The following is a 56,563-nucleotide window of genomic DNA, read 5'->3' on the forward strand; positions in this document are numbered from 1 at the left end:
AAGAAGCCCGGATGCAGCGGTGTGGGTTCGGGCCCGTAGGGGTTCTCGTCGTAGATGGTCTCGCCCGCGAGCAGCTGCGCCTTGTCGGCATCCGACCGTCCCCAGTCGGTGAAATCGGGGGCCGGGGCGAGGCCCACCAGCCCGGCCAATTGCCCGCCAAGCGTTTGTCCGACGGACAGCATCAGCCAGCCGCCCATGGAAGACCCGATGACGATCACCGGGCCCTCGATCAGCGCCTCGACCAGCGCCAGCACCTCCCCGCGCCAGCGCGAGAGCGTGCCGTCGGCAAAGTCCCCCTCGCTTGCGCCGCAGCCCGAATAGTCGAACAGCAGGCACGCCTGCCCCCGCGCCCGTGCCCATTCGAACACGGCGGTCGCCTTGCCGCCCGCCATGTCGGACATATAGCCCGGCAGGAAGACCAGCGCGGGTCCGGTGCCGGGCGTAAAGCGATAGGCGATGCGCTTGCTGCCGGGCATCCCATGGAACTGGATATCGCTCATTTGCGCATGCTGTTCACGCGACCGCGCGCGATTGCAAGGGTCAGAAGAAGCCGAACTCCTCGACATCGGGATCCTGCGCGCACATCGATTTGAGCGCGGCGAATTCCGCTTCGGTCAGCACCGGGGGATAGTCCGCGTCCTCTTCTGCCGCCGCGCGATAGGCCTCGGCGCGCTCGCCCGAGGACGGGTGGCTGGCCAGCCATCCGATCATGGCGGGGGCATCCTCGCTATCGCCCCGGCTTTTCGCCATGCGTTCGAAAAATCCGGCTGCGCCCATCGGCGAGATATTGCTTTCGGCCATGCGCGCGCGCGCATAATCGTCCGCCTCCCGTTCGGCATCGCGCGAATAGCCCATCGCGGCGAGACCGAAGACGCCGTTTGTGACGCCCGAATCGGCGCCCGCCAGCAGGATCGACAGGCCGAACTGGCGCAACAGCGCGGTCATCACATGGCGTTCGCGGACATGGCCGACCTCATGGGCGAGCACACCGGCCAGCTCCTCGGGGCTGTCGGCTTGCTGGACCAGCCCGTCGAACAGCATGACCTGCCCGCCGGGCAGCGCGACTGCATTGACCATGGCCATATTGGCGACGCCTGCGCGCACCTTTTCCTCCGCGGGATCGACCTTGGCCAGCAGCTTGGCGAGCGCGGCATCGCCCGCGGGCGTATGACAGATACGGCCGCCGAAATCGCCCACCATCGCCTCGCCGATCTGGCGTTCCCAGCCGGGCGGGATGCGCGGGCCGAGCCAGTCGGGGGCGGTCAGGAACAGCGCCACCGCCGCGGCGCTGGCAACGCCGAATATCGCCGCCGCCTTGCCCAGCCCGAGCTTGTCGACCCAGGCGCCGTAATCGCTTTTCGCAGGCAACTGCGCGGCGAGGCCCGCGGGGATCTCCTTGGGCAGGATCAGGCGGAAATCGGGCACGCTGGCGCGGTGATAGACGCGCTGGCCCGGGCGGATCTCGCCGAAGCGCAGGTCGGCGGCATCGAATTCGTCTCGCGCCTCTGGCCCCGCCAGCGTGAACACGCCGCGCCCGTCCCAGCTAAGCGTTCCGCTATGGCGCACTGCATTGGTGCCATCGTACCATTGGGCGGCAGTCTGGAACGCGTCTTCCATCGGCTCAGATCGCGCCCATGTCGAAGGCGTCGAGCAGGCCCTCGCCATGCTTCGCGGTGCGGGTCTGCGACTGGGTCAGCTCGTCGAGCAGGATTTCCCCACTCGCTTCGAGATGCGTCATGAAGAACTTCCAGTGGCGATAGGACAGGAAAACCAGCCCGATCCCGAAGGTAAAGACAACCAGCAGCGCATCGACCACCAGCAATTTCACCCAGTCCAGCGTCGAGGCCGTGAACGTGAAGTTCAGGTCGCGCCAGCGGGTTGCGCCGACTACTTCGCGGTAGAACTTGGCGAAGAATGCCACTGCGATCAGGCCGAGGCCGAAGTAAAAGAACAGCACCAGGGCTAAGATGCCGATCATCCCGCCAAGCGCGCGGCCTTCCTCGCCGCCGACACCATAACCCGCGAGCATTCCCATGCCGGCCATGATGATCCCACCGGCAAAGAGGACGAAGGGGGTCAGATAGAACAGCAGATAGCGCGCGAAGACATTGCCTGCTTCGGCATCGGCCTCGAACGCGTAGGGGCCGAAGCTCATCTTGCTCCACCGTTCGTTCCACAGGCTGGTCATCGACCAGGGCAGCAGCAGGCCGGCCGGGATCCAGCCGACCGCGGTCTTCCACATATACGACAGGCCGAACAGGAAGCCGGCGGTGTCGCTGCCGCCGCGAATGCCGCGCCAGCGGGTGCGCGAAAGGCGGTACCGCAGCGCGCGGAAACGGGCGACGCCCAGCAGGTAGAAGATCGCCAACGCCGCGAATGCCGAAAGCGCAATGCCGAGCGATTCGTACCCGCGCGTGACCAGCGCCTGCGCAACGAAGCTCAACCCGAAATAGGGAATGCCGAACAGGACGAAGACCATTACGAAACCGATGAACAGCTCCATTCCGGTGCCTGCCCATTCGAGATTTTCGTCGACGAAGCGCGTGCGCGACCACAGATAGCGGCGCTCCCGCGCGGTCGCCCAGAAACGGTAAATGCCCAGCGTGACGATCGTTAGCAGCAGGTTCGGCAAGGCGATCCTGGCGAAATCGCGCCAGTTTCCTTCGAAGACGAAGGCGCTGTCGGCCCCGTCCCTCGCGTGCGACCCATGCATAAGTAACGACCCCTGTGAATGTACCGCGCAAGGGTCGGGGATCGCCGCTGCCGTGTCAATCGGTGAGCCGCTATTCTTCGCGCAGGAAGATTTCTTCTATCGCCAGCCCGAAAACATCGGCGATCCGGAAAGCGAGCGGAAGCGAAGGATCGTAGCGTCCGGTCTCGACGGCATTGACGCTCTGCCGCGACACTTCGAGCCGGGCGGCGAGGTCCTGCTGGCTCCAGTCGCGTTCGGCGCGCAGCACTTTGAGGCGGTTCTTCATGCGCCGCGCACCTTCTGCCACAATTGCGCCAGGCCCAGGCCGATCGCCCAGACGGGCAGTACCCACCACGCCCAGATATGCGGCACCAATTCGAACATCTCGAGAAAGCCCCAGAAGATGCCCAGCGCGAGCACCAGGCCGAGCGCGATCAGGGCGGCCATGATCGTGCGATGACGGAGATATTCGTCCTGTTCCTCGGCGAGGTAACGCCCCATCGCCCAGATGATGCCGAAGGTCGGAAGCGTCGGCAGGAGCGAGATGGCGAAGACCGCCAGATCGGACAGCTCGTAGCGGTTCCACAGCGTGATCGCGATGCCGAGCCCGAGGACATAGCCGAAGCTGCTGAACACGATCCGCCGGTTGTACGCAGCCATCGCCTGGCTGGTGCAGCCATCCGCCCCGCGCCGCGCCAGCGGGAAGAGCAGGAAGGTCGCCGCAGCCAGCAGGATGAAGCCGACGGGCGATGCGATCGCCCCGCTCAGTTTCAGCGCCGCGATGACGGCGATGCTGAGGAAGTAGAGCGCGACCCAGCGTCCCGGCGACTTGAGCAGCCAGGGCCCGCCGGTGCCGCTCATGCGCGCATCTTCGTGCTGCAACCGCACGCGCCGGTGCGCGCGATATGAATGGCCGCGAGGGCCGGGAAGAGAATCACGCTGAACTGCGCAAATTCTTCAGGGACGATGTCGAAGACGGCGAGCACGGCAATCGCGATGATCGCGCCAGCGAACAGGAGGGGGGTCTTGAGTGACATGGCAATGGTTCTTTCCGTGATGTAAAGCGTGTTTGTCATAAGTGAGGCCTATTGTCAAGCATCCTTTCCAATAGGTCGTGCGTGCTTGTCGCTTCGCAAAATGGCTTGTCACCACACCGTCATCGGGCGCAGGCAGGGGGCCGGAAGAGGAGAATTCGAATGTTCGCGACTGAACCGCCTGCCGCTGCCCCGCTATCCGCACTCGACCGCCGTTCGCTGCTCAAGACCGGCATCCTCGGGCTGGGGGTGGCCGGAGCCCCCCTCGCCGCGCAGACGGGGGGCAAGGGGTTCAGCCACGGCGTCGCCAGCGGCGAACCGGCGGCCGAGCGCGTCCTGCTGTGGACCCGTTTCGTGGGCGCGCAGGACACCGCGCTGGAATTCGAGGTCAGCGAAACGCTCGAATTTTCGCGCGTCGCGGCCGGAGGCTCTGTGACTGCGCGCGCGGAGAACGACTGGTGCTGCAAGGCCTGGGCCGAGGGGCTCGAGCCGGGACGCTGGTACTATTACCGCTTCACTGCACCCGACGGATCGCACTCGGACGTCGGCCGCACGAAGACGCTGCCCGTCGGCGCGACCGACAAGTTCCGCATGGCGGTGTTCTCCTGTTCGAACCTCGGTTTCGGCTGGTTCAATGCCTATGCGCATGCCGCCGCCGATGGCGATTTCGACTGCGCGCTGCATCTGGGCGACTATTTCTATGAATACGGCCCCGGCACCTATCCCTCGAACGAAGAGACGCAATCGGGCCGCGTGCTGTTTCCCGCGCACGAGATCGTCAGCCTGGCGGATTACCGGCTGCGCTATGCGACCTATCGCCGCGATCCGGACCTGCGCCGACTGCACCAGCTGTTCCCGATGATCGCCGGCTGGGACGACCACGAAAGCACCAATGATTCGTGGGAAGGCGGCGCGCAGAACCACCAGAGCGAGACCGAGGGCGAATGGTCGGTGCGCAAGGCCGCCGCAGTGAAGGCCTACCGCGAATGGATGCCCGTGTCGGATGAGCCATGGGCCGCCTATGAAGTGGGCGACCTCGCGACGCTCTACCGGCTCGAGACGCGGCTGACCGCCCGCGCCGAGCAGTTTTCCTACGGCCAGATCCTGTCGGGCAAGACCAGTCCCGAAGCCGCAATGGCTGCGCTCGTCGCCTTCCGCGAGGGCGACTACCGCGATGGCAGCCGCGAATTGCTCGGAATGAAGCAGCAGGCCTGGCTGGCCGATGGCCTAAAGCGCTCGGCTTCTGCAGGCAAGCCGTGGCAGGTGCTGGTGCAGCAGGTGCTGATGGGCAATCTGGTCACGGCGCCGCGATTGACCGAAGGGCTCCCGGCAGACCTGCCCGCCTATATCCGCCAGCGCATCCTCGCCGGGGCCATGGCCGGCCGCGCCGAATTGCCGCTGAACATGGATGCGTGGGACGGGTATCCCGCCGCGCGCGAACGGATCTTCAAGGCCGCCCTCGACGCCAATGCGAATCTCATCAGCCTGGCGGGCGACACGCATAATGCCTGGGCTTTCGATCTCGATCATGCGGGCGAGAAGGTCGGCGTCGAATTCGGCGTGCAGGGCGTTACCTCCCCGGGGCTCGAAAGCTACGCCTCCTACCTCCCGGTTGATGTCCTCGAACGCGAGACGGTTGCGCACAATCGCCAGCTCAAGTGGATGGACGGATCGCGCCGCGGATACATGGCGGTGGAGCTCACCCCGGCCAGCGCATCGAGCGAGTTCCGCTTCGTTTCCAGCGTGCGCGACAAGGGTGCCGGGGTGAACGATACCCGCCGCGTTTCGACGCAGGCGGGAAGCCGCGCGCTCGATATGGGTTGAGAAACCCGCGGCCCGCACCTAATGTGCAGGCCATGCCCGACGCGCGCATCACCACGACCACTACCACCACCCCGGGCGACCGGGGGCGGTCGGTCGCGGCTTGATCCGCGCCGCCGCCGCCCGGTTTCGGGCGGCATGGCGTTTCCTCCCGAAACCGGATTTTGCGCAAACGCCGCTTCAAGCGTGCGCGCCCTTGTGCCATGGGCGCCGCAACCAGACGGACGACGAATGACATGACGGAACTGCTCAAGATCAGCCTGCCCGATGGATCGGTGCGCGAAATGGAACAGGGCTCGACGCCTGCCGACGTCGCCGCGGCGATCGGGCCCGGCCTCGCCAAGGCGGCGATCGCGGCGCGCGTCGATGGCGAATTGCGCGACATCAACCGCCCCTTCGAGGGCGATGCCGAACTGGCGCTGGTAACCGCGCGCGACGAAGAGGATGCGCTCGAACTGGCACGGCACGATTTCGCGCATGTGCTCGCCGAAGCGGTGCAGGCGCTCTGGCCGGGCACACAGATCACCTTCGGTCCCGCGACCGACGACGGCTTCTATTACGATGTAAAGGCGCCCCAGAGCCGCGACCCGTTCAGCATGGATGACCTGCCCGCGATCGAGGAGGAGATGCGGCGGATCATCAAGGCCGACAAGCCGCTGCGGCGCGAGGTCTGGAGCCGCCAGCAGCTGATCGAAAAGTGGGAAGCCGAAGGTGAGACCTTCAAGGCCGAATGGGCGCGCGAACTGCCCGAGGACGAGGAGCTGACGGTCTACTGGTCGGGCGAGGACTGGCTCGACATGTGCCGCGGGCCGCACCTGCCGAGTACCGGTAAGCTCGATCCGCAGGCGTTCAAGCTGATGCGGGTGGCGGGTGCCTATTGGCGCGGCGATCAGAAGAATGCGCAGCTCACGCGGATCTACGGCACCGGCTGGCTCAACAAGAAGCAGCTCAACGCGCATCTTACGCGGCTGGAAGAAGCGGCCAAGCGCGACCACCGCAAGCTGGGCCGCGAGATGGACCTGTTCCACCTGCAGGAAGAGGCGCATGGCAGTGTCTTCTGGCACCCCAAGGGCTACCGTATCTGGCGCGAGCTCGAAGCCTATATGCGCCGTAAGATGGATGGCGCCGGCTATCGCGAGATCAAGACGCCGCAGCTGATGGACGTGCGCCAGTGGGAGCAATCGGGTCACTGGGGCAAATATGCCGAGAACATGTTCGCGGTGCCCGACATGGTGCCCGAGGTCGACGACAGCGGTGCGGGTGCGCATCCCAGCGTCGCCAAGGACGCCGACTGGATGGCGATCAAGCCGATGAACTGCCCCGCGCATGTGCTGGTCTTCAAGCAGGGCATCACCTCCTATCGCGACCTGCCGATCCGGCTGGGCGAGATGGGCTGCTGCCACCGCAACGAACCGCATGGGGCGCTTCATGGCCTCATGCGCGTGCGTCAGTTCACGCAGGACGATGCGCATATCTTCTGCACCGAGGACCAGGTCGTCGAGGAAGTGCGCGCCTTCTGCAGCCTCGCCGCGCAAGTTTACAAGGACTTCGGCTTCAGCTTCGCGATCAAGCTGGCGCTGCGGCCCGAGAAGCGTCTGGGTTCGGATGCGGACTGGGACAAGGCCGAGCAGGAACTGCGCGATGCGGTCGAGGAAGCCGGCATGATGAGCGAGGAGTTCGGCTGGGAAGAACTGGAAGGCGAAGGTGCCTTCTATGCGCCCAAGCTCGAATGGCACCTCACCGATGCGATCGGGCGGACCTGGCAGGTCGGCACGATCCAGGGTGACCGCGTGCTGCCCGATCGTCTCGAAGCGACCTATATCGGCGAGGATGGCGACAAGCACCGCCCGGTCATGCTGCACCGTGCGATCTTCGGCAGTTACGAACGCTTCATCGGGATCCTGATCGAACATTTCGCCGGGCGCCTGCCCGTCTGGCTTGCCCCGGTGCAGGCGGTGGTCGCGACGATCGTGTCCGACGCCGACGGCTATGCGAAAGAAGCGGTCGCCAAGCTCGAGGCCGCGGGCATCCGCGTCGAGAGCGACCTGCGCAACGAGAAGATCAACTACAAGGTGCGCGAGCACAGCCTCGCCAAGGTCCCGCACCTGCTGGTGGTGGGCAATCGCGAGGCCGAGGAAGGCACTGTGGCGGTCCGTACGCTGGGCGAGAAGGACCAGCGCGTGATGAGCCTCGACGAGGCGATCGCGATGCTGCGTAGCGAAGCCACTCCGCCCGACCTGCGCTAGAAGGGCTGCACGCGATGGACCTGCTGGCGGCCTATGCGCCGTGGCAATTGGCGGCGGCGCTTGCGGCAGCCTTCGGCTCGGCCTTCGTGCGCGGCCTGACCGGTTTCGGCATGGCGATCCTGCTGGTGCCGATCCTCGCGCTGGCATTACCGCCGGTGGAGGCGGTGCTGCTGGCCAATTTCCTCTCGCTCTTCATCGGGCTGAGCGAGGTTCGGCGGCTGGTGCGCGGGGCGGAGCGCTCGGCGTGGCGCATATCCATCCTCGTGGTGCTGGTCACCCCGCTCGGCCTGCTGGCGCTGGCTGCGACGAGCAATGACCTCGCGCGCTTCCTGATCGCGATGATTGCGCTGTCCGCCTTCTTCGCCATTCTCCTGCCGCGCCGGGCGGGTACAGAGCCGGGGCATCTGGCAACCGGAGGGGTGGGGGTGCTGAGCGGGCTGATGACGGGCTATGCCGGAATGCCCGGCCCGCCGGTCGTGCCCTATTATGTCGGGCGGGCCATCCCGCGCGAGACGGCCAAGGCCTCGATGATGCTGATCTTCACCATTGCGGCAGGCGCGGGCCTGGTTTCGGGCGCCGCACTGGGAATCCTCGCCTGGCGCTTGCCGCTGCTGGCGGCGCTGCTGTTCCCCGCGGTATTGCTGGGCAATTGGCTGGGGGATCGCGCTGCGGGGCAGATCGGGGACGCGCTGTGGCGCGGGGTCGTCGGCGTGATTTTGGGCGGGGCTGCGCTCGCGGCGCTGCTACGCCTGCTCTAGGCGCTCAGAACGGCAGCACCGGTCCGGCGAGGACCAGCGCAAGACCGCAGCCACCGACGATCAGCGTGCGCGCGATATCGACCACCGACTGGGCGGGGGTCTGCGTGCGGGAGAGAGCGGTGGGCTTGACCATGACCGCCATTCTCGGCTGCAATAGCTAATGAAAGGTTAAGGCCGCCATCCGGCCGCGGGCATCTGTTGGCTGGCGCAATGGAACCCGCCGCCGCCGGCAAGCACGGCATCGCCCGGCAGGCCGATCGTTGCGCGGTCGGGGAACAGTTCGGCTACGGCTGCGACGCCTTCGGCATCATGCGGGCTGTCGAAGGTCGGCACGACCACGAGATGGCTGGTGATCGCGAAATTGGCGTAGCTCGCGGGTTCGACATGGTCGCCGCTGGTGACCAGCCCGGGCGAGGGGATCTGCTTCACGGTCACGCCCACTGCTTCGGCACGCGCCTTGGCGTCGGCGTAGATCGCGGCATTGGGATCGTCCTTGCCGGTGGCGCGTGGCAAACACAGCGTGTTGGGCGCCACGAAGCGCGCGAGATTGTCGACATGGCCATCGGTGTGGTCGTTGATCAGCCCTTCGCCAAGCCACAGCACGCGATCAAAGCCGAGGTCGCGCTTCAGGCGCTCTTCGATGGCTTCGCGCGACAGCTGCGGATTGCGGTTGGGGTTGAGCAGGCACTGTTCGGTCGTGACCACCAGCCCCGTGCCGTCGCCGTCGATCGCCCCGCCTTCGAGGATCCAGTCCGCCACGTCGAGCGGTAGCCCCGCATCCTCGGCCAGTCCGGCGCCGACCGTCTGGTCGCCGTCCATCAGATATTTGCCGCCCCAGCCGTTGAAACCGAACCGACGCGCGGCCCGGTTGCCCGCGCCGTCGCACAGCACCAGCGGCCCGGTGTCGCGCAGCCAGACATCGCCGTAGCTGCGCCGTTCGAGCGTCGCGGCGCCCGAAACCAGCTGGCGCGCACGTGCCTCGTTGGCGGCGTCGCGGACCAGCAGGCGGACCTCCTGTCCGCTTTCGGCCACGGCATTGGCGAAGGCCGCGATCTGCTCCTGCGCGCGCGGGAGCACTGCGGGCCATTCGTCGGCATCATGCGGGAAGCCGATCCACAGCCAGTCCTGCGGTGCCCATTCGGGCGGCATGCGCAACGTCATGGACCGGTTCTCCCGCTCGGCAGGCTCAGGCGGCGCAGCCAGCGCCTTCGGCGGCGCAATCCTCGTCGCGCGTGCCCTTGAACTCGTCGCCCTCGTTCCAATTGGGCCAGCTGGTCGAATCGGCCAGCATGCGCCCGATGCGGTAGAACAGCGCGAGATCGCTCATCACGCCCGACCAGTTCCAGTTCGGATCGTATTCGTCCTTCGGCCCGTGATAACGGTTTTCGCGATAATCGGCGGCCACGGCGGCGCCCGCCTCGGTGCCGCCCTCGATGAGGTCTTCGCCGCCGTCGAGATAGAGCATCGGGACGCCGCGCTTGGCGAAGGCGAAATGGTCCGAACGATAGTAATAGCCCGCCTCGGGGTTCGGATTGGGCGTAGTCACCCGGTCATCGTTCATCAGCGCCTTGTCGAGGAACACGTCGAGCTGCGACTTGCCCGGGCCGACCACGGTCACGTCCTTCGCCGCGCCCGCCATCAGGAAGGCGTCCATGTTGATCCCGCCGACCGTCCGGTTGAGCGGGAACACCGGATTGGCGGCATAATAGTCCGCGCCGAGCAGGCCCGATTCCTCCGCGGTCACCGCAAGGAAGACGAGGCTGCGCTTGGCCGGACCGGCCTTGGCATGCGCTTCGGCCAGCGCGACCAGCGCGGCGGTGCCGGTGGCGTTGTCGACCGCGCCATTGCAGATGTCGTCGCCATCGGGTGCCGGCGTACAGCGGCCGAGATGGTCCCAGTGCGCGGTGTGCATGACATATTCGTCTGCGCGCTCGCTACCCGGCAGCATGCCGATCACGTTCTGCGAGGCGAAGGTGCGGATGTCGTTGCGGAAGCTGGTCGAGGCGGTGAGGCCAAGCGGGACGGCGGTGAAGCCTTTCTCGCGCGCTGCGGCCGAGAGTTCGCCGAGGTCCTTGCCCGCCGCGCCGAAGATATTCTCCGCGACCGCTTTCTGCACCCAGCCGTTCACCTGCGTCATCGGCGGCGGATTGTCGCCGCGCGAGGCATAGGCCTGCGGGCCCGACCAGCTGCTTTCGACCACGTTCCAGCCATAGGCCGCCGGCGCGGTGTCGTGGATGATGATCGCACCCGCCGCGCCCTGGCGACCGGCTTCCTCGTATTTATAGGTCCAGCGGCCATAGAAGGTCATCGCCTTGCCGTTGAACGGGCCATCGAGCGTTTCCGCGCCGAAATCGGGATCGTTGACGAGGATGACCGCGGTCTTGCCCGTCATGTCGAGCCCGGCATAGTCGTTCCAGCCCTTCTCGGGGGCATTGATGCCATAGCCGACGAAGACCAGTTCGCTGTCCTCCAGCGTGGTCTGGACATCCTCGCGATAGGTCACTCCGACCCAATCGCTGGCATAGGCCAGTTCCATCGCCTCGCCTTCGCCGCCCGCAATCGTCAGCGGGGCGTAGTTCTTGCCGGTGATCTCGACCAGCGGGACATCCTGCACCCAGCTGCCGTTATTGCCCGGCTCGAGGCCTGCTTTCTCGAATTCCTCGATCAGATAGGCGACGGTCTTTTCCTCGCCCGGCGTACCCGGCGCACGGCCTTCGAATTCGTCCGAGGACAGCCGCTCGGTGACCCGCTTCATCGTCTCTTCGGACAGCGTGCCGTCGGCGACTTCGGGCAGGTCGAGGCCGGCACCTGCACCTGCATCGGGGTCCAGCCCCATGTCGCAGGCAGACAGCACCAGCGCCGCGCTCGCGGCAAGGATGAAGCGTTTCATCGCGGAGGTTCCTCTTCTCACATCTCGCATTGCGCGCGCTTGTGTCAGCATGGCGGGACGAGGGCAAGCTTGCGCGGGCGCGCAGGCGGCGGCAGGGATGCCGGCGATGGCTGCCGACTGGACCTCCGCGCTGAACCGCGCCCGCGACCATGCGCCCTTTCTTGCGCGTGCGCTGGAGCGCCGACCCGACTTGGCCCGGATGCTGGCCGAGGGCGCGGGCGAAGAGGCGCTGCTGGCGGCCAAGCAGGTCACGGAAGCCGACGTGGCAACGGCGCTGCGGCGCGAACGGCTGGGCCTGGCGCTGGTGCTGGCGGTGAGCGACCTCGCGGGGGCCTTCGATCTCGAGAAGGTCATGCGCGAACTGTCGACCTTTGCCGACCGCGCGCTGCATGCGGCACTCGCGGCGGCGATTCGCAAGCGCGTGCCCGATGCCGAGCCAGCGGGAATGATCGGCCTCGCTCTGGGCAAGCATGGCGCGGGCGAGCTCAACTATTCCTCCGACATCGACCCCATCCTGCTCTACGAGCCCGAGCAGCTACCCCGGCGCGAGCGGGACGAACCGGGCGAGGCGGCCCAGCGCTATGCGCGCGAAACGGTGCGACTGCTGTCGGATGTCACCAGCGAAGGCTACGTCTTCCGGGTCGATTTGCGCCTGCGTCCAGCAGCCGAAGTCAGCCCGCTGGCGATCTCGCTCGACTCGGCCATCACGCATTACGAAAGTTCGGCGCTGGCATGGGAGCGCGCGGCGTTCATACGTGCGCGGGCCTGTGCTGGCGACATCGGTGCAGGCGAGGCGTTCCTCGACCATATCCGCCCCTTCGTCTGGCGCCGCAGCCTCGACTTCGGTGCGATCGACGAGGTGCGCCGCCTGACCCACCGCATCCGCGACGAACAGCGCGGGCCCCGGGTTCCCGAGCCGGGTTACAACCTCAAGCTGGGGCGCGGCGGTATTCGCGAGATCGAATTCTTCGCCCAGACGCATCAGCTGATCCATGGCGGGCGCGACCCCTCGCTGCGGGTCCGCGGAACGCGCGCGGCGCTCGATGCGCTAGCCGTGACCGGCCGGATATCCTCGGCGGATGCGCAAGCGCTGGGCCAAAGCTACGATGGTTTGCGGACGATCGAGCACCGGCTGCAGATGGTCGGCGACAAGCAGACGCATACGCTCCCTGCGGGGGAAGCGCTGGACACGGCCGCGCGGCTGCACGGACTGGATGGCGGCGCCGCGCTGATTGCGCTGGTGGAGGATCTCGCCCGCCCGGTCGCCGAACGGTTCGATGCCCTCCTCGACGAAGACCGGATATCGGTCCCCAAGAGCGCGCCGCACGTCGTGGCCGACACCGGCAGCGCGCCCGACATCCCCGTCGAACTGGTCGAACGCATGAGCCAGTGGACCGGCGGCCGGTATCCGGCGCTGCGCAGCACTGCTGCGCTCAGCGCCTTCGAAGCGATCCGCCCCGACCTGCTGTCCTCGATCGCGGATTCGCCCGACCCCGCGGCTGCCGCAGTGCGCTGGGAAAGTCTGATCGCGCGCCTGCCCAGCGCGATCAATTTGTTCCGCCTGCTCGAAGCGCGCCCCGGCCTGTTTGCGCTGATTGCCGATTGCCTGACGCTCGCGCCGCCGCTGGCCGAGGATTTGTCGCAGCGGCCCGAACTGCTCGACGCGCTGATCGACCGTACAGCGCTCGACCTGCCGGGCAGCGTTGCCGAGCTCGCAGCGCACATGGGTCGGCGCGAACGCGGCGACGATTACGAGATGCAGCTCGACCGGCTGCGCGTGGTCACGGGCGAAACCCGTTTCGCGCTCGCAGTACAGCTGGTGGAGGCGGCACATGATCCGCTGGCCATCGCTGCCGGGCTGGCGCGTACGGCAGAGGCTGCTTTGCAGGTTGCGGTGGCAGCGGCCGAGGAGGAATTTGCCGCAAAGCATGGCCGGATCGCGGGCAGCGAACTTGTCGTGGTCGGGCTGGGGCGGCTGGGCGGCGGGGTGCTGACGCATGCGTCCGATCTCGACATCGTCTATCTTTTCACCGGCACGCATGAAGGCGAATCGGATGGCGAGCGACCGCTTGGCGCGACGCTCTATTTCAATCGTCTCGCCCAGCGGGTTACCGCCGCGCTCAGCGTCCCGACAGCGCAGGGCGCGCTTTACGAAGTCGACACGAGGCTGCGACCGCAGGGCAATCAGGGGCCGCTTGCGGCCAGCGTTGAGAGCTTTGCGCGCTACCAGCGCGAGGATGCCTGGACGTGGGAGCATATGGCGCTCACCCGCGCACGGGTGCTGGTGGGGAGCGATGCCGCGCGTGCCGAGGTCGGCGAACTGGTCACGTCGATCCTGTGCCGCGAACGCGATCCCGATAGCCTGCGCAAAGACGTGCTCACGATGCGCGGCGAGATGGCAGCGCACAAATCGGCCAAGGGACCGCTCGATGCCAAGCTGCTGCGCGGCGGGCTCGTCGATATCGAATTCCTGGTGCACTACCTGCAATTGCGCGATCGCGCTGCGCTTGGCCCCGATCTGGGACCGGTTATCGGCAAGCTGGTCGCCGCCGGGAAGCTGCCGCCCGCGCTTGCGGGCGCGCACCGCTTGATGACGCGGCTGCTGGTCGGTACGCGGCTGCTTGCGCCCGACCTGGCCCGCCCCAATCCTGCGGCCGCGGCGCTGCTGGCGCGGCAGAGCGGGTGCGGCGACTATGCGGATCTGACGCATTGCCTGCGCGCTGCGCGTCACGATGTAGCCGCGGCATGGCAGGATGTGTTCGGCGAAACCCTGGAGATGGACGAATGACCAAGACCTATGGCGAAGGCGATGCCTTTCCCGATTTCACCATGGAAACGCCCGATGGCGGCACGCTGACCAAGGCCGACCTGGCGGGAAAGAAGGCGGTGATCTTCTTCTATCCCAAGGACAACACCCCGGGCTGCACCACCGAGGCGAAGGATTTCTCCGCGCTCAAGCCCGAGTTCGACAAGGCGGGCGCGGCGCTGCTCGGAGTCAGCAAGGATTCGGCCAAGAAGCACCAGAACTTCATCGCCAAGCACGATCTCACCGTCGCGCTGGCAACCGACGCGGCCGAGGGCGGGCTTTCGGATACGCTCGGCGTCTGGGGCGAGAAGCAGATGTATGGAAAAACCTTCATGGGGATGATCCGCTCGACCTATCTGCTCGACGAGAAGGGCCGGATCCTGCGCGTCTGGCCGAAGGTGAAGGTCAAGGGCCACGCGGAGGAGATGCTCGCGGCGGTCCGCGGCGGCTGACGTGTCTCCTCGCCAGCACCGGTCTGCCGCGCTGGATTCAGGCGGCTGTCGGTGCGCGGCGCGCTGAACCGAGGGGCGGCAGCCCTCCGCCACGCTACGGCGCGCGAGGGCAGGCGGTCCGGTGCGGAATGCGATTCGCCGGGCGAAGCGAAAAGCGGCCCGCCAGGGCGCATAATGGGCTAAGTCCGTGAATTCACGTCAGATATTCTCAAACGAATCATTGACCGTGCAATCGCCATTATTGCGTTCGGCCCGAAGCATTTTCACGGCCCCGGAACGACGTTCAGGGGTAACCTACAGAAAATAAAGCGAAAAATCGCTGGGGCCGGGTCTCTTGGGAGCGGCAGGGGTAGCGGTAAACGACTCAACGCGTTTCGCAGGCAACCTGCCGCGCGGTTACTGCGCAGCTATTGCTTGATTAACTTTTCTGCCGATAACCCAAACTCACAAGAAGCCGGGGGGTTCCGGCGCAGACTGAAAAGGGCGGAAACGGCCGGGACGCCGGGATCGCCAAAAATCGAACAGGCGCGCAAAGCGCCGGATGGACGGGTTAGCATGATCACCAAGCGCACTTCGCTTGTTCTCGCATTGATGGCTGGTTTCGGCATTGCCGCCGCTCCGGCCCATGCGCAGGAAACCAACGCCGCGGCCGCTGTCGGCGCGATCGACATGAGCAAGGTCACCGCACCCGCCCAGGCTGGCGACGACGCGCAGTTCCAGCAGCTGTTCGCCAAATGGGACGAACTCGATCGTACGACCCCGGCCGCTGCCCGGGTTTCGGTCCCTTCGCGCATGCCGCTCGACGACACGCGGCTGACCAGCGATTACGGCATGCGGACCCACCCTGTGCTCGGCGGTCGCCGCAGCCACAAGGGTGTCGACCTGTCCGCGCCGACCGGTACGCCGATCTACGCGACTGCGGATGGTTACATCAGCAAGGCGGAATGGTTCTCGAGCTACGGCAAATATGTCTCGATCGAACACGGCGCGAACCTGCAGACCCGCTTCGCGCATATGTCGGATATCGCGGTGACTGCGGGAAGCCGCGTCAAGAAGGGCGATATCATCGGCTATGTCGGTTCGACCGGCCGTTCGACCGGCCCGCACCTGCATTATGAAGTCCGCATCGACGGCAAGGCGGTCAACCCGGTTCCCTATATGGTCGAATCGGAAGCACAGCGCGCTTTCGCGCTCGCCACCGGCCAGGGCGGCCAGGGTGACGGCGAAGAATAGGATTTTAGCCCTTCAAGGGTCGCAAAAGAGGCGGTGGGAGCGATCCTGCCGCCTTTTTTCTTGCCCATGCGAGAGGCTTAGGTAGGTTTCTTCTCGAAACTGGACCAGTCCGCGGCAGAACGCCGGACCGGCAGACAGGAGAGAGAAGCCCATCATGCACCCCATTACCCATGCGCAGACGCGCCCCGACCATCCCGCGATGATCATGGCGGGCAGCGGCCAGACCGTGACCTTCGCGGAAATGGACGCCTATGCGAACCGCTTTGCGCAGTTGCTGCGGGCACGCGGGCTCAAGCGCGGCGACCATTTCGCAGTGCTGATGGAAAACAACGTCCATTACCTGCAAGTGGTGTGGGGCTCGCAGCGCGCGGGCACGATGATGGTGCCGATCTCGACCCGGCTGACCGCGCCGGAGATCTGCTACATCCTCAAGGATGCGGGGGCCAAGTTCCTGCTCACCAGCACGCGCTATGCCGAGGCGATCGAGGGCATCCGCGACGAATGCGCCGACCTGCCGCTGCTGATCGTCGATGGCGAGGGCGAGGAAGATTACGAAGCCGCGCTCGCCGCGCAGCCTGCCGAGCCGATCGCCGACCAGGCGCCGGGGCAATACATGCTCTATTCCTCGGGTACCACCGGCCGTCCCAAGGGGGTCAAGCCCGCGCCGCCCGAGGATGACGACATCCTCGCCACCAATCCGCTGATGGGCCTTGCGGTGATGGGCGCCGGCATGCCCGCCGATGGCAGCATGGTCTATCTCTCGCCCGCGCCGCTCTATCACGCCGCACCGATCGGCTGGTGCACCACCGCCCAGCGGCTTGGCGGCACGGTCGTGGTGATGGAGAAGTTCGATCCCGAGCACGCGCTCGAGACGATCGAGAAATACAAGATCACCGACAGCCAGTGGGTGCCGACGCATTTCGTGCGCATGCTCAAACTCGATCCCGAGGTGCGCACGCGCTACGATCTCTCCAGCCACCAGCGTGCGCTGCATGCTGCCGCGCCCTGCCCAGTGCCGATCAAGCGCGAGATGATCGAGTGGTGGGGCCCGATCATCAACGAGTATTACGCCGGCTCCGAAGGCGTCGGCATGACGCTGATCAAGGCCGAGGACTGGCTGACCCATCCCGGCAGCGTCGGCAAGGCGATCCACGGCACGCTGCATGTCTGCGATGCCGAGGGGGAAGAGGTCCCCGTGGGCCAGGACGGATTGCTCTATTTCGAGAACGATCTCATCCCGACCTATCACAACGATCCCGAGAAGACGCGCGAAGCGATGCATCCCAAGGGCTGGATGACGCTGGGCGACATCGGCCATGTCGACGAGGACGGCTTTCTCTACCTGACCGACCGCAAGAGCCACATGATCATCTCGGGCGGGGTCAACATCTACCCGCAGGAGATCGAGAACCTGCTGGTCACGCATGACAAGGTGATGGACGCGGCGGTGATCGGTGCGCCCTGCCCCGATTTCGGCGAGAAGGTGGTCGCGGTGGTGCAGCCGATCGACATGGCCGAGGCGGGCGATGCGCTCGAGGCCGAATTGCGCGATTTCCTCGCCCCCAGCCTGTCCAAGATCAAGATGCCCAAGCTGTTCGACTTCCGCGCGCAGCTCCCGCGCGAGGCCAATGGCAAGCTGTACAAGCGCGAACTGCGCGACGAATTCCAGAAGGCGGCCGAACAGCAGACGGAGCAGGCGTGATGGCGGCGCAGGCCCGGCCCCGGCTCGATCCGGCCACCGCCCGCGCGGTGATCGACCCGCAAAGCTACGCCGAATGGGACGGCCTGCTCGACACGTTCGACCGCCTGCGCGAGGACACCCCCGTCGCCTGGGTCGAGCCGGCCGACGATGCGGTGCACCCGCCCTTCTGGCTGGTCACGCGCTATGACGACGTGATGCGCATGTCGAAGGACAATGCGACCTTCCTCAACAACCCGCACAGCGTCGTCTTCAGCCTGACCGAGGGGATCGAGTTCGCCAAGGCGCTCACCGGCGGCAGCGAACACATGGTCGCCAGCCTCGTCACCTTCGATGCGCCGGTCCACATGAAGTACCGCAAGCTGACGCAGGAATGGTTCATGCCCAAGAACCTGCGCGGCGTGGAGGACGAGATCCGCGGCATCGCGCATGCGGCGGTCGACCGGTTGCTGGCGGGCGGCGGCGAGGCGGATTTCGTGAAGGCCGTTTCGGCGCCCTATCCGCTGCATGTGGTGATGCAGATCCTCGGTGTGCCCGAGGAAGACGAACCGCGCATGCTGACCCTCACGCAGCAGATGTTCGGCGGCAGCGACGAAGACCTCAACCAGTCGGGGATGAAGGACCTCCCGCCCGAGGCGATCACCCAGCTGGTGGCCGGCGCGGTCAAGGACTTCGAGGCCTATTTCGCCAAGCTCACTGCGCAGCGCCGCGCCAACCCCACCGCCGATGTCGCCAGCACCATCGCCAATGCGGTGGTCGACGGCGAGCCGCTCAACGACCGCGACATGATGGGCTATTACATCATCCTTGCCGCCGCGGGGCACGACACCACCAGCGCCAGCACCGCGGGCGCGATGCTCGCACTGGCGCAGGATGCCGAGCAATGGGCGCGAGTGCGCGCCGATCGCGGCCTGCTGCCGGGCATCGTCGAGGAAGCGATCCGCTGGACCACGCCGGTGCAGCATTTCATGCGCACTGCGGCTGAGGACACCGAGGTCGGCGGGCAGGCCATCGCCAAGGGAGACTGGCTGATGATGAACTATGTCGCCGCCAATCACGATCCGGCGCATTTCGACGACCCGCGCCGCTTCGATGCCGCGCGCAGTCCCAACCGCCACCTCGCCTTCGGCGCGGGCGCGCACCAGTGCCTCGGCCTGCATCTCGCCCGGCTGGAAATGCGCATCCTGTTCGAAGTGCTGCTCGACCGGATCGAGACCGTCGAACTCGCGGGCGAGCCCGCGCGGTCCAAATCGACCTTCGTCGGCGGGCTCAAGACGCTGCCGCTGCGCTTCACTGCGGCCTGAAAAGGCACCCGGGGGGACCGCAAAACGCGTTTGCGCAAAGCGTGACCTTCCGCCGCTTCACGGCGCAGCCCGCGGGATTGCGTACGGGCTGCGCTTCCTAAAATGTGACCTTCCATTCGAGCCTGCTCTAGGATGTGTTGGCCTGCCGCTGCGGGCGATCTCGCGTGCGATTAAGGCCATGTTATCAAGCGCCGGACCAGTAGGAAAATCGAACTCGGTTCATCGCATATTTGTGTCGAAAAAGAGCGATTTGCGCTAAGAAACAGGCGGAAAAACAAGTCGGAAGCGAGAAGCCTTCGTCCTTTGAGGCCGAATTTGTCCCTCTGGCTGTATCTATAGTTGAGAGCCGGGGGTCATGTCGATATTCGAGGCACACAACATGCCGTTCGCCGCGGCATTCGTCTTGGTCTTGCTGCTTGCACTAGTTCAGGCGATTGGTCTCGGCGACATGTTCGGCGGCGACGCGGAGGTCGATCCGTCGACCGGTGTCGAGGTCGATTCCGGTATGCAGCCAGGAGCGCTGGACGGGATCTTCACCTTGCTGGGCATCGGCCGGGTCCCGCTGACCATCTGGCTTGCGGTGTTCCTGTTCGGCTTTGCCGCAATCGGGGTATCGATCCAGTCGCTGTCGGATAACCTGCTCGGTGCGCCGCTGTACCGCTGGGTCGCCGCGATCGTCGCTGCCGCGGCCGCCCTGCCGCTGACCGGGATGCTGGCACGGCCGCTGGGCGCGATCCTGCCAAAGGATGAAACCAGCGCGGTCAGTACCGACACGCTGCTCGGGCGCCGCGGGACCATCACCGACGGGATCGCCCGTCGAGGTTCGCCCGCTCGCGCCCGGGTGCAGGATGCGCACGGACAGGCCCACCATGTCATGGTCGAGCCACACGAGCCGTCCAGCGAGATGTACGCTGGCGACGAAATCCTGCTCGTGCGCCGTGAAGGTCGCCAGTTCTACGCCACTGCGCTCGCCGAGCGCCGCCTCTCGCCGCAGGCGTGACGCGCTTACCATGATTCGCAATTCATCACCGAGGAGAACCAATGGAAAACCTGCCTGAAGTCGTAATCTGGGGCGGAGGCGGTCTTGCCGTTTTCCTCGTCATCGCACTCACGATCACGCGCCTGTACCGCCGTGCGTCGAAGGAAATCGCCTTCGTGCGGACCGGCGTCGGGGGCGAAAAGGTCGTCATGAACGGCGGCGCACTGGTGCTGCCCGTCTTCCACGAGACCATGCCCGTCAATATGAACACGCTGGTGCTGCCGGTGGTCCGGCGCGATGGCGAGGCGCTGATCACGCTCGACCGCCTCCGGATCGATGTGAAGGCCGAGTTTTATGTCCGTGTGCGTCCCGATGCCGGAGCGATCGCGATGGCGGCGCAGACGCTTGGCCAGCGCACGATGCAACCCGAAATGCTCAAGGACCTGGTCGAAGGCAAATTCGTCGATGCGCTGCGCTCGGTCGCAGCCGGCATGAGCATGAACGAGTTGCACGAACAGCGCGCCGACTTCGTCCAGAAGGTTCAGCAGGTGTCGTCGAACGACCTGGCCATGAACGGGCTGGAACTCGAATCCGTCTCGCTCACCGGGCTCGACCAGACCAGCATCGAGCATTTCAACGCCAACAACGCGTTCGATGCTGAAGGCCTGACCAAGCTGACCGAGCAGATCGAGGCACGCAAGAAGCTGCGCAACGACATCGAGCAGGATACGCGCGTCCAGATGGAGACCAAGAATCTCGAGGCCGATTCACGGAGCTTCGAGATCGGTCGCGACAAGGAATATGCGCGCCTCCAGCAGGAGCGCGAGGTGGAAATCCGCCGCGCCGCGCAGGCTTCGGAAATCGCCCGCGAACAGGCCGAGCGTAGCCGCGAAGCCGATGCCGCGCGGATCGAGGCCAAGAAGCAGGTCGATGCGCAGCAGATCGAGGCAGACCGACTTGTCGAGGAAGCGCGGATCGACCAGCATCGCGCCCTCGAAATCGCCCGCCAGGAACAGCAGATCGCGGTGCAGAACAAGAGCCGCGAGGAAAGCCAGGCCAAGGCCGAGGCCGACGAGGCCCGCTCGAAGGCAGTGGCCGCCGAGGAGCAGGTCGCCACCAGCCGTGAAACCGAAATTGCCGAGCGTATGAAGCGCATCGAACTGATCGAGGCTTCGAAACAGGCCGAGCGTGACGCAATCAAGATCCGCGTCGATGCCGAAGCGGAAAAGGACGCGGCGTCGAACCGGGCCGAGGCCGCGCGCCGCGAAGCCGAGGGCGAAGCCGAAGCCGAGAAGCTGCGCGCCGAGGCCGCACGCGTCCGGTTCGAGGTCGAGGCTGCCGGCCAGAAGGCGATCAACGAAGCTGCCAACATTCTGTCGTCAGGCCAGATCAGCCTGCAGACCAAGATGGCACTGCTCAAGGTGTTGCCCGAAGTCATTCGCGAAAGTGCGAAGCCGATGGAGGCGATCGACAGCATCAAGATCGTGCAGGTCGATGGTCTGACCAATGGCGGAGCCAAGGCGGGGACGCCAGCGGGCAGCAATGGCTCGGGCAATCTCGCCACCGATGCGGTCAGCGCCGCGCTGGCCTATCGGGCGCAGGCGCCGGTGCTCGACGGACTGATGAAGGAGTTGGGTCTCGATGGTTCGTCGCTCGACAGTCTCGTCAAAGGACCGGCGGCGGCAGAAACCGCGCCGCGCCTGGCAGAGGTGCTCGACGACATCGCGGAACAGGTCGAGGAGGCCGAAGCCAAGGCACCGGCGAAGTCGGAAGCCACAAAGGGCGAAGACGCTCCGGCGGTATAGCTCGCGAACTTAGGCAATTGCGAAAGGGGGGTGCTGCGGCGCCCCCCTTTTTACGTCGCTATTCGCTGAGCAACCGCTCCGCCATCGCGCGCACCTCGGCGCCCATGTCTTCGCGTTCGAGCGCCAGGGCCAGCGTCGCCTCGACGAAGCCGGTCTTGCTGCCGCAGTCGAAGCGGCGGCCGGCGAAGGTGGCGGCGTGGAAGGGCTGGTTGCCGATCATTTTCGCCATTGCGTCGGTCAGCTGGATTTCCCCGCCCGCGCCCTTGCCCTGGTCCTTGAGCACGCCCATCACCTCGGGCTGGAGGATGTAGCGGCCCGAGATGATCTTGTTCGACGGCGCCTCGTCCACCGGGGGTTTTTCGACCAGCCCGGTCACCTCGGTCAGCGTCTCGGACAGCTGGGCGCCCGGCGCGATCACGCCATAGCTCGACACTTCGTCATGCGGCACTTCGAGCACCGAGATCAGATTGCCGCCGACCTCTTCATAGGCTTCGACCATCTGCTTCATGCAGCCGGTGCCGCCGCCCTTGGCCGCCACCATCAGCTCGTCGGGCAGGAGGATGGCGAATGGATCGTCGCCGACGATCGCGCGCGCGCACCAGATCGCATGGCCCAGCCCCAGCGGCACCTGCTGGCGTACGGTGATGATATCGCCCGGCGTGGCGCGGGTGGGTTCGAGCACCGAGAGGTCCTTGCCGCGCTCCGCCATGGTGGTTTCGAGTTCGAAGGCGACGTCGAAATGCTCGACGATCGCGGTCTTGCCGCGGCCGGTGACGAAGATGATCTGCTCGATCCCCGCCTCGCGCGCCTCGTCCACCGCATACTGGATCAGCGGACGGTCGACGATCGGCAGCAATTCCTTCGGGATCGCCTTGGTCGCGGGGAGAAAGCGGGTTCCGAGACCGGCGACGGGAAACACCGCCTTCTTGATCGGTTTACGGGCTGACATCTGTGTTGCTCCTGCCTGTTTGCGCGGCCAATTTCGCGCGGGGGCGCACGCGATCGGTCGACGATACATCCGCTGGCGCGGCGCTGCGACGCTATCGTGACGCTTGCCAGCATGACGCGCGAGGGTAAAGCACGGTTCCATGGACAAACTGATCATTCGCGGCGGTAACCGCCTGTCGGGGACCATCCCCATTTCGGGCGCCAAGAATGCCGCGCTCACGCTGATACCCTGCGCGTTGCTGACCGAGGAGGCGCTGACGCTGCGCAATTTGCCGCGGCTGGCCGATATCGACGGCTTCCAGCACCTGATGACGCAGTTCGGCGTCAGCCATACGATTCCCGGCAAGCGGCCCGAGGACTTCGGCCGCAACGTCACGCTCGAGGCGATGCGGATCACCAGTTCGGTCGCGCCCTACGATCTGGTGCGCAAGATGCGCGCCTCGATCCTCGTGCTCGGCCCGCTGCTCGCGCGCACCGGCGAGGCGACCGTGTCGCTGCCCGGCGGCTGCGCAATCGGCAACCGCCCGATCGACCTCCACCTCAAGGCGCTCGAAGCCTTCGGCGCGCATATCGAACTGGCGCAGGGCTATGTGAAGGCGATGGCGCCCGATGGCGGACTGCCCGGCGGCGAGTTCGACTTCCCCGTGGTCTCGGTCGGCGCGACCGAGAATGCGCTGATGGCGGCGGTGCTGTGCAAGGGCACCAGCCGGCTGGTCAACGCCGCGCGTGAGCCCGAGATCGTCGATCTGTGCAATTTGCTCACCGCGATGGGCGCGGAGATCGAGGGGATCGGGACCTCCGAACTGACAATCCACGGGGTGAACAAGCTGCACGGCGCGACCTACCGGGTGATGCCCGACCGGATCGAGGCGGGCTCCTATGCCTGCGCGGCGGCGATCACCGGCGGCGAGGTGCGGCTCGAGGGCGCCGATGCGGGCGACATGGGCTCGACGCTGCACGCTTTGCGCAACATCGGGGTCGAGATCGAGAGCGACAAGCACGGCATCGACGTGGCCGCGAACGGGCCGCTCAAGGCGCATAATCTCACCACCGCACCCTTCCCGGGGCTGGCCACCGACATGCAGGCGCAATTGATGAGCCTGCTGACCCGCGCCGAGGGCACCAGCGTGCTCAAGGAAACGATCTTCGAGAACCGCTTCATGCATGTGCCCGAACTGGCGCGGATGGGCGCGGATATCGAGACCGAGGGCCGCACGGCGATCGTGCGCGGTCCGGTGGAACTCACCGGCGCGGAAGTGATGGCGACCGATCTGCGCGCCTCGATGAGCCTGGTGATCGCGGGGCTCGCCGCTACAGGCGAGACCACCGTGCGCCGTCTCTACCACCTCGACCGCGGTTATGAGCGGCTGGAAGAGAAGCTCCAGCTGGTCGGCGCAGATGTCGAACGGGTGGGCGACGAATGAGCGCTGGCTGACGGACCTTTCCGGCGATCCGCGCGTTGGGTCGCCAAGGAAGGAGTTCTCATATGTTACTCAAGCTCATGGCGCTCGGCGGTATCGGATATGCCGGTTATCGCTATCTCGAAAAGAACAAGTCCAAGGCGGCGTTTGCCGACAACCAGGGCGATGCATCGATCCGCGACGCAGGTCCCGAATCGATGCGCGACAAGCCCGACGGGACCTGGACCAAGGCCGACGAGGAAAGCGACGAAAGCTTTCCCGCGAGCGATCCGCCCGCCAATTACTGATCAGGCGGTTTGAACTGCCGAAGGGGCGGTTGGCGCAAGCCAGCCGCCCTTTTCATATGTGACCAGCCAGATGCGAATCGCCCCCGCCAGACCCGGCGGGGTTTCGGCGCGGATTCGTTCGGCGTCGATCTGCGCGACCAGCGCGTTGATCGACTGGTTGCGCATCCGTGCCGCGGTGGTGAGCTTGTCCCAGAACAGCGGTTCGAGACTGATCGAGGTGCGATGTCCGTCGATGCGGACCGAGTATTTCTTGGGGGGGTGGTAAGGGGGCATTTCCATAGGCCGCGCGCCCTACAACGCTCGGGCCGGGGCCGATACGATTTTTTTGGGGTGTGCGGTGAACCGTGCCGCGCCTAGGTTTCGGGCATGGCTGACGGCTATGACGCGCTTACCGAAAAGGAGAAGGAAACGCTGCGCCTGATGGCGCGGGGGCACGATGCCAAGTCGGCCGCGAACGCGCTATCCCGGTCGGTACACACGATCAACGAGCGGCTGCGCGGGGCGCGGCGGAAGCTGGCGGTCACCAGCAGCCGCGAGGCGGCACGGCTGGTGCTCGACCGCGAAGGCGGACCCCACGAAAATCTTGCGGACAAGGATTTGGGGGGAGACCCGCGTGCCGGTTCGGATGATCAACCGGGCCGCAGGCGCAAGGGTGCCTGGCTAATCGGAGGAATCTGTATGTCAGTACTGACCGCAGCGCTGCTGCTCTTCACACCCCTCGCCACCGATGGCGGGGGCTCTCGCGATGCCGAAACCGCGGCGCGCGACGCAGCGGTCGAGTCTGCCGCGCGAAGCTGGCTCGCGCTTGGCGATGCCGGAAACTGGCAGGCGAGCTACGATGCGGCGGGCGAGAGTTTCCGCTCGGCCAACAGCGTTGCGGGATGGGCCGCGGCGTCGGAGCAGGTCCGGGTTCCGCTGGGCGCCGTGGTGGCGCGCAATCTGGCGACGATCCGCTACCTCAACGCGCCGCCGCACGGCTATCAGGAAGTCACCTTCCAGACGCGCTTCGCCAACAAGCCCGACGCGGTGGAGACGGTCACGCTGGTGAAGGAAGATGGCCAATGGAAGGTCGTCGGGATCCTGATCGACTGAACCGACCGGGCACGGGGGGCGCCGGCAGCCCCCGTGGCCATCAATACATGTGCTGGCCGCCGTTGATGCTCATCGTCGAGCCGGTCACGAATGCGGCATGTTCGGAGCACAGGAAGCTGACCCCGCGGGCGATCTCGCTGGCCTTGCCCAGTCGCCCGACGGGGATCTTGGCGACGATCTTCTCGAGCACCGGTTCGGGGACGGCGGCAACCATGTCGGTGTCGATATAGCCCGGCGCGATCGCGTTGACGGTGATCCCGAAACGCGCACCTTCCTGCGCCAGCGCCTTGGTGAAGCCGTGGATCCCGCTTTTGGCGGCGGCGTAATTGACCTGGCCATATTGTCCGGCCTGACCATTGATCGACCCGATGTTGACGATGCGGCCCCAGCCGCGTTCCTTCATCCCCGCGAAGGTGGCCTTGGCGGTGTTGAAACAGCCGCCCAGATTGGTGCGCATGACCGCGTCCCAGTCCGCATAGCTCATCTTGAGCAGCGTGCCGTCGCGGGTGATCCCGGCATTGTTGACCACCACGTCGATCGGGCCATGCTGCTCGGCGATGCTTGCGCAGGCCGCCTCGACAGCCTCGGGGTCGCCGACATCGAACTTGCTCGTGGGGATGCCGGTTTCTTCGGTGAAGCGCTGGGCGGCTTCGTCATTGCCGGCGTAATTGGCGATCACGGTAAAGCCGCGCTCGTCGCGCAAGCGTTCGCAGACTGCGCGGCCGATCCCGCGCGTGCCCCCGGTTACAATAGCCACCCGTGACATAGTCGATTCTCCCCGGCATTCCCTAGCGTTGCGGCGAGCCTAGGCCAGCGACGTGGCGCACGCCAAGCCCCAACGCCAAGCGGCGCTGCGGTGCAATCGTATTTTCGGGTGGGGTCTGCTTAGAAGCTTTAGAAGCTGACGCGCGTGCCGACATAGACGGCCTGGTCGTCCTCGAGCCCGTCGGTCAGCGGTGCAAGCCGGTTGCTGTCTTTCGACAGGCGGACACCGGCGGTCACATTGAGATTGCCGACCACGCGGTAGGAGGTGCTGAGATCGACGCTCTGGTTGCCCGCGCCTTCGAGCGTGCGCGGCGAGCGGCCGGCCCTGTCTTCCTTCTCGAGCGCGAGGCGCGAATCGAAGCGGCCCGGCTTGGCGGGCTTGTCGCCCTTGTCGAGGGCGTAGCTGGCGAGGTCGGGCATGCCCATGTCGCGCAGGCCGACCGAAACGGTCGCCGGCTTGGCGGGCTGGGCGAAGCTCTGATAGCCACGCGCCACACCCAGATTGTAGCTGGTCTGGCTGATCGCGAGCACGCGTTCGCGGCTGTCGGCGGTACCGGCCGAATCGATCGCGCTGCGGACCGAGATCGCGCGGGCCATGGCGTCATCGACGCGGACCGCGACGGTCACCGTGCGGTCCTTGGTCAGCACCGGCTTGTTCGCCGGGGTGAAACGCAATCCGTCTTCACCCATTACGGCGGCGACGCGCGCAGCAAGCTGCGGATCGACCTTGGCCGGGGTGAAGCGCAGATAGGATACGGTTTCGGGAAGCTCCGCTGCCGCGCTGGTCTGCACCACGGCGAGACCGGCGGCGGGTATCGCCAGCGACAGACCGGCAACAGCCAGCGCCGCGGGTACGAACCGCGTCTTGCCCTGACTTTTCACCGAACGTGCCATCGCGAACGAGCTTCCCTTGTTTCTCGGGACTAAAGGCAGAACCGCCCTGAACGGTTCCTGACTTTTACGCCCTGGCGGGGCGAGTCCTTTTGTTTGTGAAAGCCAAGGTAGCACTCGCGCACCCGATGGCCAGCTTTTCCACAGCGGTTCCGCGCGATTGGCGAAAAGTGTTGCGCAGTATCCACAAGCACTTGGCAGAAGGTGCGCAGGCCGCGCGCATGGATTAAGCCCGCATTCACGCGCGCAAGGCTGTGTGAGGCGCCGATGGCCTATGCCTTGCTCCCAAGCGTGCAGGCTTTATAGAGCCAAGCAATCTGCAGGATACCAAGGATCGACATGAGCGCTTTCGCAACCATTCGCCGCCCCGCAACCATCGCCGTTGCGACCGCCGCCTCGCTGGGCCTCGCGGCATGCGGTGGCGGGCGTGAGCGGCCGCAGGCGGACATTGCCGCGGCGCAGGTCACCACCATCGGGGTCAATTCCTACCTCTGGCGCGCCTCGCTCGATGCAGTGAGCTTTGCCCCGCTGCTCCAGGCCGACAGCAATGGCGGCGTGATCGTGACCGACTGGTATGCCAATCCGAGCAATCCGGGCGAGCGGGTCAAGATGACCGTCACCATCCTCGATTCCGATCTGCGCGCCGATGCGCTGCGCGTGGCGGCCAGCCGCCAGGTCAACCAGTCGGGCACCTGGGTCGACGCCCCGGTCCAGGCGGCGACCGTGCAGAAACTGGAAGACATCATCCTGACCAAGGCCCGCGAGCTGCGCCGCGAAGCGGTCAGCTGATCGCGGGGGCGGAGCCTTAAAGCGCCTTCCCATAGCCGGTAAAATCCGTAAACGCCGCTCGCATGAGCAGCGAAACCCGTTTCGATCCCGCCAGCGCCGATGCGCGCTGGCAAAGCGCGTGGGACCAGGCGCAGACTTTCCGCGCGGATAGCGATTCCCCCAAGCCCAAGAGCTACGTGCTCGAGATGTTTCCCTATCCTTCGGGGCGCATCCATATCGGCCATGTGCGCAATTACACGATGGGCGACGTGCTGGCGCGCTACAAGAAGGCGGTGGGCCACGAAGTGCTGCATCCGATGGGCTGGGACGCCTTCGGCATGCCCGCCGAAAACGCGGCGATGGAAAAGGGCGTCCACCCGGGCGGCTGGACCCGCGACAATATCGAACACATGAAGGCGCAGCTGAAGCGTCTCGGCTTCGCGCTGGACTGGTCGCGGGAATTGGCGACCTGCGAACCCGATTATTACGGGCACGAGCAGGCGCTGTTCATCGATCTCTACGAAGCGGGCCTCGTCTATCGCAAGGAGAGCGAGGTCAATTGGGACCCGGTCGATATGACCGTGCTCGCCAATGAGCAGGTGATCGACGGCAAGGGCTGGCGCAGCGGCGCCGAGGTCGAGAAGCGCAAGCTGAGCCAGTGGTTCCTCAAGATCACCGATTTCGCCGAAGAGCTGCTCGAAGGGCTCGGCAGCCTCGACAACTGGCCCGACAAGGTCCGGCTGATGCAGGAAAACTGGATCGGCAAGTCCAAGGGGCTCGAATTCAGCTTCGACCTCTCGAATGGAGAGACGTTGCCGGTCTATACGACCCGCCCGGACACCATCTTCGGCGCGAGTTTCGTCGCGGTCGCACCGGATCATCCCCTCGCGCAAGCCGTGGCGGCACAGAACTGCGATGCGGCGAAGTTCATCGCATTGTGCAAGCGAGGCGGCACGACCGCGGCTGAATTGGAAACGGCAGAGAAGCTCGGCTTCGATACCGGGATCGGGGCGAAGCACCCTTTCACGCAGCAGCACCTGCCCGTCTATATCGCGAACTTCGTGCTGATGGATTACGGCACCGGCGCGATCATGGCGGTACCGGGCCACGACCAGCGCGATTTCGAATTCGCCACCAAATACGGCCTGCCGATCCCGCGGGTCGTCGCGGCGAGCGCCGATCAGGCGAACAAGCCCTTCGCCGGCGAGGCCGAGGCGGGGGAGGGCGTGCTGGTCAATTCGGACTTCCTCGACGGGATGGAAGTCGAGGACGCCAAGCGCGCAATCATCGCGCGCATCGAGGAACAGGGACGCGGCAGCGGCAAGACCGTGTGGCGCCTGCGCGACTGGGGCGTGTCGCGCCAGCGGTACTGGGGCACGCCGATCCCCTTCATCCATTGCGATGCTTGCGGCGTGGTGCCCGCGCCCAAGGACAGCCTGCCGATCACGCTGCCCGAGGATGTCGACTTCCAGACCCCGGGCAATCCGCTGGTGCGGCATCCGACATGGAAACACGTCGACTGCCCCAAATGCGGCGCCGGCGCGACACGCGAGACCGACACGCTCGACACTTTCGTCGACAGTTCGTGGTATTTCCTGCGCTTCGCCAGCCAGCCCGCGGACAAGCCGTTCGACAAGGACGAGATCGCCAAGTGGCTGCCGGTCGAACAGTATATCGGCGGGATCGAGCACGCGATCCTGCACCTGCTCTACGCCCGGTTCTGGACCCGCGCACTGGCGCATATGGGCCAGATCGACGTGACCGAACCCTTCGCCTCGCTGTTCACGCAGGGCATGGTCACGCATGAGACCTACAGCCGCAAGGATGGCGGCAAGACCATCTATTATGCGCCCGACGAGATCAGCCGCGAGGCCGAACGCGCGCTGCTCAAAGACGATGGCGGCGATGTCGAGATCGGCCGCGTCATCAAGATGTCGAAGTCGAAGAAGAACGTGGTCGACCCCGATACGATCATCGACACCTATGGCGCCGACGCGGTGCGCTGGTTCATGCTGTCCGACAGCCCGCCCGAGCGCGACCTGCCGTGGTCCGAAGCGGGCATCGAGGGCTGCTCGCGCTTCGTCCACCGCCTGTGGCGGCTGTTCGCTGCCCATGCCGCCGGGGCCGTAGGCGAGGACAAGCCGCTGCTGCGCAAGATGCACCAGACGGTTGCGGCCGTGGCGGAGGATATCGAATCGCTGGGCTTCAACAAGGCGGTGGCGCGAATCTACGAACTGACCGGCGCGGTCGAGAAGGCGCAGCGTTCGGCCAGTCGGTCGGCCGCGATCCGCACGCTGGTGCAACTGGTCGCGCCGATGATGCCGCATCTGGCCGAGGAAGCCTGGGCGGCGCTGGGCACCGACGGCCTGGTGGCCGATGCCGCCTGGCCGGCAGTCGATCCCGCGCTGCTGGTCGAGGACGAGGTGACCATCGCGGTCCAGCACAAGGGCAAGCTGCGCGACACGCTGACCGCGCCCAAGGGCGCTTCGAAGGAAGATCTCGAAGCGATGGCGCTGGCGTCGGAAAAGGTGCAGCGCTCGCTCGACGGGGCGGAAATCCGCAAGGTCATTGTGGTGCCCGACAGATTGGTGAATATCGTCACCTGATGCGCATCGTCCTCGCCTGTCTCGCCCTGTGCACGCTTTCGGCCTGCGGCCTGTCGCCCATGTATGCTGGCGGCGGCAGCGGCGCGGTCGCGCAATCCATGGCCGCGATCGAGGTCGCGCCGATCGAGGGGCGGGCCGGCTGGCTGGTCCGCAGCGCGCTCGAGGAACGCTTCGGCGCAGCGGGCACGGTCAGCCCGCAATACCGGATCGATGTCCGGCTCGACGACCAGCTCGAAGGGCTTGCGGTGCTGCGCGACGATACGATCAGCCGCGAACGGCGGACGCTGCGCGCGCGCTATCAGCTGGTCGATCTCGCCACTGGCGAGATCCTGCTTGACGCGACCGATGGCTCGGATGCCGGGATCGACGTGGTGTCGAGCGAATATGCGGTCATCGCCGCTGAACAGACCGCGCTGCAGAACCTGTCGCAGGATCTTGCGCAGCGGATGATCACGCGGATCGCGCTGGCCTTGCGGCGGCAGGGCGACGCGGCACAGTGAAGCTCAGCAACCGCGATTTCGCGGCCAAGGGACGCAGCGCCGCCCAGGGCTGCGGCATTTTCTTTTTCTGCGGACAGGACGAAGCGGGCGCGAGTGCGGCGGCCAACGACCTCGTGACCTGGCTGCCCGAACCGGGCGAACGCGTCGAAATGTCGGGTGCCGAGCTGCGCGGTGATCCCGCGCGGCTGGGCGATGAGGCACGGACCAATTCGCTGTTCGGCGACCAGCGGCATATCTGGGTACGGGCCAACGGCGACGAGGCGCATGAAGCGCTCAAGGTGCTGGTCGAAACCAGCGAGGCGGGCGGCGGTAAGGCCTGCCCGGTCATCGTCGTCGCCACCTCGGCCACCGACAAGTCGCGCTCCGCCAAATTGCTCGAAAAGCGCAAGGATGCGCTGGTGGCGATGTTCTATCCGCCCGACCTGCAATCGGTCACCCGCAGCGTGCGCGGCCTCGCCGACGGGGCGGGGGTGCGGCTGGGCGGCGATCTGGCCGAACGGATCGCACGCGCGGCCAATCTCGACGTGCGGCTGGCGAAGAGCGAGATCGAGAAACTCGCGCTCTATCTCGATGCCAGCGCGCAAAGCCCGCAGAGCGCGACCGCGGAAGACCTCGATGCGATTGGCGCGGCGAGCGAGGACGATGGCTTCACCCCGCTGGTCAATGCGGTGATGGGCGGACAGGCGCCCAAGGTCGCAGTCGAGCTGGCGCGGATGAAATTGCTCGGGCTCAATCCTGTCGGCGTGTTGCTCGCCTTCGAGCGGCGCGCGGCGCAGCTGGCGCGGATCGCCGCGGCGCTCGGTTCGCGCTCTTTCGGCGATCTGGATCGGGGCGAGGAGGCGCGGCTGGGCATCTTCTTCAAGGAAAAGCGCGACATCGGGCAGCAGCTCGCGCTGTGGCGGCACGGCGACAAGCTCGACCGACTGACGCAGCGCCTCGTCGGGCTCCACCGCGAATTGCTGACCAACAGCCAGGCCGCCGAATTGCTGCTGGCACAGGGCCTTGCCGATATTGCGCGCGTGGCCGGCGCGCGCGGGCGCTAGCCGCGGCTCAGCCTTCGGGGACCGAGAAGGTCCCGGTGACCCTTCCGCCCGACTGGCCCTCGCCCGTAACCGAGGACGACCCGCTGGCACGCCCGTCGACGCTCGACACGCCCGAGGCGAGGTCGATCACCAGCCGTCCGCCGTTGAGCGTATCGCCGCCGCGGTTGAGCCGGACATTGCCCGCCATGGTGATGATCCGGCGGTTGAAATCATAGACCGCCGTATCGCCGCGCGCGCGTTCGTTGCCGCGGGTTACATTGACCCCGCCGGTGGCCATGATGCGCTGGATCTTGAGTGTGCCCGCATCCGAATAGCTGACGATGGTCCGCGCCGCATTGAGGTTGAGCCCGGCCTGGGTGATCGCGACATTGCCCGACAGGACGACGCGGTTTTCGCGGTCCTGCAGCTCGATCCGGTCGGCGGCATAGGACACGGGCGCATCCGAATTGTGCCCCGCGATCGACTGCGCGGAAAGCTGGATACCGGCAAAGGCGACCGCCGTGACCGCGAACGAACCGATGCCCCAGCGGGCGATAGTGGGGAGCAGGGGCTTCATTACGGCATCCTCAGCTTTCCGGGCTCCATGCGCAGCCGCGCATTGCCCGACAGGGTTATGGTGCGCGCCGACAGATCGGCGGTCAAACGGTCGGCGCTGAAGGTCCCGGCGGGAATTTCCCCCTCGACGCCCCCCGCACCGACCAGCAGCTTGTTGGCGAGGTCGACCGAGACGCCGCGTGCCAGCATGCGATAGCCATCGGCGGCCTGCATGCGCATCGGCCCGGTGATCGAAACCACTTCCTCGTCGATGTCATATTGCCCGGCTTCGGCGCTCAGCCGCGCGGGGCCATCGTCGAGCAGCAGCCGCGCGACCAGATCGTCCATCCGCACAAGCCCTTCCGCGCTCGAGCGCTGGACTGCCTCGCCTGCGGTCAGCGAGAACGGGCGGTTCTGGTTGTCGGCTCCGCGATAGAGCGCATTGTCGACGCGCAGGCGTTCGGAGATGATCGCCACCTTGTTGCGGTCGAGCAGGAAGCTGATCTCGCCGCGCGGCGAGAGCGGCGTGATGACCATCAGGGCCGCCAGCACGCCGACAGCCATCGGCAGCGCGCGCGCAAGGAAAGCGACGAGGCGATCATGCGCCCCGCCAGGCTCGGCCCAGTGTTGGCGCTCGTGGCGCCGCTCCTGGGCTTCTGCCGTTTCGATCCTGCGTTGCCGGAATGCCATGCGTGTCGCCTGCCCGCGTGATCCTTACATGTGGCTGAAGATGTCGTGCTCGGCCCAGCCCGCCACGTCGAGCCGCGCGCGGGTGGGGAGGAAGTCGAAGCAGGCCTGCGCCAGTTCGGTGCGGCCCTCGCGCGCCAGCCGGCGGTCGAGCTCCTCCTTCATCCGGTGGAGGTAGCGCACGTCGCTAGCGGCATATTCGCGCTGCGCGTCGTTGAGTTCGGGGCCGCCCCAGTCGCTCGACTGCTGCGCCTTGGAAATGCTTTCGCCGAGCAATTCCTCGACCAGCATCTTGAGCCCGTGACGGTCGGTATAGGTGCGCACCAGCTTGCTGGCGATCTTGGTGCAATAGCAGGGCGTCGCTTCCACCCCGAGGTAATATTCGATCGCGGCGAGGTCGAAGCGTGCGAAATGGAACAGCTTGAGCCGTGCGGGATCGGCCAGCACCGCCTTGAGATTGGGCGCGTCGTAATCGCTGTCGGGAGCGAAACGGACGAGATGCTCGTCGCCCTTGCCGTCGCTGATCTGGACCACGCACAGCCGGTCGCGGATCGTGACGAGACCCATGGTTTCGGTATCGACGGCCACGGGGCCATCGGCGAGGACGCCTGCGGGGAGGTCTTCTTCGTGGAAATGCACTGCCATGCGCGCGGCCTTAGGCCGATTGGGGATTGGTGGGAAGGGGTGCTGGCGAGGCGCGTCCGGGCGGCCTAGTCCTGCCCTCATGGCGAGCGATGCAATCCCCGAAAGCTGGCAGGCCGCTCTGGGCCCGGTGCTGGCGACCCCGCAGGCGCGGCAATTGGGCGGCTTCCTGGTCGAGGAAGAGCGCGCCGGCAAACCGGTCTATCCGCCGCGCGGCTGCCGTCTGGCGGCGCTCGAGCTGACCCCGCTCGACGCGGTGAAGGTCGTGATCCTCGGGCAGGATCCCTATCATGGGCCGGGGCAGGCGATGGGCCTGTGCTTTGCAGTGCCCGAAGGGGTGAAGGTCCCGCCAAGCCTCGTGAACATCTACAAGGAGCTGGAAGCCGACCTTGGCATCGCGCGCCCCGCGCATGGCGATCTGAGCAAATGGGCGCGGCAGGGCGTGCTGCTGCTCAACAACACGCTGACGGTCGAGGGCGGCAAAGCGGGCAGCCATGCAAAGCGCGGCTGGGATGCGATCACCGATGCCTGCGTGGCGGCAGTGGCAGCGCGCGAGGAGCCCGCGGTGTTCATCCTGTGGGGCAGCCATGCGCAGGCCAAGGCGCAGCGTATCGAGCATTTACGCGATCCGCGCCACTGCGTGATCGAGAGCCCGCACCCCAGCCCGCTGTCGGCGCATCGGGGATTTTTCGGCTCGCGTCCGTTCAGCCGGACCAATGCCTTCCTTGCCGAACACGGCCGCACCCCGATCGACTGGGCCGTGTGACTTGCCATCGGCGTAAGCCTGTAGGAGACTTGCCGTCAGCGACAGGGGGAAGTTGGCAGTGAAGGCGATATTCAAGGCAGGCGCGGCGCTGGCCGTGCTGGGAATGGTGGTTCCGGCGCAGGCTCGCACTGGCGGCGATCACCATGCCGAGGCAGGCACCACCGATGCCGCCCGGGCCGAGGCGCTGGCCGAAGCGATGCGCGCGGCCGAGCTGTGGGTCGAAGGCCAGCGACAATATCGCAATATCCCCGCAGTCTCCGCCGCCGTGGCGCAGGGCGACCGGACCGTCTGGGCGCGCGGCTTCGGCACCACCGACCGCGCGCGCCAGATGCCCGCGAGGGCCGACACGATCTATTCGATCTGTTCGATTTCCAAGCTGTTCACCGCGGTCGCGCTGATGCAGCAGTGGGAGCAGGGCAAGGTCGCGCTCGACACGCCGATCGCGCATTATCTGCCCTGGGCCACGCTGGCGGACGATCCGCGTGACAGCGTGCCGGTGACCCTGCGCGGGGCGCTGACGCATTCTGCCGGGCTGCCGCGCGAAGCGGATTTTCCCTATTGGACCGGGCCCGATTATCCCTTCCCCAGCCAGGCCGAGGTCCGCGCGAAGATCGGCTCTCAGGCGCCGCTCTATCCTGCGTCGACCACCTGGCAATATTCGAACCTCGGCCTGACGCTAGTGGGCGAAACGGTCGAGGCGGTAAGCGGCGAACGCTTCGCCGATTACGTAACCGCGAACATCATCGACCCGCTTGGCTTGGAGGATACCCGGCCCGGGCTTCCCGGCGAGCTATATGGCGGGCAGCTGGCGGTCGGCTGGGGCGCGCTGACGGCGCAGGGCACACGCCCGCAGATCGATCTGTTCGATCCGGCGGGGATCACGCCCGCCGCCGGGTTCAGCGCCAGCGTCGCCGATCTGGCCAAATTCGCCAGCTGGACCTTCCGCCTGGCCAAATCGGGCGAGGCTGAAGTCCTGCGCGCCTCGACGCTGCGCGAGATGCAGCGGGTCCATTATATCTCGCCCGATTGGGAAACCAGCTGGGGGCTCGGCTTCGCGGTGCGCCGGGAAGGCGACACGACGGTGGTCGGCCATGGCGGTTCCTGTCCCGGTTATCGCAGCTCGCTGATGATCGCGCCGAGCGAGGAAATGGCGGTCGCGGTCGCGATGAACGCGATGGATGATCCGGGCGCGCTTGCCTATGGCATCGCCGCGCTGATCAAGGCGCGGGGCGGGGCCAAGCCCTTTGCCGAGGTCGAAGGCGTCGATCTCGCCGACTATGCCGGGGTCTATGACGGGCAGCCCTGGAGCGCGGACTATATGCTGATCCCATGGGCGGGCGGGCTGACCTGGCTCGCCGCCGATGCGGATGAACCGGCCAAATCTATGTGGCGGCTGAAACCGCTCGGCGGCGACCGGTTCCGCGTTGTCACCGACACCGGCGAAGAGCGCGACGAAGTCGTCTTCGAACGGGACCGGGCGGGCAACATCCACGCGGTCCACCAGCACTCCAATTCCTCGCGCCGGCTGCGCGGGCTCTAGCTCAGAAGATCGAATAGCCCCCGTCGATCACCACCGAATCGCCGGTGTGGAAACGGCTGGCATCGCTCGCGAAATAGACCGCGATGCCCGCAAAGTCCTCGCCTTCGCCCCAGCGCCGCATCGGCACGCGGCCGATCGCTTTTTCATTGAAGGCGTCCCAGTTCTGCAGCCGCTCGGTCATGTCGGTGGCGATCCAGCCCGGCAGGACGGCATTGGCGCGGATACCGTAGCGCGCGAGTTCGACCGCGGTGCCGCGGACCATCGCCAGCACGCCCGCCTTGGTCGCAGCATAAGCCTGGTTCTGCGGCGCGCCGTGGATTGCCGACACGCTCGAGGTGACCAGCAGCGAACCGCCCTTGTCGCCGCTCTCCGCGCGCGCGACCATGTGCTTGCTCGCCTCGCGGAAGGTCCAGAACACCGCATCGAGATTGACCGCGGTGACCTTGCGCCATTGCTCGGTCGTCTGTTCGATTAGCGGCGCGGCCCCGCCGACGCCGGCATTGGCGATGCAGCTGTCGATCCGGCCAAGGCGCGACAGGCTTTCGGCCATGGCATCGACCACTGCCTGTTCATCGGCGACATCGACCTCCAGCGCCTCAATGCGCGTACCATGCGCTTTGAGGCGTTCGAGCGCGGCGGCATTCTTGTCCGCATTGCGCCCCCAGATCGCGATGTCGGCGCCGGCCGCCGCAAGCCCTTCGGCCATGCCCAGACCGATCCCGCCATTGCCGCCGGTTATCACTGCCGCCTTGCCCGTCAGGTCGAAGGGTTTGAAAGCCATAGTCCTAGTCTCCTCTCGCTCCGCTGGCAGTGAAGGGCAGCAGGAGAAAGATTGCAAGATGCAACTTGTTCGTTAGGCAGCCCTGCATGACCGACCTTGTCCTGACCGAGATCGCCGACGGGATCGCCACCGTCACCCTGAACCGCCCCGAAGCGATGAACGCGCTGTCGAAAGCGCTGCGCCACCGGCTTTATGCGGTGATGACCGCGCTCGATGCCGATGACGCCGTGCGCGCGGTGATCCTGACCGGTGCGGGCACACGCGCCTTCACCGCAGGGCTCGACCTCAAGGAATTGGGAGCGGAGGAAGGCGCGCTGGGGGCGGCCAATGCCGAAGGCGCGGACGAAAATCCGGTCAAGGCGATCGAAAGCTGCCGCAAGCCGGTGATCGGTGCGATCAACGGCGTCGCGATTACCGGCGGGTTCGAAGTCGCGCTCGCCTGCGACGTGCTGATTGCCAGCAGCAATGCCCGCTTCGCCGATACGCATGCGCGCGTCGGGATCGTGCCGGGATGGGGGTTGTCGCAGAAACTGTCGCGTATGATCGGGATCAGCCGGGCGAAGGAATTGAGCTTCACCGGCAACTTCCTCGATGCCGAAACGGCCGAGCGGTGGGGCCTGGTCAACCGTGTGGTCGCGCCCGAAGACCTGCTGCCCGAAGCGCGGCGGATCGCGGCTGATATGGCGGGTATCGATCCCGCCTTTCTCGCCAGCTACAAGCAGCTGATCGACGAAGGCTATGCCGCGAGCATGGGCGAGGGGCTGGCGATCGAGCACCGGCTCTCGTCGGCGGCCAATAGCGCGGTCAGTCCGGCAGAGGTCGAGGCCCGCCGCGCCGCAGTGCAGGCACGCGGACGCACGCAGAACTAGCTCAGCGGGGCTAGTTTAGCGGGGCAGCTCGCTCGCGCCCATCAGCGCCTTGTCGACCGCGCGGGCGCATTGCCGGCCTTCGCGGATCGCCCAGACCACCAGGCTCTGCCCGCGCCGCATGTCGCCGCAGGAGAACACATTCGCCTCGCTGGTGAGATACCATTCGGTATCCGCCGCGACATTGCCGCGCCCGTCGAGATCGACGCCTGCGCGGTCGAGCAGTCCGCGCCGCTTGGGCCCGGTGAAGCCCATCGCGAGCAGGATCAGGTCGGCCTTGAGCGTAAACTCGCTGCCCGCGACTTCCTGCATGCGGCCGTCTTTCCATTCGACGCGGACGCATTCGAGACCCGCGACATCGCCATTGTCTTCGACGACGCGCTTGGTCAGCACCGCCCAGTCGCGGTCGACGCCTTCTTCATGGCTGGAAGAGGTGCGCAGCTTGAGCGGCCAGTCGGGCCAGGTCAGCGCCTTGTCTTCCTTCTCGGGCGGCTTGGGCATGATCTCGAGCTGGGTCACGCTGGCTGCGCCCTGGCGGTTGCTGGTGCCGACGCAGTCGCTGCCGGTATCGCCGCCGCCGATCACGATGACATGCTTGCCGGTCGCGGTGAGCGAACCGCGCGGCGCGGCGCGGACTTCGTCGTCGCCGGCATTGCGCTTGTTCTGCTGGGTAAGGAATTCCATTGCCAGCCGCACGCCGTTGAGTTCGGAGCCGGGGATGTCGAGCATGCGCGCTTCTTCGGCGCCGCCCGCCAGCACTACCGCGTCGAAATTTTCCTGCAGCGCCTGGAAGCTGACTTCGACCCCGACCTCGCTCGACGTGCGGAACTGGACGCCTTCGGCTTCCATCTGCACCGCGCGGCGGTTGATCAGGTGCTTTTCCATCTTGAAGTCGGGAATGCCGTAGCGCAGCAAGCCGCCGATCCGGTCGCTCTTCTCGAACACGGTGACCGCATGGCCCGCGCGCGCCAGCTGCTGCGCGCAGGCGAGGCCCGCCGGACCGCTGCCGACCACCGCGACCGATTTCCCGCTGCGCCGTTCGGGCAGTTCGGGTTTGACCCAGCCTTCCTCGAAGCCGCGGTCGATGATCGCGCATTCGATGCTTTTGATCGCCACCGGCGAATCGACGATATTGAGCGTGCAGGCGGCCTCGCACGGGGCGGGGCAGACGCGGCCGGTAAACTCGGGGAAATTGTTGGTCGAATGAAGGACCGCGAGCGCGTTCTTCCAGTCGTCCTCGTAGACGAGGTGGTTCCAGTCCGGGATGATGTTGTTCACCGGACAGCCGTTGTGACAATAGGGAATGCCGCAATTCATGCAGCGCGCGGCCTGCTGGCGCAGCTCGTCCTCCGACAGCGGGAGCGTGAACTCCTTGTAGTTGGTCAGCCGTTCCTGCGGGTCGAGATAGGTGCGCTCGAGCCGATCGTATTCGAGAAAGCCGGTTTCCTTGCCCATGACCCTTACTCCGCCGCTTCCATTGCGGCCTGTTCGCGTTCGTCTTCGAGTGCCTTGAGCGCACGCTGGTAATCGCGCGGCATCACCTTGCGGAAATTGCCAAGCTCGCTGGTCCAGTCGTCGAGCAAAGCCTTGGCCTTGGCCGAGCCGGTGTGCAGCAAGTGCCGCTCGACCAGGACCTTGAGCCGTTCCGCGTCATGGTAGAGCGGATCGCCCATGCCGCAGTTCTCGACCGAGACCGGGCGCTGCTGCGGGTTGCCCCAGCTGCGTTCGGCACCCGCGCCATCGCCCGGCTGGACGTCGACCACATCGACCTGCGCCGGATTGCACAGCGCTTCGAAGCGGCGGTCGGGATCGTATACATAGGCGATCCCGCCGCTCATCCCGGCAGCAAAATTGCGGCCCGTGGGGCCGAGCACGCAAACCACCCCGCCGGTCATGTATTCGCAGCCATGATCGCCCGTCCCCTCGACCACCGCGACCGCACCCGAATTGCGCACCGCGAAACGTTCGCCCGCGACGCCTTCGAAATAGGCCTCGCCCGCGATCGCGCCATAGAGCACGGTGTTGCCGACGATGATGTTTTCGCCCGGCGCACGCGGCGCGTCTTCGGGCTGGCGGACAATGATCCGGCCGCCCGACAGGCCCTTGCCGACATAGTCATTGGCATCGCCGGTCAGGCTGATCGCGACGCCATGCGCGAGCCATGCGCCGAAGCTCTGTCCGGCAACCCCGGTGAAATCGATCCGGATGGTGTCGGGCTGGAGCCCGGCATGGCCATGCGCTTCGGCGATCCGGCCCGACAGCATGGCGCCGACGGTGCGGTTCACATTGCGGATCCGGCGCGTCAGATGAACCGCCTGGCCGCTCTCGATCGCGGGCTTGCAGGCCTCGATCAGTTCGACATCGAGTGCCGCGGCAAGGCCATGGTCCTGCGTTTCGGTTTGGAACAGCTGCTGGTTTTCCTCGAGCGGGACCGCATGGAGGATGCGCTTGAGATCGACGCCATGCGCCTTCCAGTGGCGCTCCACCCGGCGCATGTCGAGACGGTCGACACGGCCGATCATTTCCTCGACCGTGCGGAAACCCATCTCGGCCATGATCGCGCGCAATTCCTCGGCGACGAAGAAGAAGTAGTTGATGACGTGTTCGGGCGTGCCGGTGAAGCGCTTGCGCAGCACCGGGTCCTGCGTGGCGACCCCGACCGGGCAGGTGTTGAGATGGCACTTGCGCATCATGATGCAGCCCGCTGCGATCAGCGGGGCGGTGGCGAAGCCGAATTCGTCGGCGCCGAGCAGCGCGCCGATCGCGACATCGCGCCCGGTGCGCAGACCGCCATCGACCTGCACCGCGATCCGGCTGCGCAGATCGTTGAGCAGCAGCGTTTGCTGCGTTTCTGCGAGACCGATTTCCCACGGGCTGCCCGCATGGGTCAGGCTGGTCAGCGGGCTGGCGCCTGTGCCGCCGTCATAGCCCGAAATGGTGACATGGTCGGCCTTGGACTTGGAGACGCCCGCGGCGACCGTGCCGACGCCCACTTCGGACACCAGCTTGACCGAAATACGCGCCTTGGGCTGGACGTTCTTCAGATCGTGGATCAGCTGCGCGAGATCTTCGATCGAATAGATATCGTGATGCGGCGGGGGCGAGATCAGGCCGACGCCGGGCGTCGCATGGCGTACCGCACCGATCCGCTTGTCGACCTTGTGGCCGGGCAGCTGGCCGCCTTCGCCGGGCTTTGCGCCCTGCGCCATCTTGATCTGGATATCGTCCGAATTGACCAGATATTCGGTGGTCACGCCGAAACGGCCGCTGGCGACCTGCTTGATCCGGCTGCGCATCGAATCGCCATTGTCGAGCGGGCGGAAGCGTTCGGGCTCCTCGCCGCCTTCGCCGGTGTTCGAGCGGCCGCCGAGACGGTTCATCGCGATGGCGAGTGTCGAATGCGCTTCGTGGCTGATCGAACCGAAGCTCATCGCGCCGGTGCTGAAACGTTTGACGATCTCGACCGCGGGTTCGACCTCGTCGAGCGACAGGGGCTGTTCGGCGGGCGTCAGTTCCATCAGCCCGCGAATGGTCAGCAGGCGTTCGCTCTGCTCGTTGATCGAACGCGCGAATTCCTCGTAATTCTTTATATCGTTGCCGCGCACCGCATGCTGCAATTGCGCGACCGATTGCGGGGTCCAGGCATGCGCTTCGCCGCGCAGGCGGTACTGGTAGATCCCGCCGACATCGAGCATGCCCTTGTACAGCGGATTGTCGCCGTAAGCCTGCGCGTGACGCTGCACCGCTTCCTCGGCCACTTCGGCGAGGCCGATGCCTTCGATGGTGGTCGCCGTGCCGGTGAAATAGGTATCGATGAATTCGGAATTGAGCCCGACCGCGTCGAAAATCTGCGCGCCGCAATAGGACTGGTAGGTCGAGATGCCCATCTTGGACATGACCTTGAGAATGCCCTTGCCGACTGCCTTGACGAAGTTCTGACGCACGTCGGCCGGGTCGCGGTCGGGGAAGCGCCGGGCGCGCAAATCCTCGAGCGTCTCGAAGGCCACATAGGGGTTGATCCCCTCCGCGCCGTAACCCGCGAGCGCGCAGAAATGATGCACTTCGCGCGCTTCGCCGGTTTCGATCACGAGCCCGGTCTGCATCCGCAGCCCCTGGCGCACCAGCTGATGATGCACCGCCGCGGTCGCCAGGAGCGCGGGCATGGGAATGCGGTCAGGGCCCTGGCCGCGATCGGACAGGATGAGGATGTTGGCATCGCCCAGCACGGCTTCGGTCGCCGCCCAGCACATTTCCTTGAGTGCCATGGCGAGGCCATCGGCGCCGGTCGAGGCATCCCAGGTGATGTCGATCGTGGCGGTGCGGAAGGCGCCGTCCAGCGCGGCTTCGACCGAGCGGATCTTCGCCAGACCCTCGTTCGTGAGGATCGGCTGGCTGACTTCGAGCCGCTTGTGCGTGCCCGCATCGCGGCCGAGCAGATTGGGCCGCGGGCCGATCATCGACAGCAGGCTCATCACCAGTTCCTCGCGGATCGGATCGATCGGCGGATTGGTGACCTGCGCGAAGTTCTGCTTGAAATAATCGTACAGCAGGCGGCTGCGGTCGGACAGCACCGCGATGGGCGTATCGGTCCCCATCGAACCGATCGGGTCCTCGCCGCCCTGCGCCATCGGCTCGAGGAAGCGGCCGATGTCTTCCTGCGTATAGCCGAAGGCCTGCTGGCGTTCGAGCAGGCTGGTGGTGGCGGTGGGGATCTCGCTCAGGTCGGGCTCGATCCGGTCGAGGTCCTTGAGCTTGTACTGCGCCGTTTCGAGCCATTTTTCATAGGGCGCGGCATTGGCCAGCTCGGTCTTGAGCTCCTCGTCCTCGACGATCCGGCCCTGTTCGAGATCGATCAGCAGCATGCGGCCCGGCTGGAGCCGCCACTTGCGCGTGATATCGGCATCGTCGAACGGCAGCACGCCGCTTTCCGAGGCGAGCACCACGAGATCGTCCTTGGTCGTGCACCAGCGCGCGGGGCGGAGGCCGTTGCGGTCGAGGCAGGCGCCGATCTGCTTGCCATCGGTGAAGCAGACGGCGGCAGGGCCGTCCCACGGCTCCATCAGCGCGGCGTGATATTCGTAAAACGCGCGCCGGGCCGGATCCATCAGCGGATTCTTGGCCCAGGCCTCGGGCATCAGCATCATCATCGCATGCGCGAGGCTGTACCCGCCCGCGACCAGCAATTCGAGCGCATTGTCGAGGCAGGCGGTGTCCGACTGGCCATGCGGGATCAGCGGCCACATCTTGTCGAGATCGGCGCCGAGCAGCTCGCTTTCCATCGTCCGGCGGCGCGCTTCCATCCAGTTCACATTGCCGCGAACCGTGTTGATCTCGCCATTATGCGCCATGAAGCGATAGGGATGCGCCAGCCGCCAGCTGGGGAAGGTATTGGTGCTGAAGCGCTGGTGGACGAGGCCGAGCGCGGACACGCAATCGGGATCGCGCAGATCGTCGTAGAAACTGCCGACCTGGTTCGCCAGCAACAGGCCCTTGTAGACCACGGTGCGGCTGGAAAAGCTCGGGATATAGGCGGTCGATAGCCCGGCAATGCCGTGCTTGTGCTCGAGCGCGGCAAGCGGGTTGAGCGTCTGCTTGCGGATCACGACCAGCTTGCGTTCGAAGGCATCCTGGTCGGCGCAATCGGGGCCGCGTGCGATCACGCACTGGCGGATGACGGGCATCGAATCGACGACCGCCTTGCCCAGGCCATCGAGCGTGGTCGGGACATCGCGCCAGCCGATGAGACGCTGGCCTTCCTTTTCGACGAACCGTTCGAGCTGGCGCTCGACGAATTCGCGCGCTTCGGTCGGCTGCGGAAGGAAACACATGGCGACGGCATAGTCGCCCGCCTGCGGCAGGTCGTGGCCGTGATCGGCGGCCCATTTGCGCAACAGCGGGTCGGGTACCTGCAGCAGGATCCCCGCACCGTCGCCCAGCAGCGGATCGGCACCGACCGCACCGCGGTGGTCGAGATTGGCAAGAATCTCGAGCGCCTGCGTGACGATGGCATGGCTCTTCGCGCCCTTGATATGCGCGACCATGCCGACGCCGCAGGCGTCGTGTTCGTTACGCGGATCGTAGAGACCCGTTACGGTTTGGGGCGGCGTGCGTCCCATCAGCGATGCGTCCTCCTTCGTGCCCGCCCACCGGCCTCGCATGGGGTGCGGGGCAGCCGGGAGCATGGTCGAGCGGTGCCCATCACGGCACCAGCAAAATTGCGCGAAGGATCGTAATGCCGACCGGATCGGGATTTTGCAACTGCGAGAAGCGAAGCAAAATTTCGCAGCCGCCAAGTTTTCCGCTTTATACGGCGCGTTAGCGGGGGTGCTGGCTGGGCCCGGTGACCAGCCTAGTCGGGCTTGCCGACGCGGCTGAGCTTGTCGAGCGCGCTGCGGAGTTCGGCCTGCGCGTCGTCGGATGTCTCGCCCCGACGCGATTCGGGTGCATCGCGCTCGGCCTCGCGGCGCAGGAAAGCGATGACCATATCCGAATCTTCCTGCTCTTCCGCCGATGGGCCGGACTGGAAGGCCTTGAGCGCCGAACCGAGGCGTTCGGTGAGCTTGTCGAGCGGCAGATCGCCCAGCGCCGCGGCCGGAACCGGGTTTGGCGCAGGGTCGGACGGGGCGACCTCTTCAGTGGGTGCGGGGGGTGCTGGGGGCGCTGGCTCGTCGAAGCCTCCTTCGTCCGGACTTGTGGGATCATCATCCGAATTGTCGAAATCGCTCTCGTCCGAACTATCGAGATTGCCAATGGGATCGGCGATTGGATCGCCATCGGCCACTTTCGGCCCGACGTTCTGCCACTCTTCCCACGGGTCCCCCCCGAATGAAGCCACGGGCTCCTCCCAATTGTCCGCGATCGGTGCTGGCGCGGTTTCGGCCTTGAGCTTGTCGAAGACCGAGATTTCCATTTCGTTAGCGTCTGCTACCTCGGGTTCATCCGGCCACTCGGGCGCGGTGCCGGCACCTGCCTCTTCATGCCACAATTGCGTCATCGCATCGTCGGGCTGCGGGGCATCGGCGAGCAGGGCTTCTTCGCTGTCGGCGTCCTCCGGCGGGTCTTCGGCCGGGCGGATGCCCTCCTCGGCCATGTCCTCGCGCGGATTGAACGGGCGGCGCGGGCCGGTCTTGCGGAGCGGGGGCGCATCCTGCGCGCCGTCATTGTGCAGCCAGACACCGCCGGGCTCGTCCGCATAATCCGCATCGTCGTCATCCCCCATGGCCTCGTTGATGGCGGTCACGCGCATCGCGATGGCCAGACCGATCAACAGGCCAAGCCCCGCAGCGGCGGCAGACAGCGCCAAACGGCGCACGCCTGCATCCGCCAGCATATCGGCGAGGCCGAGGCGCTCGGCCATCAGCAGGTGGACCGCTGCAGGCATGACGAAGAGGCCAAGCCCCAGCAGCAGCGCAAACCATGCGCCGACACCCCATTTGAAAGCAGGGTGGCTGCTGATCGGTGCAGAGTGCGTCGCGGCGTTCATCGGCGTGGTAATACTCGTTGCATGCGGCTCAGGCGACCGCGGAAGAATCACGGGCTAGCAGATTCTGGTAAACGGCCCGATAACGATCAATGTTCCTAGCCCAATCATGGGCTTGCGCGACGTGGGCATGACCTGCCTCACGCATCGCCGGCCAGCGCTCCCGCGCGGTGATGAACCCCGCCAGCGCCTCGGCCATCCCGGCAGGATCGCCGGGCGGGAAAAGCAGGCCGGTGACGCCGTTTTCGATCAGTTCGCGGTGCCCGCCGACATCGCTCGCGGCGACGATGCGCCGCTGGGCCATGGCCTCGAGCGGCTTCAGCGGGGTGACGAGATCGGTCAGGCGCGATCGTTTGCGCGGATAGGCGAGCACGTCGACCAGCGAATAATAGCGCTCGACCTCGCCATGCGGGACCCGCCCGGTGAAGATGATCGCCTCGCTGGCGGGCGATGCCGCGGCCTGCGCGCGCAGGGCTTCGTCCATCGGCCCGCCGCCGACCAGCAGCAATTGGGCCCCCGGCTGGCGCTCGCGCAGCAGCGGTAGCGCGGCGATCAGATCGTCCAGGCCCTCGTAATCATAAAAGCTGCCGATGAAGCCGATCACCGGTCCCCGCCCGATGCCGAGCGTCTCGGCCAAACCCGCATCGCGCGGCGGCGGATCGCCGAACAGCGTCAGATCCACCCCATTGGGGGCCAGCGCGATTGTGTCGCCATCGTGGCCGCGCGCGACCAGGTCGCCGCGCAGCCCCGCACAAATCGTGAAGACCGCATCGGCCTGCGCCACCACGCGGTTTTCGAGCGCGCGGGTGAGGCGGTATTTGAGCGACCCCGCGCGCCCCGTGCCATTGCCGACCGCCGCATCCTCCCAGAAAGCGCGGATTTCATAGACGAAGGGGAGGCGCAGGCGGCGCGCGGCGCGCAGACCCGCCATGCCGCACAGCGCGGGCGAATGGGCATGGATGATGTCGGGGCGCCATTCGTGCACGACTTGCTCGATCTCCTGGCGCAGCGCTTCGATTTCGCGCCATTCGCGCCAGACGGGCGGGCCCGACGGCTGGCCGGGCGTGCGGTGGAAGGTCAGCCCCTCGACCTTTTCCACTGGCGGTCCCTCGGCGAAATGGCGTTGGCCGGTGATGCCGCGCACCTCGACCCCGGCACCCTGCAGGCTCTTGAGGATCGCGCGCGTGCGGAAGGTATAGCCGGAATGGAGCGGCAGCGAATGATCGAGGATATGCAGCACGCGGGTCATCGGTGGGTGCCTGTGTCACATTACGCTTAACGGCGCGTCAACCGCGAGGCATTAGGGACCGCTGCGGAGACCAAGCACTCGTGATCGACTATTTCGCCCTCGCCCTGACACATGCGCTGATCCTTATTGCGATCCTGCGCGTGTTCATGCGCGACGACCTCGACCGCGAGGACTCGCCGGGCGCAGAGCCCGAGGTGGCGAAACCGAACCGGCGCGAGGCGAGGCGAGCACGGCGCGCAGGCGGGAAGACGCGCGATGCTTGATGCGGCACTGTTCCTGTTCGTCATGGCGTTGTTCGCGCTTGGCCTGAGGCGCCCCTTCGTATGGGTGCTGGCCTATCTCTATATCGATATCCTCGCGCCGCAGAAGATCGGTTGGACGCTGACCCCGATGCTGCCGATTTCCTTCATCGCCTTCATGCTCGCCTTCGCCGGCTGGGCGATTGCCGATGCGAAATCCGAGATTCGCTTCACGCTGCGGCAGGGCATCATGATCGCCTTTCTGGGATGGTGCTTCCTCACGCTGCAATGGGCCGACTTTCCCGAGGATGCGGCCTATAAGTGGGAATGGGTCTGGCGCGCGCAGGTATTCGCCATCTTCCTGCCCTTCACGCTGGTCACGCGATTGCGGCTGGAACTCGCGCTGCTGGTCGTCACGCTGACAGCCGGAGCGATCATCATTTCCTCCGGTCTCAAGACCGCGCTTGGCGGCGGGGGCTATGGCAGCCTGTATTTCTTCGTGAACGACAATTCGAACATCTACGAGAGTTCGACGCTCTCCACGGTCGCGATCGGTCTGATCCCGATCATCTGGTGGTTCATGAACCACGGGCGGATCTTCCCGCCCGACTGGCGCGTCAAGCTGTTCGGCGGCGCGTTCATCTTTGCCTGCCTGCTGATCCCCGTCGGAACCGAAGCACGCACCGGGCTCGTGTGCATCGGCGTTCTCGCGCTGCTGCTGCTGCGCGACGTGAAGCGCCGGATGACCTTCATCGTCGGCGGCATCGCGCTCGTGCTGATGGCTGCGCCCTTCCTGCCGACCAGCTATTACGAACGCATGGGGCTGATCACCGGGCACGAACAGGACCAGTCGGCATCGACGCGCCTTGCGGTGTGGCAATGGACCTATGATTATGCGCTCGAGAACCCGCTCGGCGGCGGGTTCGATTCCTACCGCGGCAACAAGTTCGAATACCGCCTGCCGCAGGTCGAGGAAAACGGCAGCACGACCACGGTCGAATACAAGGACGTGGTCGACGAAGCGCGCGCCTTCCACTCCTCGATCTTCGAGGTGCTGGGCGAACAGGGGTGGATCGGCCTGTTCCTGTGGGTCTGGCTCCATGCCAGCGGGCTGTGGCAGATGGAAAAGCTGCGGCGGCGCTGGCGCGGGCGCGAGGGGGCGAGCTGGCAATCTCCATTGGCGAGCGCGCTACAGATGACGCAGATCATCGCACTGGTCGGATCACTGTTCCAGGGGATCGCTTACCAGCCGGTGATCCTGCTGATCATCGCCCTGCAATGCGGGCTGTGGACCTATCTCAAGCGCTGCGAGGAAGCGGCCGCCGAGCCGCGCTCCTCGCGCAGGCGCGCTGCCCACCGTTCGGAGCCCCAGCGCGCCACCAGCGCATCGAACGCGGCCCGTTCGGCCCCGGCGAGCGAGGCGTAATCTGCACACCGCCGTGCGCGCGTGACGCAGGCTTCGCCGCTGTCGAGCCGCAGCGAAATCACGCCGAGCTCTTCATGCGCGAGACCGATCGCGGTCGGTTCGTCGAGCGGCCCGATGTGGAGGAAGGGCGCGGGCGGCGCGGCGGCGGGAACATCCGCGCCCAGAAGCCGCAGGATTATCGCGCGGTAGTCGCTTAGCGCGAGCGGCGCGCGAGCCGCGCCCAGCGGACGGTTGCTGGCGAGAAACGTCGCATTCTGCCGGTCGTTGATCACATGGCCATGGCCGAGGAAGCCGTCCTCGAACAAGGCCTCGCCGTGATCGCCGGTAACGATCAGCACGGTGTCCTGCCACACGCCCATCGCTTCCAGCTTGGCGATCAGCCGGCCCAGCGCGGCGTCGGTATGCGCGACCGCGTTCCAGTAGGTCCGCTCCAGCGCCGCGCGGTTGTCCTCGTTGATGTGGCCGCGTTCCAGGGGCGGCTTGGCGAAGCGGTGCGGAACGGCGTCGTGGTGATAGGGGAAGTGCGGCGTCTGGAAATTTAGGTAGACGAATTGCGGCTTCTCCCACGCTGCAGCATCGCCGAGCGCGGCGTCGAAGCGATCGAGCACGATGTCCTCGTCGATCAGCAGCGAGCCCTGCGCGGCGAAGCTGAAGGCGCGCTGGTCCTTAAGCGTTTCGGCATCGACGAAGCGGTCGGCAACCTCACGCATTCCGACAGCTGCCGAAATACCGCCGAAATCCTCCGGTTGTCCCGAGAACACGCCGATCTCGTAACCGCTAGCATCGAGCTCGCGGAACAGGCTCGGCGAACCTGGCGGCACGACCAAGCTGCCCGCGAAGAGCGATTTGAGCGAGGCGGTGGTGAAGCCGACATGGCTGTAGGCGGGCGCGAGGGCGCCGCCCTGCGCCGCCACGCGCGCGAGATTGGGGGCGACGGGTTTTCCGTCGATGCGCTTGCCCAGCACATCCGCGCGGGTGCTCTCGAAAACGACGATAACGAGATGCGGCTTTGCGCCGCCGATTGGCGTGGCGGGCAGGGGCTCGGCAACCGGGACCAGCGCGAGATCGCCGCCGTAGCCATCCTCGTCGATCCCATTGCCGGGGATATCGAGCGCGAGCGGATGGCGGCCGGCATCGAACGGGGCCGGGTCGATGGTCCGCCCGGCAAGGCCGTAGCCATCGCCGTCGAAATCGCTTGCCAGTGCCAGCCCGTCGGCCAGCCCCTGCCAGGCGGCGATCCTTTCCAGCCCCCGCGGTCCGTCGCCGCCCAAACGCGGCAAGACGATCACCGCGCCGGCAAAGGCCAGCCAGACAATGCCGAGTGTGGCCCAGCGAGGCCATGCATTGGCAAGCGATGACTGCTTTCCCAGCCATCGGCGCAGCAGGCGTGCTGCCAGCCACCAGCCCGCAAGAAACAGGGCCAGCGCGCCAAGGCCGAGCATGATCTCGTTTTTGGCGAACAGCAGCGCATCGGCCGCGCTTCCGCCGCCCAGCTGCTTGAGGAGGGCGAAGCTGACCGCATCGCTGAAATAGGAATGGAGCTGGTACCGCAGGGTCAGTACCAGCAGGCTGGTTCCGCCATAGAGGAACGCGAAATGCAGTACGGCGGACTGCGCGCCGGACGCGCGCGCAAGCCGTACGGCCAGCTTCCAGGCGAGGAGGGCGACCGCGATATGGGCGAGCGCGAAGCCGAACATGAAAATGGCCAGTTCGCCGCCCGTATCGACCGCACTCGACTGCCCGAACCCGCCGGTGAACACACCATATTTGCGATTGGCGACCGCCAGCTCCGCGCCGGCAACAAGGGCGGCAACTAGCGGTACGCCGATTGCGGGTTTGAAGGCAGCGCCGAGCATACGGGCCAGCATGGTTTCTCCAGCGTCGCGGACGCGGTTGCGCCACAAGCGGGACCATACCGTTTGTGCGAATCGGCTCAATACGCGGGTCGCCGTCCATCACCGGACACGGCGCTTCCCCATGCCGTAGCGGCACGTGCGGCGGTGTTGCGCCAGTCCCGCGCATGCGCCATGAGTCGCGCCGCACGCGCGGCCGGAGTCGCGCGAAACCGTCAGTTTGGATAGAGGAGAGGCGCGCATGAGCCCGCAGGATCTGGCCGGCAAGGTCGGCGAAGTAATCGGCACCAGCGAATGGGTCGAAATGAGCCAGGAGCGCATCAACCAGTTCGCCGATGCCACCGGCGATCACCAGTTCATCCATATCGACGAGGAAAAGGCCAAGATGACGCCGTTCGGCGGCACCATCGCGCATGGCTTCCTGACGCTGTCGATGATCCCCTATCTCGGCGCACAGTCCGACATGCCCCGGCTCGACGGCGTGAAAATGGGCGTCAACTACGGCGGCAACAAGACGCGCTTCATCTCGCCCGTACGCAGCGGCAAGCGCATCCGCGGTCACTGGAAGCTGGTCGAAATGATCGAAAAGCGTCCCGGCCAGTGGCAGCAGACCAGCGAGATCACCATGGAGATCGAGGGCGAGGACAAGCCCGCGCTGATCACCGAATGGATCACCCAGATTTTCGTCTGATTTCCCCCTCCTCCCCGGTGAGGATTCAGGCACCATAGCAACCAAGGAAATACGCATGCGTGACGCAGTCATCGTCTCCACCGCCCGCACCGCCATCGGCCGTGCCTACAAGGGCGGGTTCAACGACACCAAGGGCCCGACGCTCGGCGCCTATTCGCTCAAGCCCGCGATCGAGCGCGCCGGTATCGACGCCGGCGAAGTCGACGACGTGCTGTGGGGCAGCGCGCTCCAGCAGGGCACGCAGGCCGGCAACCTCGCGCGCCAGGTCGCGCTGCGCGCCGGTTGCCCGATCGGCACCAGCGGCATGACCATCGACCGCCAGTGTTCGAGCGGCCTGATGAGCATCGCCACCGCCGCCAAACAGATCATCACCGACCGGATGGATGTGGTTGCCGCAGGCGGTCAGGAATCGATCAGCCTCGTGCAGACCAAGGAAATGCGGGTGATGCCCGATCCCGAGCTGGTGAACATGCATGGCGCGGTTTACATGCCGATGCTGCAGACCGCCGAAACGGTCGCCCAGCGTTACGGCATCAGCCGCGAAGCGCAGGACGAATATGCGCTGCAGAGCCAGCAGCGTACCGCCGCGGCGCAGGAAGCGGGCAAGTTCGACGATGAAATCGTCCCCGTAAGCACCACGCACAAGGTGCAGGACAAGGAAACCGGCGAGATTTCGGACGTCGAAATCACCATCGCCAAGGACGAGGGCAATCGCCCGCAGACCACGCTCGAAGGCCTTTCGAGCCTCAAGCCGGTGATGGGCGAAGGCACCACGATCACTGCGGGCAATGCCTCGCAGCTGTCGGACGGGTCGTCGGCCAGCGTGCTGATGGAAGCCAAGGTCGCCGAACAGAAGGGCCTGCAGCCGCTCGGCCGCTATGTCGGCATGGCAGTTGCCGGCACCGAGCCCGACGAAATGGGCATCGGCCCCGTCTTCGCCATCCCCAAACTGCTCGAACGCTTCGACCTCAAGGTCGACGATATCGGGCTGTGGGAACTGAACGAGGCGTTCGCGGTGCAGGTGCTCTACTGCCGCGACAAGCTGGGTATCCCGGGCGAGCTGCTCAACGTCAACGGCGGCTCGATCTCGATCGGCCACCCCTACGGCATGACCGGCGCGCGCTGCGTCGGCCACACGCTGATCGAAGGCAAGCGCCGCGGCGCGAAATACGGCGTCATCACCATGTGCGTCGGCGGCGGCATGGGCGCAGCCGGCCTGTTCGAGATCTTCTGATCGGACGACCGGCAGGCCGCCTGCTTGCCTAAACGAAGGATAATGGACATCCTCCGGCCCCGGCGGTCGGAGGATGTTCGCGTTTGGGCATCAATAGCGCGATCTCGACTACCAAGGAAGTGGCGACGGTCGGACTGCTCTATCTCGCCTATGAATTTACGCTGTTTGCTGCGGCTATCGCGGCCGTGCTGCTCGCCCTGACCGTGTGGCTGCTGCTGCTTGCGCGGCGGATCATCGGCAGGCTGTTCGGGCAGCGAAAACCGCGGCCGCCCTGATCGGTCAGCCGTGCGCGGCGATGAATTCCTCGACCACCGGCGCGATACGGTCGCGCCACTTGCTGCCGTTGAAGATGCCGTAATGGCCCGCGCCATCGGCCATGTAATAGCGCTTTTTCGCGCTATCGAGCTTGGGCGTCAGGTCGAGCGCGGCCTTGGTCTGGCCGAGCCCCGAAATATCGTCGCGCTCGCCCTCGATCGCGAGCAGCGCGGTGCGCGTGATGTCGCCCAGATCGACCCGCTTGCCGCGATGCAGGAAGGTGCCGTTGGGCAGCGCATGGTCCTGGAAGACCTCCTGCACCGTCTGCAGGTAGAATTCGGCGGTCATATCGGCCACGCTGCGGTATTCGTCGTAGAAATCCTTGGTCGCCTGCGCGCTCGCCTCGTCGCCTGCGGTGAGGTGTTTGAACATCTCGTAATGGCTCTGCATGTGATTCCCGAGATTCATGCTCATGAAGCCCGCCAGCTGCATGAAGCCGGGATAGACCCGCCGGCCCGCGCCGCGATACTGCATCGGCACGGTGGCGATGACATTGTGGCGGAACCATTCGATCGGCCGATCCATCGCCATGTCGTTGACGCTGGTCGGCGAACAGCGCGTGTCGATCGGCCCGCCCATCATCGTCAGCGTGCTGGGGGTGCAGGGATGATCGTCGCGGTTCATGATCGCGGTGGCGGCGAAGACCGGCACCGAAGGCTGGCAGACCGCCATGACATGCGCGCCTTCGCCGATATGCTCGAGGAAGCCGATGACGTAATCCATGTAGTCGTCGAGGTCGAACTCGCCCTCGTGCAGCGGCACGGTCTTGGCATCGGCCCAGTCGGTTACGAACACGCGGTAATTCTGCAGCATCCGCTCGACCGTGCCGCGCAGCAGCGTGGCGTAATGGCCGCTCATTGGCGCAACGACCAGCAGGCGCGGCGCATCCTCGGGCAGGTTTGCGCGGTAAAACTCTTTCAGATCGCCGAAGGGGCGATTGAGCACGGTCGCCTCGAACACCGGATCGGGGGTGCCATCGACTTCGATCGCCTCGATGTTCCAGCCCGGCTTGCCGTAAGTGGCGGTGGCATGGGCGAACACTTCGAGCGCGCTGGCCGCCATCGGACCGATGTTCAGATAGCCCATCGGGTCGATGTGATTGAGCGGGTTCGATGGATTGTTGAGCATTTCCACCCCGATCGAGGCGATGGTGCTGGCCGAGTTCAGCCAGCTGCGCTGCAGTTCATAGGCGTGATAAAGCAAAACATATCCCCTGCTGGTCCGGCGCATGATGCGATCTCCGGCCCGGGTAAAGACGGTCATCCTGCCGTCCGGTTGGTAATTGTGCAACGCACAATAGCCGAAAATGTGCCTTCGCGCGTGCAGCAGTGTGGATTTTCGCGCCGCACCGACCTAACTGCATGCGCATGGCAGCCCAGGACGAGACGGAAACCGAAGGTCGCGGTCGGTTCGCGCGCAAACGCGCGGCCAAGGACGCACCGCGCCAGCGCTCGTTGCGGCCCTTGCGAATGGTGTGGCAGGCGGGGACGGGTTATCCCGGTCACGTCGCGCTGGCGCTGGTCGCGCTGTTCATCACCGCGGCCGCCACGCTGGCGATCCCGGCGGGGTTCAAGATGGTCATCGACCGCGGTTTTGCCGAAGGCGCCACCCCCGATGATATGGCGCGCTGGTTCCGCTATCTGCTGATGATCGTCGCCGTGCTCGCGGCGGGTACGGCGATGCGGTTCTATTACGTCAGCTGGCTGGGCGAGCGCGTGGTCGCCGATATCCGGCTGCGGGTGCAGGAAAACCTGCTGCGGCTGGCCCCGGGCTTCTACGAAGAGAACAGCCCCAAGGAAATCTCCAGCCGCATGACCAGCGATACCGCGCTGATCGAGCAGGTCGTGGGCACCACTGTCTCGGTTGCACTGCGCAATGCGCTGATGGCGATCGGCGGGACGCTGTATCTGTTCTGGCTGGTGCCGGGGCTGACCATGGGGCTGCTGCTGATCATCCCCGCAATCGTGGTCCCGATCACGCTGTTCGGACGGCGGCTGCGCAAGGTTTCGCGCACCAGCCAGGACCGCGTGGCGGATATCGGGGCGATGGTCACCGAAGTCCTGTCGGCGATGAAGATCGTCCAGGGTTTCAACCAGGAAGGCCGCGAGCACGGGCGGTTTCGCGAGGCGGTCGAGCGGACCTTTGCCGTGGCGCGGCGCCGGGTGATGCTGCGCGCGGCGATGACCGCAGTGGTCATCCTGCTGGTGTTCGGCGGGATCACGCTGCTGGTCTGGCGCGGCGCGCAGGCGGTCAGCGAAGGCGCGATTTCGGGCGGCACGATTGCCGCCTTCGTGCTTACCGCGGGCCTCGTGGCTGGCGCGATCGGCGCGCTGACCGAGGTCTATGGCGATCTGCTGCGCGGTGCCGGCGCGGCCAGCCGCCTGTCCGAACTGCTCGACGAAAAGCCGGCGATCACGGCGCCCGAACGCCCGCAGGATCTGCCCGTCCCGCCGCGCGGCAGCCTGTCGTTCCGCAATGTAACCTTCCGCTATCCCACGCGACTCGAAGCCCCGGCGATCAGCGATTTCAGCCTCGAGGTCGAACCGGGCGAAGCGGTGGCCATCGTCGGCCCCTCGGGAGCAGGCAAATCGACCATCTTCCAGCTTGCCGAGCGGTTCTACGATCCGCAGGCGGGCTCGATCCGGATCGACGGCATCCCGTTGACCGGCGCCGACCCCGCTGAAGTTCGCCGCCGCATCGCCTATGTCCCGCAGGAAGGCGTGTTGTTCAGCGCCAATGCGCGCGACAATCTGCGCTATGGCAATTGGGAAGCGAGCGAAGAAGAGGTCTGGGCCGCCGCGCGCGCTGCCAATGCCGCCGAATTCCTCGAGAAACTGCCGCGGGGGCTCGACACCTATCTGGGCGAGAGCGGCACGCAGCTGTCGGGCGGCCAGCGCCAGCGCATCGCCATCGCGCGCGCGCTGTTGCGCGATGCGCCTATCCTGCTGCTCGACGAGGCAACCAGCGCGCTCGATGCCGAAAGCGAACGACTGGTCCAGGAGGCACTCGAACATCTGATGGAGGACCGCACCACGCTGGTCATCGCGCACCGGCTCTCGACCGTGCGTGCTTCCGACCGGATCGTGGTGATGGAAGACGGCCGTATCGTCGAGCAGGGCACGCACGACCAATTGTCGGGCAATGGCGGGCTGTACGCCCGGCTCGCCTCGCTGCAGTTCGGTCTCGAGAGCGCGTGACCGCTTGACTCCCGCCTCGCCTTTCCCTTGGGGACTGCCGCAATGAACGACTATCTCACCGCCATCTTCCTCGGCATCGTCGAGGGGCTGACCGAATTCATTCCCGTCTCCTCGACCGGGCACTTGATCCTCGCCACCGAACTGTCGGGTGCGGACCCGAACGAATGGGCGATGTTCAATGTCGTCATCCAGCTCGGCGCGATCCTCGCGGTGGTCTATCAATATTGGGGCACCTTCTGGTCGGCCGGCATGGGCGTCCTGCGGCTCGAACGCGAAGGGCTGATGTTCGCGCGCAACATCCTGCTGGGGTTCCTGCCCAGCGCGGTGATCGGCTTCGCGCTGTACGAGAATTTCGAGGCCATGCTCGGCAATCCGGGGATCGTGCCGTGGGCGCTGATCGTCGGCGGTGTGGCGATCATCGTGATCGAGCGCGCTGCCAAGCCGCGCGACGAGGGCCGCGGGGTCGCCGAACTGCCGCTGAGCAAGGTGCTCGGCGTCGGTTTCGCACAATGCCTGGCGATGGTCCCGGGGGTCAGCCGTTCGGGCGCCACGATCATGGGCGCGCTCGCCATGGGCATCAACCGCAAGACGGCCGCCGAGTTCTCCTTCTTCCTCGCCGTGCCGACCATGGTCGGTGCGACCACGCTCGAAGTCGCGACCAAATACGATGCGATGATGGCCGGCTCGACGCGGGTCGGGTGGGACCATATCGCGCTTGGCTTCGTGGTCAGCTTCATCGTCGCGCTGGTCGTGATCCGCGCCTTCGTGGCCTATGTCAGCCATAGCGGCTTCACGCCGTTTGCCTGGTACCGGATCATCGCGGGCAGTGCCGCGCTGGCATGGCTGACGTTCGCGTAACTCCCGGCGCGTATCGTGATCGCCACAGTCCGGCCATAATTCTATCCCGCGCCGGAACTTTTGTTTCGTGGCGGGTTTATTGCCAGTGAGTGACACGTAAAGGTTAGACCAATGGGCTTACTGATCCTGATCGTAGTGGGTGCCCTGCTGGGGTGGCTGGCGACG

Annotated in this window: 50 protein-coding genes and 1 pseudogene (2 of these 51 cut by a window edge); 28 read left to right on the top strand and 23 right to left on the bottom strand. The window is 66.0% G+C overall.

The genetic code is table 11. From position 1 onward, the window contains the following. The 6 genes from J2S32_RS11125 to J2S32_RS11150 form a co-directional block, all read right to left on the bottom strand. Positions 1–500, bottom strand: partial view of an alpha/beta hydrolase gene (locus J2S32_RS11125; RefSeq protein ID WP_253521260.1) — the 5' portion only. 244 nt of this gene lie to the left of the window's left edge; 500 of the gene's 744 nt are visible here — the first part of the coding sequence; it begins with the start codon at positions 498–500; its stop codon lies off the left edge, out of view. 40 nt (positions 501–540) lie between these two features. After that, a complete protein-coding gene (locus J2S32_RS11130) occupies positions 541–1,617 on the bottom strand; it encodes a M48 family metallopeptidase (RefSeq protein WP_253521264.1) in 1,077 nt (358 codons plus the stop codon). 4 nt (positions 1,618–1,621) lie between these two features. Next, complete coding sequence (locus J2S32_RS11135) at positions 1,622–2,713, bottom strand: YjgN family protein (protein WP_253521269.1); 1,092 nt, start codon at positions 2,711–2,713, stop codon at positions 1,622–1,624. Positions 2,714–2,783: 70 nt separating this feature from the next. Continuing rightward, positions 2,784–2,978 carry a helix-turn-helix transcriptional regulator gene (locus J2S32_RS11140; RefSeq protein ID WP_253521272.1) on the bottom strand — a complete coding sequence of 65 codons (195 nt, stop codon included), beginning with the start codon at positions 2,976–2,978 and terminating at the stop codon, positions 2,784–2,786. Next, entirely contained in the window at positions 2,975–3,553 is a 579-nt protein-coding gene (locus tag J2S32_RS11145) for a hypothetical protein (RefSeq protein WP_253521275.1), read from the bottom strand. Before J2S32_RS11145 ends, J2S32_RS11140 begins: the two co-directional genes overlap by 4 nt. Further along, positions 3,550–3,729, bottom strand: coding sequence for a hypothetical protein (locus J2S32_RS11150; protein WP_253521279.1), 180 nt, complete (start codon positions 3,727–3,729; stop codon positions 3,550–3,552). Before J2S32_RS11150 ends, J2S32_RS11145 begins: the two co-directional genes overlap by 4 nt. A gap of 159 nt (positions 3,730–3,888) precedes the next feature. Between J2S32_RS11150 and J2S32_RS11155 the strand changes: the two genes are divergently transcribed. From J2S32_RS11155 to J2S32_RS11165, 3 genes are all read left to right on the top strand, one after another. Then, complete coding sequence (locus tag J2S32_RS11155) at positions 3,889–5,550, top strand: alkaline phosphatase D family protein (RefSeq protein WP_253521282.1); 1,662 nt, start codon at positions 3,889–3,891, stop codon at positions 5,548–5,550. A 233-nt stretch (positions 5,551–5,783) separates the two neighbouring features. Next, a complete protein-coding gene (gene thrS / locus J2S32_RS11160) occupies positions 5,784–7,793 on the top strand; it encodes a threonine--tRNA ligase (RefSeq protein ID WP_253521284.1) in 2,010 nt (669 codons plus the stop codon). Between the two features lie 14 nt (positions 7,794–7,807). Further along, positions 7,808–8,551, top strand: coding sequence for a sulfite exporter TauE/SafE family protein (locus J2S32_RS11165; protein WP_253521286.1), 744 nt, complete (start codon positions 7,808–7,810; stop codon positions 8,549–8,551). Between the two features lie 4 nt (positions 8,552–8,555). Here the strand turns inward: J2S32_RS11165 and J2S32_RS15750 are convergent, their stop codons facing one another. The 3 genes from J2S32_RS15750 to J2S32_RS11175 are packed head-to-tail and all read right to left on the bottom strand — an operon-like array spanning position 8,556 to position 11,441. Beyond that, positions 8,556–8,684, bottom strand: coding sequence for a hypothetical protein (locus J2S32_RS15750; RefSeq protein ID WP_301298850.1), 129 nt, complete (start codon positions 8,682–8,684; stop codon positions 8,556–8,558). 35 nt (positions 8,685–8,719) lie between these two features. Then, complete coding sequence (locus J2S32_RS11170; RefSeq protein WP_253521289.1) at positions 8,720–9,712, bottom strand: agmatine deiminase family protein; 993 nt, start codon at positions 9,710–9,712, stop codon at positions 8,720–8,722. A gap of 25 nt (positions 9,713–9,737) precedes the next feature. Next, on the bottom strand, positions 9,738–11,441 hold the full coding sequence (locus J2S32_RS11175) for a M28 family metallopeptidase (protein WP_253521291.1): 1,704 nt from the start codon (positions 11,439–11,441) through the stop codon (positions 9,738–9,740). Between the two features lie 106 nt (positions 11,442–11,547). On the opposite strand from J2S32_RS11175, the gene glnE reads away from it, so the two are divergent. The 7 genes from glnE to J2S32_RS11210 all read left to right on the top strand — a co-directional run bounded on the left by glnE (position 11,548) and on the right by J2S32_RS11210 (position 21,719). Then, on the top strand, positions 11,548–14,229 hold the full coding sequence (gene glnE / locus J2S32_RS11180) for a bifunctional [glutamate--ammonia ligase]-adenylyl-L-tyrosine phosphorylase/[glutamate--ammonia-ligase] adenylyltransferase (protein WP_253521293.1): 2,682 nt from the start codon (positions 11,548–11,550) through the stop codon (positions 14,227–14,229). After that, positions 14,226–14,699 carry a peroxiredoxin gene (locus tag J2S32_RS11185; protein WP_253521296.1) on the top strand — a complete coding sequence of 158 codons (474 nt, stop codon included), beginning with the start codon at positions 14,226–14,228 and terminating at the stop codon, positions 14,697–14,699. The genes glnE and J2S32_RS11185 overlap by 4 nt, the downstream gene beginning before the upstream one ends. Before the next feature lie 555 nt (positions 14,700–15,254). Continuing rightward, positions 15,255–15,932: a M23 family metallopeptidase gene (locus J2S32_RS11190; RefSeq protein ID WP_253521300.1), complete on the top strand. Its 678-nt coding sequence runs from the start codon at positions 15,255–15,257 to the stop codon at positions 15,930–15,932. Positions 15,933–16,086: 154 nt separating this feature from the next. Further along, positions 16,087–17,634, top strand: coding sequence for an acyl-CoA synthetase (locus J2S32_RS11195; protein WP_253521303.1), 1,548 nt, complete (start codon positions 16,087–16,089; stop codon positions 17,632–17,634). Beyond that, positions 17,634–18,935, top strand: a complete 1,302-nt coding sequence (locus J2S32_RS11200) for a cytochrome P450 (RefSeq protein ID WP_253521306.1) — start codon at positions 17,634–17,636, stop codon at positions 18,933–18,935. Before J2S32_RS11195 ends, J2S32_RS11200 begins: the two co-directional genes overlap by 1 nt. A 355-nt stretch (positions 18,936–19,290) precedes the next feature. Next, the gene (locus tag J2S32_RS11205) at positions 19,291–19,935 is read left to right on the top strand and encodes a YqiJ family protein (RefSeq protein ID WP_253521309.1); all 645 of its coding nucleotides are present in this window, start codon (positions 19,291–19,293) and stop codon (positions 19,933–19,935) included. Positions 19,936–19,976: 41 nt separating this feature from the next. Continuing rightward, entirely contained in the window at positions 19,977–21,719 is a 1,743-nt protein-coding gene (locus tag J2S32_RS11210) for a flotillin family protein (RefSeq protein WP_253521312.1), read from the top strand. 58 nt (positions 21,720–21,777) lie between these two features. Here the strand turns inward: J2S32_RS11210 and J2S32_RS11215 are convergent, their stop codons facing one another. Continuing rightward, entirely contained in the window at positions 21,778–22,668 is an 891-nt protein-coding gene (locus J2S32_RS11215) for a UTP--glucose-1-phosphate uridylyltransferase (RefSeq protein ID WP_063506274.1), read from the bottom strand. Positions 22,669–22,807: 139 nt separating this feature from the next. On the opposite strand from J2S32_RS11215, the gene murA reads away from it, so the two are divergent. After that, complete coding sequence (murA, locus tag J2S32_RS11220) at positions 22,808–24,091, top strand: UDP-N-acetylglucosamine 1-carboxyvinyltransferase (protein WP_253521316.1); 1,284 nt, start codon at positions 22,808–22,810, stop codon at positions 24,089–24,091. A 62-nt stretch (positions 24,092–24,153) separates the two neighbouring features. Next, positions 24,154–24,375 carry a hypothetical protein gene (locus tag J2S32_RS11225; RefSeq protein ID WP_253521320.1) on the top strand — a complete coding sequence of 74 codons (222 nt, stop codon included), beginning with the start codon at positions 24,154–24,156 and terminating at the stop codon, positions 24,373–24,375. On the opposite strand, the gene J2S32_RS11230 is transcribed toward J2S32_RS11225, so the two are convergent. Further along, the gene (locus J2S32_RS11230) at positions 24,376–24,654 is read right to left on the bottom strand and encodes a ribbon-helix-helix domain-containing protein (protein ID WP_318173607.1); all 279 of its coding nucleotides are present in this window, start codon (positions 24,652–24,654) and stop codon (positions 24,376–24,378) included. An 87-nt stretch (positions 24,655–24,741) separates the two neighbouring features. Between J2S32_RS11230 and J2S32_RS11235 the strand changes: the two genes are divergently transcribed. Then, positions 24,742–25,467 (top strand): helix-turn-helix domain-containing protein, encoded by a 726-nt coding sequence (locus J2S32_RS11235; RefSeq protein WP_253521324.1) that lies wholly within the window; start codon positions 24,742–24,744, stop codon positions 25,465–25,467. Positions 25,468–25,507: 40 nt separating this feature from the next. Here the strand turns inward: J2S32_RS11235 and phbB are convergent, their stop codons facing one another. Further along, complete coding sequence (phbB, locus tag J2S32_RS11240; RefSeq protein WP_253521329.1) at positions 25,508–26,233, bottom strand: acetoacetyl-CoA reductase; 726 nt, start codon at positions 26,231–26,233, stop codon at positions 25,508–25,510. A gap of 128 nt (positions 26,234–26,361) precedes the next feature. Then, positions 26,362–27,126, bottom strand: a complete 765-nt coding sequence (locus J2S32_RS11245) for a hypothetical protein (RefSeq protein WP_253521333.1) — start codon at positions 27,124–27,126, stop codon at positions 26,362–26,364. Positions 27,127–27,462: 336 nt separating this feature from the next. On the opposite strand from J2S32_RS11245, the gene J2S32_RS11250 reads away from it, so the two are divergent. From J2S32_RS11250 to holA, 4 genes are all read left to right on the top strand, one after another. Next, entirely contained in the window at positions 27,463–27,912 is a 450-nt protein-coding gene (locus tag J2S32_RS11250) for a DUF3576 domain-containing protein (RefSeq protein WP_253521337.1), read from the top strand. A 62-nt stretch (positions 27,913–27,974) separates the two neighbouring features. After that, positions 27,975–30,497, top strand: a complete 2,523-nt coding sequence (gene leuS, locus J2S32_RS11255) for a leucine--tRNA ligase (protein WP_253521340.1) — start codon at positions 27,975–27,977, stop codon at positions 30,495–30,497. After that, positions 30,497–30,997 (top strand): LPS assembly lipoprotein LptE, encoded by a 501-nt coding sequence (gene lptE, locus J2S32_RS11260; protein WP_253521343.1) that lies wholly within the window; start codon positions 30,497–30,499, stop codon positions 30,995–30,997. Before leuS ends, lptE begins: the two co-directional genes overlap by 1 nt. Beyond that, a complete protein-coding gene (gene holA, locus J2S32_RS11265; RefSeq protein ID WP_253521346.1) occupies positions 30,994–32,040 on the top strand; it encodes a DNA polymerase III subunit delta in 1,047 nt (348 codons plus the stop codon). Before lptE ends, holA begins: the two co-directional genes overlap by 4 nt. A gap of 7 nt (positions 32,041–32,047) precedes the next feature. On the opposite strand, the gene J2S32_RS11270 is transcribed toward holA, so the two are convergent. From J2S32_RS11270 to J2S32_RS11280, 3 genes are read right to left on the bottom strand one after another with little or no spacing between them, the layout of a single operon-like run. Next, positions 32,048–32,596, bottom strand: a complete 549-nt coding sequence (locus J2S32_RS11270; protein ID WP_253521348.1) for an LptA/OstA family protein — start codon at positions 32,594–32,596, stop codon at positions 32,048–32,050. Next, positions 32,596–33,264 carry an LPS export ABC transporter periplasmic protein LptC gene (gene lptC / locus J2S32_RS11275; RefSeq protein ID WP_253521350.1) on the bottom strand — a complete coding sequence of 223 codons (669 nt, stop codon included), beginning with the start codon at positions 33,262–33,264 and terminating at the stop codon, positions 32,596–32,598. The genes J2S32_RS11270 and lptC overlap by 1 nt, the downstream gene beginning before the upstream one ends. A gap of 24 nt (positions 33,265–33,288) precedes the next feature. Further along, positions 33,289–33,906 carry a ribonuclease D gene (locus tag J2S32_RS11280; RefSeq protein ID WP_253521352.1) on the bottom strand — a complete coding sequence of 206 codons (618 nt, stop codon included), beginning with the start codon at positions 33,904–33,906 and terminating at the stop codon, positions 33,289–33,291. 79 nt (positions 33,907–33,985) lie between these two features. On the opposite strand from J2S32_RS11280, the gene ung reads away from it, so the two are divergent. Continuing rightward, on the top strand, positions 33,986–34,669 hold the full coding sequence (gene ung, locus J2S32_RS11285) for a uracil-DNA glycosylase (protein WP_253521354.1): 684 nt from the start codon (positions 33,986–33,988) through the stop codon (positions 34,667–34,669). 58 nt (positions 34,670–34,727) lie between these two features. Further along, entirely contained in the window at positions 34,728–36,209 is a 1,482-nt protein-coding gene (locus J2S32_RS11290) for a serine hydrolase domain-containing protein (protein WP_253521357.1), read from the top strand. 1 nt (position 36,210) lies between these two features. Here J2S32_RS11290 and J2S32_RS11295 read toward each other — a convergent pair whose 3' ends face one another. Next, positions 36,211–36,990 carry an SDR family NAD(P)-dependent oxidoreductase gene (locus J2S32_RS11295; RefSeq protein ID WP_253521360.1) on the bottom strand — a complete coding sequence of 260 codons (780 nt, stop codon included), beginning with the start codon at positions 36,988–36,990 and terminating at the stop codon, positions 36,211–36,213. An 86-nt stretch (positions 36,991–37,076) separates the two neighbouring features. Between J2S32_RS11295 and J2S32_RS11300 the strand changes: the two genes are divergently transcribed. After that, a complete protein-coding gene (locus J2S32_RS11300; RefSeq protein ID WP_253521363.1) occupies positions 37,077–37,859 on the top strand; it encodes an enoyl-CoA hydratase in 783 nt (260 codons plus the stop codon). Between the two features lie 15 nt (positions 37,860–37,874). Here the strand turns inward: J2S32_RS11300 and J2S32_RS11305 are convergent, their stop codons facing one another. From J2S32_RS11305 to J2S32_RS11320, 4 genes are all read right to left on the bottom strand, one after another. Beyond that, the gene (locus tag J2S32_RS11305) at positions 37,875–39,311 is read right to left on the bottom strand and encodes a glutamate synthase subunit beta (RefSeq protein ID WP_253521366.1); all 1,437 of its coding nucleotides are present in this window, start codon (positions 39,309–39,311) and stop codon (positions 37,875–37,877) included. A gap of 5 nt (positions 39,312–39,316) precedes the next feature. After that, positions 39,317–43,972, bottom strand: a complete 4,656-nt coding sequence (gene gltB, locus J2S32_RS11310; RefSeq protein WP_253521369.1) for a glutamate synthase large subunit — start codon at positions 43,970–43,972, stop codon at positions 39,317–39,319. 233 nt (positions 43,973–44,205) lie between these two features. Next, positions 44,206–45,339 carry a hypothetical protein gene (locus J2S32_RS11315; protein WP_253521373.1) on the bottom strand — a complete coding sequence of 378 codons (1,134 nt, stop codon included), beginning with the start codon at positions 45,337–45,339 and terminating at the stop codon, positions 44,206–44,208. A gap of 28 nt (positions 45,340–45,367) precedes the next feature. Beyond that, positions 45,368–46,585 carry a TIGR04063 family PEP-CTERM/XrtA system glycosyltransferase gene (locus J2S32_RS11320; RefSeq protein ID WP_253521376.1) on the bottom strand — a complete coding sequence of 406 codons (1,218 nt, stop codon included), beginning with the start codon at positions 46,583–46,585 and terminating at the stop codon, positions 45,368–45,370. Between the two features lie 80 nt (positions 46,586–46,665). On the opposite strand from J2S32_RS11320, the gene J2S32_RS11325 reads away from it, so the two are divergent. Then, positions 46,666–46,848, top strand: a complete 183-nt coding sequence (locus J2S32_RS11325; protein WP_253521379.1) for a hypothetical protein — start codon at positions 46,666–46,668, stop codon at positions 46,846–46,848. Beyond that, positions 46,841–48,250 carry a DUF5935 domain-containing protein gene (locus J2S32_RS11330; RefSeq protein ID WP_253521382.1) on the top strand — a complete coding sequence of 470 codons (1,410 nt, stop codon included), beginning with the start codon at positions 46,841–46,843 and terminating at the stop codon, positions 48,248–48,250. The genes J2S32_RS11325 and J2S32_RS11330 overlap by 8 nt, the downstream gene beginning before the upstream one ends. Positions 48,251–48,534: 284 nt before the next feature. On the opposite strand, the pseudogene J2S32_RS11335 reads toward J2S32_RS11330, so the two are convergent. After that, positions 48,535–50,118: pseudogene (locus J2S32_RS11335) on the bottom strand (sulfatase-like hydrolase/transferase); the annotation flags it as partial. 226 nt (positions 50,119–50,344) lie between these two features. On the opposite strand from J2S32_RS11335, the gene J2S32_RS11340 reads away from it, so the two are divergent. From J2S32_RS11340 to J2S32_RS11350, 3 genes are all read left to right on the top strand, one after another. Then, positions 50,345–50,794 (top strand): MaoC family dehydratase, encoded by a 450-nt coding sequence (locus J2S32_RS11340; protein ID WP_253521385.1) that lies wholly within the window; start codon positions 50,345–50,347, stop codon positions 50,792–50,794. A gap of 55 nt (positions 50,795–50,849) precedes the next feature. After that, on the top strand, positions 50,850–52,028 hold the full coding sequence (locus J2S32_RS11345) for an acetyl-CoA C-acyltransferase (RefSeq protein ID WP_253521388.1): 1,179 nt from the start codon (positions 50,850–50,852) through the stop codon (positions 52,026–52,028). Positions 52,029–52,111: 83 nt separating this feature from the next. Beyond that, the gene (locus J2S32_RS11350) at positions 52,112–52,303 is read left to right on the top strand and encodes a hypothetical protein (protein WP_253521391.1); all 192 of its coding nucleotides are present in this window, start codon (positions 52,112–52,114) and stop codon (positions 52,301–52,303) included. A 4-nt stretch (positions 52,304–52,307) separates the two neighbouring features. On the opposite strand, the gene J2S32_RS11355 is transcribed toward J2S32_RS11350, so the two are convergent. Continuing rightward, positions 52,308–53,546, bottom strand: a complete 1,239-nt coding sequence (locus J2S32_RS11355; RefSeq protein ID WP_253523084.1) for a polyhydroxyalkanoate depolymerase — start codon at positions 53,544–53,546, stop codon at positions 52,308–52,310. 164 nt (positions 53,547–53,710) lie between these two features. On the opposite strand from J2S32_RS11355, the gene J2S32_RS11360 reads away from it, so the two are divergent. The 3 genes from J2S32_RS11360 to J2S32_RS11370 all read left to right on the top strand — a co-directional run. Further along, a complete protein-coding gene (locus tag J2S32_RS11360; protein WP_301299175.1) occupies positions 53,711–55,540 on the top strand; it encodes an ABC transporter transmembrane domain-containing protein in 1,830 nt (609 codons plus the stop codon). Positions 55,541–55,582: 42 nt separating this feature from the next. Beyond that, the gene (locus J2S32_RS11365) at positions 55,583–56,398 is read left to right on the top strand and encodes an undecaprenyl-diphosphate phosphatase (RefSeq protein ID WP_253521394.1); all 816 of its coding nucleotides are present in this window, start codon (positions 55,583–55,585) and stop codon (positions 56,396–56,398) included. Positions 56,399–56,509: 111 nt separating this feature from the next. Next, on the top strand, positions 56,510–56,563 hold the 5' portion of the coding sequence (locus tag J2S32_RS11370; protein ID WP_253521396.1) for a GlsB/YeaQ/YmgE family stress response membrane protein. 201 nt of this gene lie beyond the right edge of the window; only the first 54 of its 255 coding nucleotides appear in the window; the start codon lies at positions 56,510–56,512; the stop codon falls past the right edge of the window.

Origin of the sequence: Qipengyuania citrea (assembly GCF_024171405.1) — a bacterium.
Taxonomy (GTDB): Bacteria; Pseudomonadota; Alphaproteobacteria; order Sphingomonadales; family Sphingomonadaceae; genus Qipengyuania; species Qipengyuania profunda.

Bases quoted from the DNA above. Each gene is read 5' to 3' on its own strand.
- J2S32_RS11300 (WP_253521363.1), top strand. From the start codon at position 37,077: ATGACCGACCTTGTCCTGACCGAGATCGCCGACGGGATCGCCACCGTC.
- J2S32_RS11190 (WP_253521300.1), top strand. From the start codon at position 15,255: ATGATCACCAAGCGCACTTCGCTTGTTCTCGCATTGATGGCTGGTTTC.
- J2S32_RS11215 (WP_063506274.1), bottom strand. From the start codon at position 22,668: ATGTCAGCCCGTAAACCGATCAAGAAGGCGGTGTTTCCCGTCGCCGGT.
- leuS (WP_253521340.1), top strand. From the start codon at position 27,975: ATGAGCAGCGAAACCCGTTTCGATCCCGCCAGCGCCGATGCGCGCTGG.
- J2S32_RS11250 (WP_253521337.1), top strand. From the start codon at position 27,463: ATGAGCGCTTTCGCAACCATTCGCCGCCCCGCAACCATCGCCGTTGCG.
- glnE (WP_253521293.1), top strand. From the start codon at position 11,548: ATGGCTGCCGACTGGACCTCCGCGCTGAACCGCGCCCGCGACCATGCG.
- J2S32_RS11210 (WP_253521312.1), top strand. From the start codon at position 19,977: ATGGAAAACCTGCCTGAAGTCGTAATCTGGGGCGGAGGCGGTCTTGCC.
- ung (WP_253521354.1), top strand. From the start codon at position 33,986: ATGGCGAGCGATGCAATCCCCGAAAGCTGGCAGGCCGCTCTGGGCCCG.
- J2S32_RS11345 (WP_253521388.1), top strand. From the start codon at position 50,850: ATGCGTGACGCAGTCATCGTCTCCACCGCCCGCACCGCCATCGGCCGT.
- J2S32_RS11140 (WP_253521272.1), bottom strand. From the start codon at position 2,978: ATGAAGAACCGCCTCAAAGTGCTGCGCGCCGAACGCGACTGGAGCCAG.
- J2S32_RS11365 (WP_253521394.1), top strand. From the start codon at position 55,583: ATGAACGACTATCTCACCGCCATCTTCCTCGGCATCGTCGAGGGGCTG.
- J2S32_RS11320 (WP_253521376.1), bottom strand. From the start codon at position 46,585: ATGACCCGCGTGCTGCATATCCTCGATCATTCGCTGCCGCTCCATTCC.
- J2S32_RS11235 (WP_253521324.1), top strand. From the start codon at position 24,742: ATGGCTGACGGCTATGACGCGCTTACCGAAAAGGAGAAGGAAACGCTG.
- J2S32_RS11295 (WP_253521360.1), bottom strand. From the start codon at position 36,990: ATGGCTTTCAAACCCTTCGACCTGACGGGCAAGGCGGCAGTGATAACC.
- J2S32_RS11170 (WP_253521289.1), bottom strand. From the start codon at position 9,712: ATGACGTTGCGCATGCCGCCCGAATGGGCACCGCAGGACTGGCTGTGG.
- J2S32_RS11185 (WP_253521296.1), top strand. From the start codon at position 14,226: ATGACCAAGACCTATGGCGAAGGCGATGCCTTTCCCGATTTCACCATG.
- J2S32_RS11130 (WP_253521264.1), bottom strand. From the start codon at position 1,617: ATGGAAGACGCGTTCCAGACTGCCGCCCAATGGTACGATGGCACCAAT.
- J2S32_RS11315 (WP_253521373.1), bottom strand. From the start codon at position 45,339: ATGAACGCCGCGACGCACTCTGCACCGATCAGCAGCCACCCTGCTTTC.
- phbB (WP_253521329.1), bottom strand. From the start codon at position 26,233: ATGTCACGGGTGGCTATTGTAACCGGGGGCACGCGCGGGATCGGCCGC.
- lptE (WP_253521343.1), top strand. From the start codon at position 30,497: ATGCGCATCGTCCTCGCCTGTCTCGCCCTGTGCACGCTTTCGGCCTGC.
- J2S32_RS11340 (WP_253521385.1), top strand. From the start codon at position 50,345: ATGAGCCCGCAGGATCTGGCCGGCAAGGTCGGCGAAGTAATCGGCACC.
- lptC (WP_253521350.1), bottom strand. From the start codon at position 33,264: ATGGCATTCCGGCAACGCAGGATCGAAACGGCAGAAGCCCAGGAGCGG.
- gltB (WP_253521369.1), bottom strand. From the start codon at position 43,972: ATGGGACGCACGCCGCCCCAAACCGTAACGGGTCTCTACGATCCGCGT.
- murA (WP_253521316.1), top strand. From the start codon at position 22,808: ATGGACAAACTGATCATTCGCGGCGGTAACCGCCTGTCGGGGACCATC.
- J2S32_RS11135 (WP_253521269.1), bottom strand. From the start codon at position 2,713: ATGCATGGGTCGCACGCGAGGGACGGGGCCGACAGCGCCTTCGTCTTC.
- J2S32_RS11270 (WP_253521348.1), bottom strand. From the start codon at position 32,596: ATGAAGCCCCTGCTCCCCACTATCGCCCGCTGGGGCATCGGTTCGTTC.
- J2S32_RS11305 (WP_253521366.1), bottom strand. From the start codon at position 39,311: ATGGGCAAGGAAACCGGCTTTCTCGAATACGATCGGCTCGAGCGCACC.
- J2S32_RS11175 (WP_253521291.1), bottom strand. From the start codon at position 11,441: ATGAAACGCTTCATCCTTGCCGCGAGCGCGGCGCTGGTGCTGTCTGCC.
- J2S32_RS11230 (WP_318173607.1), bottom strand. From the start codon at position 24,654: ATGGAAATGCCCCCTTACCACCCCCCCAAGAAATACTCGGTCCGCATC.
- J2S32_RS11155 (WP_253521282.1), top strand. From the start codon at position 3,889: ATGTTCGCGACTGAACCGCCTGCCGCTGCCCCGCTATCCGCACTCGAC.
- J2S32_RS11360 (WP_301299175.1), top strand. From the start codon at position 53,711: ATGGCAGCCCAGGACGAGACGGAAACCGAAGGTCGCGGTCGGTTCGCG.
- J2S32_RS11330 (WP_253521382.1), top strand. From the start codon at position 46,841: ATGCTTGATGCGGCACTGTTCCTGTTCGTCATGGCGTTGTTCGCGCTT.
- J2S32_RS11225 (WP_253521320.1), top strand. From the start codon at position 24,154: ATGTTACTCAAGCTCATGGCGCTCGGCGGTATCGGATATGCCGGTTAT.
- thrS (WP_253521284.1), top strand. From the start codon at position 5,784: ATGACGGAACTGCTCAAGATCAGCCTGCCCGATGGATCGGTGCGCGAA.
- J2S32_RS11145 (WP_253521275.1), bottom strand. From the start codon at position 3,553: ATGAGCGGCACCGGCGGGCCCTGGCTGCTCAAGTCGCCGGGACGCTGG.
- J2S32_RS15750 (WP_301298850.1), bottom strand. From the start codon at position 8,684: ATGGTCAAGCCCACCGCTCTCTCCCGCACGCAGACCCCCGCCCAGTCG.
- J2S32_RS11280 (WP_253521352.1), bottom strand. From the start codon at position 33,906: ATGGCAGTGCATTTCCACGAAGAAGACCTCCCCGCAGGCGTCCTCGCC.
- J2S32_RS11200 (WP_253521306.1), top strand. From the start codon at position 17,634: ATGGCGGCGCAGGCCCGGCCCCGGCTCGATCCGGCCACCGCCCGCGCG.
- J2S32_RS11245 (WP_253521333.1), bottom strand. From the start codon at position 27,126: ATGGCACGTTCGGTGAAAAGTCAGGGCAAGACGCGGTTCGTACCCGCG.
- J2S32_RS11195 (WP_253521303.1), top strand. From the start codon at position 16,087: ATGCACCCCATTACCCATGCGCAGACGCGCCCCGACCATCCCGCGATG.
- J2S32_RS11205 (WP_253521309.1), top strand. From the start codon at position 19,291: ATGTCGATATTCGAGGCACACAACATGCCGTTCGCCGCGGCATTCGTC.
- J2S32_RS11165 (WP_253521286.1), top strand. From the start codon at position 7,808: ATGGACCTGCTGGCGGCCTATGCGCCGTGGCAATTGGCGGCGGCGCTT.
- J2S32_RS11150 (WP_253521279.1), bottom strand. From the start codon at position 3,729: ATGTCACTCAAGACCCCCCTCCTGTTCGCTGGCGCGATCATCGCGATT.